This window comes from Mycolicibacterium sp. HS_4_1, assembly GCF_054515875.1.
The window spans coordinates 2,684,927-2,742,597 of sequence record NZ_CM137261.1 but is presented as its reverse complement, the minus strand read 5'-3'; the positions used below and the strand labels follow the sequence as shown (position 1 = coordinate 2,742,597).

Here is a 57,671-nt window from a genome sequence, read left to right as displayed (position 1 = left end):
CCGCTGTGCTTGGCTCGGCGCAGCAGCCGCTCGTCCAGCACCGGGGCGTCGACGAGTTCGCCGCGCAGCGCCACCAGGGTGGCGATCTGGTCGATGAACCAGGGGTCCACGCCGGAGGACTCGGCCACGACCTCGACCGAACCGCCAAGGCGCAGCGCCTGTTCGATATCGTAGAGCCGGCCGTCGGTCGCGGTGCGCAGGCCGGTGAGCAGCTCGTCGAGGGTCTTGTCGGGATCGTCCCCAGTCCAGAACCCGGCCCGCTTGGTCTCCAGCGACCGCATCACCTTGCCGAGCGCCTCGATGAAGTTGCGGCCCAACGACATCGCCTCACCCACCGACTTCATGGTGGTGGTCAGCGTCTGGTCAGCGCCGGGGAACTTCTCGAACGCGAACCGCGGCGCCTTGACGACGACGTAGTCCAGGGTCGGCTCGAAACAGGCCGGGGTCTCCTTGGTGATGTCGTTGACGATCTCGTCCAGCGTGTAGCCGATGGCCAGCTTGGCCGCGATCTTGGCGATCGGGAAACCCGTTGCCTTGGAAGCCAATGCACTGGACCGTGACACGCGCGGGTTCATCTCGATGACGATCAGGCGGCCATTGACGGGGTTGATGGCGAACTGGATGTTGCAGCCACCGGTGTCGACGCCGACCTCGCGCAGGATCGCGATGCCCAGGTCACGCAGCTTCTGGTACTCGCGGTCGGTCAGGGTCATGGCGGGCGCGACGGTCACCGAGTCGCCGGTGTGCACCCCCATCGGATCGAAGTTCTCGATCGAGCAGACCACCACCACGTTGTCGCGGTGATCGCGCATCAACTCGAGCTCGTATTCCTTCCAGCCGTAGATCGATTCCTCGATCAGCACGTTGGCGCTGGGAGAGGCCGCCAGACCCTCCGAGGCCATCCGCTCGACGTCTTCCTTGGTGTACGCCATGCCGGAACCCAGGCCGCCCATAGTGAAGGACGGCCGAACCACGACGGGCAGACCCAGCTCGGCGACCGTGTCGCGGACCTCGTCCATGGTGTGACAGACGCGGCTACGGGCCGATTCACCGCCGACCTTGGCAACGATGTCCTTGAACTTCTGCCGGTCTTCACCGCGCTGAATGGCGTCGAAATCGGCACCGATCATCTCGACGTTGTACTTCTCCAGTACGCCGTTCTCATGCAGGGCAACCGCGGTGTTCAGTGCGGTCTGCCCGCCCAGGGTGGCCAGCACGGCGTCGATTCTGTTGCCGCGCTCGGCCTGCTGGGCGATCACCTTCTCGACGAACGCCGGGGTGATGGGCTCGACATAGGTGTTGTCGGCGTACTCCGGGTCGGTCATGATGGTCGCCGGGTTCGAGTTCACCAGGCTGACCTGCAGGCCCTCGGCGCGCAGCACGCGGCAGGCCTGAGTGCCCGAGTAGTCGAACTCGCAGGCCTGGCCGATGACGATCGGTCCGGACCCGATCACCAGGACGTGGTTGAGGTCGGTGCGGCGTGGCATTACTTCTCCCCTGCCATGAGATCGGCGAACTTGTCGAACAGGTACTCGGCGTCGTGCGGGCCGGCCGCCGCTTCGGGGTGGTACTGCACCGAGAACGCGCGTCCGTCGAGCAGCGAAACACCCTCCACCACACCGTCGTTGGCGCAGGTGTGGCTGACCATGGCGCGGCCGAACGGGGTGTCGAACTCTTCCCCGGCTTCCCCTTCGAGCGCGAAGCCGTGGTTCTGCGCGGTGATCGCGATGCGGCCGGTGGCCCGCTCCACGACCGGGATGTTGATGCCACGGTGGCCGAAGGTCATCTTGTAGGTCGAGCGACCGAGCGCGCGGCCGAGAATCTGGTTGCCGAAGCAGATGCCGAACAACGGGATTCCGGCCGAGAGCACCTGCTTGGTGAACTCGACCACGTGGTCGGCGGTGGCCGGGTCACCCGGGCCGTTGGACAGGAACACGCCGTCTACCTTGAGGGCGGCGAGCTCGTCGAACGTCACCGACGACGGCAGCACGTGGCTGCGAATGCCGCGGGCCGCGAAGTTGCGCGGAGTATTGGTCTTGATCCCGAGGTCGACGGCCGCAATTGAGAAGCGCTCCGCCCCAACGGGTTCGACGACGTACCGCTCAACCGTGCTGACCTCGCCGGCCAGGTCGGCACCCAGCATCGACGGCTGGTTGCGCACGCGCTCGACCAGTGTGTCGGTGTCCGCCAGAGCCGGACCGGAGAAGACGCCGGCCTTCATCGAGCCGAAGTTACGCAGGTGCCGCACGATGGCGCGGGTGTCGACGCCCGCGACACCGACGATGCCCTGACGCACCAGTTCGTCGTCGAGGGTGCCGGTGGCGCGCCAGTTGGAGGCGCGCGGCGACGGGTCGCGGACGACATAGCCGGCGACCCAGATCTTGTTGTCGCGGCTCTCGTTGTCCTCACCGTTCCAGCCGGTGTTGCCGATTTGCGGGGCGGTGGCCACCACGATCTGCCGGTGGTAACTCGGGTCGGTCAGCGTCTCCTGGTAGCCGGACATGCCGGTGGAGAACACCGCCTCACCCAGCGTCTCGCCCACGGCGCCGAACGGCGTTCCGGTGAACACCCGGCCGTCCTCCAGCACGAGTACGGCAGTCTGATCGGTCTGGGTCACTTGCTGTCCTCCTCAACCCATTTGGCCAGTTCGCGACGGTCGTCGCTACGGAATCCGGTATCGATCTCAGTGCCCGACGGCAGTTTCCACCGGATGGCCAGAATCCCGTCGTAGGTGAGCACCTTGCCGGCGATGGCCCGCTCGGTGCGGATGGCGGTGATGGACTCCTGGGGAATCCAGATCGGGCTACCGCCGGTGAGCTGCAGCATGATCCCCTCGGGATAGCGCGTCAGCACGGCCTTGCTGCGAAATCCGAGGGAGCCCACCGCAATTCGGTCCTGCCAGCTCGGCGCGAAGGTGCTGCCGATGTACATGCCCTTGGTGGCGGGCACGGTCGCCGGTCCCACGGTGTCCGGCAGTGCGGGCAGCAGTCCGACGGCGCCGGCTTGGCGCTGCACCCGGTGCATCCAGCCCTTGAGCATCTGCCGGATCGCGAAGCCGAGCAGTACCACCACGACGGCGGCCAGCACCAGGTAGGTGATCAGAGTCCCCGTGTTCATGCCGGACTGCGCCCGTCCCGCGCGGTGACCTTGCCGCGCAGCATCGTCAGCGTGACGGTGGCGGGCAGCGTCATCGACTCGTACGGCGTGTTGTCCGAGCGGCTGGCCAGGTCGGTGCCCTGCACTGTCCAGGTGGCGTCGGGATTCACCACGGTCAGGTTGGCGGGTTCACCGACCGCCAGCGGGCGGCCCTGGTCGGGCAGGCCGACGATGGCGGCCGGGGCCTCACTCATCACGCGGGCGACGTCGCGCCAGGTGAGCAGGCCCGGCGCGACCATGGTCTCCACGACGACCGACAGCGCGGTCTGTAGGCCGAGCATGCCGGGACGGGCGTGCGCGAACTCGCACATCTTCTCGTGCTCGGCGTGCGGGGCGTGATCGGTTGCAACACAGTCGATCACCCCGTCCGCCAGGGCCTGGCGCAGCGCCTCGGCGTCACTGGCCTCACGCAGCGGCGGGTTGACCCGGTTGCGGCCGTCGTAGTCGGCCAGCCGGCTGTCGTCGAGCAGCAGGTGGTGCGGGGTGACCTCGGCGGTGATCGAGATGCCCTGGGCTTTGGCCCACTTGATCAGCTCGACGGTGCCCGCCGTGGAGGCATGGCAGATGTGCACCCGGGCGCCGGCGTCGCGGGCCAGGATCGCGTCCCGGGCCACGATCGACTCTTCAGCCGAGCGCGGCCAGCCGGCCAATCCCAGCCGGGCAGCGTTCGGGCCTTCGTGCGCGACGGCGTCGACGGTCAGCCGAGGTTCCTCGGCGTGCTGAGCGATCAGGACCCCAAGTCCCGCAGCGTATTCCAGGGCCCGGCGCATCACCAGCGGATCGTCGACGCAGATGCCGTCGTCGGAGAACATCCGGACCTGCCCGGCACCGGCGGCCATGAGGCCCATCTCGGTGAGTTGCTTGCCGTCGAGTCCGACGGTGACCGCGCCGACCGGGTGCACGTCGACCAGGCCGACCTGCTGCCCGCGATGCCAGACGTGGTCGGTGACCACGACGGTATCGGCGACCGGGTCGGTGTTGGCCATGGCGAAGACTGCGGTGTACCCGCCGAGCGCCGCTGCCGCCGAACCGGTTTCGATGTCCTCGGCGTATTCGCGGCCGGGCTCACGCAGGTGGGTGTGCAGGTCCACGAAGCCGGGCAGCATGATCTGGCCGGCGGCGTCGATGACCTCGTCGGCTTCGGAACCGATCCCCGATCCAATTTCAACGATCTGACCGTCCGCGATCAGCACGTCGACCGGCTCACCCTCGCCGTACAGCCGGACTCCGGAAATCACCGTGCGCTTCGGCTGCTGATTCGCTCCGCGAGCGTCGCTCATGCGATCACCTCCCGGCCCACACCCACGAGAAGCTGGAACAGCACTGCCATGCGAACATGCACCCCATTCGAAACCTGTTGCAGTACAGCTGATTGCGACGAGTCCGCCACAGACGATGCGATCTCCATGCCGCGCAGCATCGGCCCGGGGTGCAGCACCACCGTGTCCTCGCCCAACCCGGCCAGTCGCTTCTCCGAAAGCCCGTAGCGCACCGAGTACTCGCGCGCCGACGGGAAGAACGCGCCGTTCATCCGCTCGGCCTGCACACGCAGCATCAACACGGCGTCGGCGGCCGGCAGTTCAGCGTCCAGGTCATGCGACACCGTCACCGGCCATTCCGAAACCCCCACCGGCAGCAGTGTCGGCGGCGCCACCAGCACCACCTCGGCCCCCAGCGTCGAAAGCAGCGAGACGTTGGACCGCGCCACCCGGCTGTGCAGGATGTCACCGACGATCACCACGCGCCGGCCCTCGAGGCCGCCCAGCCGCTGCCGGATGGTCAGCGCATCGAGCAGCGCCTGGGTCGGGTGCTCGTGGGTGCCGTCGCCGGCATTGATTATCGAGGGGCTGGCCGACGGGCCGTCCGCTGAAGCCGTCCAGGCCGCAAGTTGTTGTGCCGCACCCGAAGCCGGGTGCCGGATGATCAAGGCGTCGGCGCCCGCAGCGCGCAGGGTCAGCGCGGTGTCCCGCAGCGACTCCCCCTTGGCCACCGAGGACCCGGAAGCGCTGACGTTGATGACGTCGGCGCTCATCCACTTGCCGGCCACCTCGAACGACACCCGGGTACGAGTGGAGTTCTCGTAGAACATGGTGATGACGGTGCGGCCGCGCAACGTCGGGAGCTTCTTGACGTCGCGGCCCAGCAGCGCTTCGCGAAACCTGTCAGCGTCATCGAGGATGGCCGTCGCCGCATCGCGGCTCAGGTCCGAGGCGGACAGCAGATGTTTCACCTGGTGGGTCCTCCATAGGGTGCGATAGCGACGGTGTCTGTTCCATCTGTCTCCAAAAGCCGCACCTTGACGTTCTCGCTGCGCGACGTCGGGACGTTCTTGCCGACGTAGTCGGCGCGGATGGGCAGTTCGCGGTGGCCGCGGTCGACGAGCACCGCCAGCTGCACCATGCGCGGGCGGCCGATGTCGCGCAGCGCGTCCAGCGCCGAACGGACCGAGCGGCCGGAATACAGGACGTCGTCGACGAGGATCACCGTCGCGTCGTCGATGCCGCCTTCGGGAATCGAGGTCGAGGCCAGCGCCCGCGGCGGTTTGAAGTTCAGATCGTCGCGGTAGAGCGTGATGTCGAGCGCGCCGTGTGGCAGGTCGACGTCGGCGAATTCTTTGACCTTCTCGGCGATCCGGGCGGCCAGGGTGACGCCGCGGGTCGGGATGCCGAGCAGCACCACGCGCGGGGCGTCCGGCGCGTCGAGCGCGGTCTTTTCGATGATCTGATGGGCGATGCGCGAGATGGTCCGGCCGACATCGGCGGCGGACAGCAATTCCCGGTCGGAGCCGCCGGGCACGCCAGTTGCATCGTTACCTGTGACAGCCACGAGCTACCTGACCTCCTTCTCCGCCTCTCTGGACGGGTCGTTAAAGGACGTCTAACTAGCCGCGTAGCTTAGCAGGCCGCCACGGCGTCACCATCACGCATCTCATCCTGCGCATCGCCGAGTTCAGCGCCCCGGGTTTCGGGCAGTACCAGCGTGCACGCGATGCTGACCAGCACGAAGACGGCGATCATCAGCCCAACGGCCCAGCTCCCGAGGGTGGCGACCAGCGGCCCGGCGACCACCGGCGGCAGCGCGCCGCCGACGATGCCGGCGAGATTGAAGGCCATGCCGGCGCCGGTGTAGCGGTAGCGCGTGGCGAACGTCTCAGGCAGGAACGCACCGATGGGGCCGTAGGCCAGCCCGAAGATGCAGAAGATGCCGGCGATGGCCACCGCGAACGCCACCGGCGACCCGGAGTCGATCAACGGCATGACGAGGAAAGCCCATGGCAGCGCCAGCCCGAACCCGAGCAGGATGATGCGCCGCCGGCCGTACCGATCGCACAGCACCGCCGAGATCGCCGAGAACACCATCAGTGCCACCCCGGCGAGCACACCGACGGACAGGATCAGGGTCCGCGGATGGTGCATGCGGGTGCTGGCGTAACTCATCAGGTACGTGCCGCCGAGAAAGCTCATGGTGAAGATGCCGACCATGCAGCCGGCACCGAGCAGCACCTCCTTGCCCTGCCGGCGCACCAGTTCCGACAGTGGCGCCCTCGGCACCGTCCCGCGCTTCTGTTCCGCGACGAACACCGGCGTCTCGTCGATGGTCAACCGCACGTAGAGCGCCACTGCCAGCAGCACCGCGCTGAACAGGAACGGCAGCCGCCAGCCCCAGTCCAGGAACACCGGGCTCTTCTCCCCGATCGTCACGTTGGCGATCAGCACCACCAGGTTGCTGACGGCCAGGCCCGCTCCGGCACCCAACTGGGTGAACATGCCGTAGGTGCCGCGTTTTCCCGCCGGGGCGTATTCGGCGCTCAGTAGTGCCGAGCCCGCCCATTCGCCACCCACAGCGAAGCCCTGGCACACGCGCAGGGTCAACAGGATGATCGGCGCTGCGAGACCGATCGACACCGAGCTGGGCACCAACCCCACGCCGACCGTGGACAGACCCATGATCAGCAGCGTCGCGACCAGAGTTTTCTTGCGGCCCAGCCGATCGCCGAAATGCCCGAAAACCGCCGCGCCGACCGGGCGGGCCAGGAACGCGACCGCGAAGGTCGCCAGCGACGAGATGGTCGCCATGGCCGGCGGCAGGTTCGGGAAGAACACCTGCGGGAAGATCAGCGCCGCAGCCGTCCCATAGATGTAGAAGTCGTAGAACTCGATCGCGGTACCGATGAAACTGGCAAATGCCACCTTGTTCATCGGTGTGTGCGGGGTCGACGCGTCTGCAGCCACGTCAGGCAGTATTGCCTACCGGGTGGCCGCTGCCGATCGATTTACCGTGCCGCTGGCTCGGACGGCACCGCGAGCGTCTCCGCATCACCGGCTAACGTGACCGGGGTGAATCTCGACGCGAACACCGAATCGGTCAGCGCGGCGATCGACACCGGCCTGCTGGCCGGCGCGGTCACGCTGGTGTGGCAGGACGGCGCGGTGCGGCAGGTCAACACGCTCGGCCACCGCGACGTGGAAGCCAAGCTGCCGATGGAGCGCGACACCGTGTTTCGCATCGCGTCGATGTCCAAGCCCATCACCGTCGCCGCGGCCATGACGCTGGTGGACGAGGGCCGGCTGGCCTTGACCGATCCCATCGCGAATTGGGTGCCCGAGCTGGCCAACCCGCGGGTGATGACGAGCCTGGACGGACCGTTGGAGCGGTCCGTGCCCGCCCGGCGGCCCATCACCATCGAGGACCTCATGACCCACCGCGGTGGCCTGGCCTACGGGTTCACGGTGCCTGCACCGCTGGGCAAGGCGTACAACAAGTTGCAGTCGCTGCAGGACCCGGACCGCTGGCTGGCCGAGCTGGGGCAGCTGCCGCTCGCCCACCAGCCCGGTGACGCCCTGACCTACAGCCAGTCGACCGACGTGCTGGGTTTCATCCTGTCGCGCATCGAGGGCAAGCCGCTGCCGGATGTGTTGGCGGAGCGCATCTTCAAACCGCTGGGTATGGTCGACACCGGTTTCGCCGTGACGCATTCCGGCCGGCGTCGTGCCGCGACCATGTATCAGCTGGCGGCCGACGGAGACACCTTGCGCTTGCAGCCCGGGAAGATGGGGCCGCCGCAGGTGGTGCCTCCGACGTTCTGCGCCGGCGGCGGCGGTCTCTGGTCGACCGTCGACGACTACCTGACCTTCGCGCGGATGCTGCTGGCCGGCGGCGAGGTCGATGGAGTGCGGGTGTTGTCGGAAGAGTCGGTGCGATCGATGCGCACCGATCGGTTGACCGCCGAGCAGAAGTCGCAGAACTTCCTCGGTGCGCCGTTCTGGATCGGCCGCGGCTTCGGACTGAACCTGTCGCTTGTGACCGACGAAGCCAAAGCCACGCCGTTCTTCGGTCCGGGCGGCCCCGGCACGTTCAGCTGGCCGGGCGCGTTCGGTACCTGGTGGCAGGCGGACCCGAGCGCCAACCTGATCCTGATCTACCTGATCCAGAATCAGCCTGAGCTCAGCGTGGATGCCGCAGTAGCGGTCGCCGGCAATGCCTCACAGGCCAAACTCCGTTCGGCGCGACCGAAATTCGCGAAGCGGACATACCAGGCGCTGGATCTGTAGTCTCCGGTCGCAGAAGCCCGGCTGCGCCTCAGTCCAGCGAACGCTCAATTGCCGCTTGAGCGTTCAGTGCGACCGCGGCGTATTCGATGAGCCGATCGGCGGTCATCCGTGCCGACGGCCCCGAGATGCTGAAGCAGGCCCGGGCCAAGCCATCACGCCCGCGTACCGCGACCGCGACCGCGGATATGCCGTCATGCAGACCCTCGACGGTGACGGCATAGCCACGCTGCCTGGTGGCGCGCACCTCTTCCCACAGCCATTCCGGGTCGGTGATCGTGTTGGCGGTGACCTTGGCTGGCGCGCCGGCCAGATACTCCGCGATCCGGGCGTCGTCCAGCGTCGCCAGATAGGCCTTGCCCGTCGCGGCAGCGTGTAAGGGCAACCGGGTACCCAGCGGCAGGAATGCCCGGAGCTGATGCGAGCTGTCGAGTCGTTCGACGAGGACGAGTTCATCTCCATCGGGCACGGCGAGATGGACCGTCTCTCCCGTGATCGACTGCAGAGCAGCCAATTCGGGCAGGGCAGCTTCGCGCAAGTTGTCCCGGGTGGCCACCGCGCTACCGAGCCGATAGGCCAAACCTGTTATCTCCCAACGCCCGCCGTCGGACGTGGGCCTGATCCAGCCGGCTTCGGCCAGAGTCTTCAAATTGCGTTGCACGGTGGCCTTCGGAATCCCGAGCCGTCGGGTGAGTTCGCTCAACCCGACCGGTTGCGCCGTTGCGACCTCCTCGAATACCCGCAACGCCGTGAGCACACTGTTCACCCCGCGCTCCTTTCACCGCACTTGACGACCCGTAAAGGCACACCCTAGCGTTGGTCCGTAATATAGTCCATCGGTCCATATTATGGACCGCAACTCAGAAGGCGCTGGTCAATGGCAGTCCCTTTGCTTCACGCTATCCACACCCATCGTGACGACCACCGGCCCATCGTGACCGTCGGAGATCGGTCGCTCCATGCCACCGAACTATTGGAGGCGGCCGCCGCGGTCGCGGACAGGATCGGCGAGTCCCGCGGCGTCGCCATCGACGCGACACCCGACATCGAATCGGTGGTCGCGGTCGTCGGATGTCTGCTCGCAGGCGTTCCGGCAATACCGGTGCCACCGGATTCGGGATCCGCCGAACTCGGCCACATCCTGGCCGACTCGGGCGCCGAGATCTGGGCCGGAGCGCCCCGTCCCGATATCTCGCTTCCGGTTCTGGCGATCGACCCCGCCGAACGGTCCAGCACCATCTGGACCGAACCCGATCCGTCGTCGGCGGCGTTGATCGTCTACACCTCCGGCACCACCGGCGCCCCCAAGGGTGTGGTGCTGTCGCGCAGCGCCATAGCCGCGGGCATCGATGGCGTTGCCGCCGCCTGGCAGTGGAACGCCGACGACGTTCTCGTGCAAGGACTTCCACTGTGCCACGTGCACGGCCTGGTGCTCGGAGTCCTTGGCGCACTGCGCATCGGCTCACCGCTGATCCACACAGTGCGCCCCAAACCCGACCTGTACGCCGCCGCCGGCGGAACGCTCTACTTCGGGGTGCCGACCGTCTGGTCGCGCGTATGCGCCGACCCGGCTTCGGCACGTGCCCTGGCCGGCGCGCGGCTACTCGTTTCCGGCAGTGCACCGCTGCCGGTTCCGGTGTTCGAAACTCTCACCGCGCTGACCGGCACGGCTCCGGTCGAGCGGTACGGGATGACCGAAACGATCATCACGCTCAGCACCCGATACGACGGCGAACGCAGGCCCGGGTGGGTGGGGCTGCCCGTCGACGGAGTGCGGACCCGCATCCGCACCGAATCCGGCGAGGTGGCCCCACATGACGGAGAATCGCTGGGGCAGTTGGAGATTGCCGGATCGACGCTGTTCGACGGCTATCTGAACAGCCCCGCCAAGACCGCCGAGACGATGACGTCGGATGGCTGGTTTCGCACCGGCGACATCGCGGTCATCGATCCAGGGGGCTGTCACCGGATCGTCGGCCGCGAGTCCGTCGACATGATCAAGTCCGGCGGCTATCGGATCGGCGCCGGAGAAGTCGAGCACGCATTGCTCACCCATCCGGGAATCCGTGAGGCGGCGGTCGTCGGCGTGCCCGACGCCGATCTCGGCCAACGAATCGTCGGGTACGTGGTCGGCGATATCGCGAGTCCAAAGGCAGTGATCGACCACGTGGCGTCGTCGCTTTCGGCCCACAAACGCCCGAGGGAGATCCGCTTCGTCGATGCGTTGCCACGCAACGCCATGGGCAAGGTGCAGAAGAAGGCACTGCTCGCCGACTACGAATAGTCCGGCGCGCGAATCGGGCTACGGCTCGGCGGTGCCCCGCGCCGCCGAGCCGGAGCCGTTCGGCGACGGGAACATGACGGCCGGATTGATGGTCGCCAAGTCGCGGCTCGCCGCCGCATACAGACCGGTCAGCACATTCATCGAGCGCACCGCATGCTGCAGTTTCGAAGTCACCTCCGCCAGCTCCGTCAGGTTCGACGTGAGCATCTGACGACGCAGCGCGGCATAGCGATCCGTGATCTCACGTCCCTTGTCGGTCACCCGGAACACCGCCGACGTGCCGGATTTGGTGCGTTCGAGCAGCCCCATGGTCACCAGCTTGCGCAGGTTGTACTGCAGATTGGGCAGGTCTTCACGGTTGGTCAGCTGGGCGATGGTGGCGGTGTCCTTCGGCCGTTCCTGCATCCGCACCACATGCAGGGCGACCACCTCGTTGACGGTCAGGTCGAGGTCGCCGGCCACCTGCATCGCATGCACCGCGAACCGCTGAAACTCGCCGTCGACCTGCAGCATGGCGAATTCGAACGCGGTCAACGCCTCTTCGTAACCGTCCTGGGCGAGGTGCCAACGACGTTCCGGCTCAAGGGGTTGCGGCTGACCGGCACCTGCGCCCTTGTCCGCCTGCGTGTCACTAGCGCTCATCGTCCTCCACTCAACACGTCACGGGACCGGACCGCAACGTGGACCATTGTTAATTTATGGAATCTCTATTGATTATCAATCGATAGTCAGTAATGTGATTGCAGACACGTGATCGTGTCCAGCCCTTCCGGACCTCACCTTCGCCGATCCGGATGAGTCATCTATCTCTGCCGCGCCGAGCGCGCGGAGCCATACCCTTTTGGAGGTCATTGATGTCCGTCGACAGCCACAGCGGCAGCTCGTCCGCGGTAACCAGGCATTACGCCCCCTACGTGCAAGCAGATTGGGGCTACGCAAACCACTGGTACCCCGCGTTGTTCTCCGACGAACTCGCGGACGGCGGACTGAAGGGCATCACGATCGGTGGCCACGACATCGCATTGCGTCGCTCGGCCGGCAAGGTGTACGCCCTCGCGGACCGATGCATCCATCGCGGCGTGAAGCTGTCCGCGAAGCCGATGTGCCTGTCCGAGGGGACCGTCAGCTGTTGGTACCACGGCTACACCTATGACGTGTCGGACGGAAAGCTGACGACAATCGTTGGTAATCCAGAGGATTCGCTCATCGGACGGGTAGGTGTGCGCACCTACCCGGTCGAAGAGGTCAACGGGATGATCTTCGTCTTCGTCGGCGACGCCGACTACGGCACTCCGCCGCCGCTCACGTCCGACCTGCCGGCGCACGTCACCAACGACCCCAACAACACGCCGGTCCCCCACCTGACCGACGAGGGAATCGTTATCCGCGGGATTCACCGGAAACTGGTCGGCAATTGGCGGCTGGCGGCCGAGAACGGTCTGGACCCCGGCCATCTGCTGGTGCACTGGGACAACCAGATCCTCGTCGCGCTCGATCGCGCGCTGCCGCTCGGTGTCAACGCGCTGTCCAACGAGGCGACCGAGGAGATCGACATCCTGGACGGCCCGAAGGGCGTCATGAATCGGTACGACCGCCCGGATCTGTACCAGCCAGTGCTGGAGAACCCCAAGGTCGACATCAAGGCCCGCGGGACGGTACCGCACTACTTCCGCACCTCATTGTGGGTTCCCGGCACGCTGATGGTCGAACACTGGCCGATCACCGATCACGTCCAGTATGAGTTCTACGTCCCGATCGACGACCACCATCACGAGTACTGGGAAGTGGTCGCCACCCGCGTCGCCGACGACGATGCTCGCAAAGAGTTCGAGTTCAAGTACGAGCACTTCTTCAAACCCCTTGCGCTCGAAGGCTTCAACAACAGCGACGTGTTCGCGCGGGAAGCGACGGAAGAGCACTACACCCGCTTCGATGGTTGGAACAACGAGGTGCTCTGCGACATGGACTACTCGATCGTCGCCTGGCGCAAGGTGGCCGCCCGGCATCCCCGGGGCTTCTTCGAATCCCCCTACCAGGACGAGGACTAGGAGATGACCATCCTGGCGGGCGAGCAGCAACCCGACGCCGACGCCGTGGCGCGCACCCACTGCGTACGACTGCATTACACCGATACAAGCAAGGAAATCCTGGTACCTGAAGGCCAATCAGTGCTCGATGCGGCATCCGCCGCCGGCGTCCGGCTGGCAAGTCAATGCGGCATCGGCACCTGCGGCACGTGTGTCGGCCGGGTGCGCGACGAGGCGCTCGTCATGCCCGACAACCGGATCTACCCGCTCAGCGACACCGAGATCGCAGACGGCATGCGCCTGCTCTGTCAGGCGCGGGCGGTAGCCGATACCGAGGTCGAATTGGATTACCCGGCTTCGGTATTCGACGAGTACCCACTGCGGCAGGCCACGGCCAAGGTCACCGGTCTGCAGCAGCTCGCAGAGACCGTTGTCGAGCTCACGGTGCGGCTGCCCAAACAGGTGCCGTTCGCCTTCCGGCCTGGGCAGTATGCCCGGCTGCGGGTCCCGGGAACCGAGGAGTGGCGGTCGTATTCGATGGCCTCGGGCGAACGGCAGAAGCGCCAACTCACCTTCACCATCAGGCTGTTGCCGACCGGCACGATGTCGGACTACCTGCGCGACCGCGCCACGATCGGCGAGCCGATCGACGTCGAGGGCCCGGTGGGGTCGTTCGGGCTGGCCGCCGCCGCCGGCCCGGTATTGATGCTGGCCGGTGGCACCGGCCTGGCGCCGATGTTGTCGATGCTCGACAAGCTGCAATTGGCTCGGGGCAAGGAGCCGATCCGGTTGATCTTCGGCTGCACCAGGACCCGCGACCTGTTCCACCTCGACGAACTCGAGGGCCGGGCGAGCTTCATGCCCAACCTCTCGGTGCGGGTGACGGCCGACGAGCCCCATCAGCATCCTGGCGTTCTGGTCGGCAATCCGGTGAGCGCCCTGACCGCCGACGACGTCAGCGATCCGGCGACGTCGGCGTATTTATGTGGTCCGCCCGCCATGATCGACGCCGCGTTCGCACGCTTACAGGAACTCGGTCTGCCGCGCGAAAACATCCACACCGAGCAGTTTCTTCCCAGCTGAAACATCCTTGTTCACAAAGTGATTGGAACAACAATGAGCATTGCGCGGCTCGGCGCCTTCGCCGTCACCGTCGCTGATATCGACGCCTGGCACCGTCTGCTCGTCGACTTGCTCGAGCTGGACGTGCGCCCCCGCACGTCGCCGCAGGACCCCCTGCTGGTCCGGCTCGACGATCGGCACCACCGGATCGCGCTGTATCCCGGACCGACCGACGAGATCCGTCGGGTCACCTGGGAGGTCGACACACCTACCGAACTACATCGGCTCGCCGCAGCGATTGCCGCCGACAACGTCGTGGTCGACTGGGTTGACGATGGCACCCCTGAGCCGCCGAAGGCGCAGTCGGGGTTTCGATTCGACGACCCCGACGGTTTCCGGACCGAGGTGGTGGTCGGGCCGGTATCCGAGCTCTCCCCCGTCACCCAGGGCGGCGTGATCAGCGGCTTCGTCACTGGCGATCTGGGTCTCGGTCATGTCGTCTACATGTGCAAGGACTATCCCGCCGCGGTGGACTTCTACACCAGGGTGCTCGGTTTCAAACTGACCGACTACATCGTCTGGGACGGCGCGGATGCCACCTTCCTGCACTGCAATCCGCGCCACCACAGCGTCGCGTTGATGAATGAGTGCTTCGGATTCCGCGGCGGCGACTTCAACCACCTCATGATCGAAACCGCGACGCTCGACGACGTCGGCCGTGCCTACGATCGTGTCTGCGGTGCGGGCATCGACCTCAAGATGACGCTGGGTCGCCACACCAACGACGGTGTCACCTCGTTCTACCTCACCACCCCTTCGGGGTTCGGGATCGAGATCGGCTGGGGTGGCGACGTGGTCGGTGAGGACTGGGTCGTGAAGACCTACGATGCCCCAGCCCGCTGGGGCCACGTTGTGCAAAGGGCCGGCTGATGCTGAGCGCACCCGCGCCGACGACGGCAGCTGCCACCGTGCAGCGATACCTCGACCGGATCACCTTGCGCAACAGTGTGATCCATGCTTGGGCCCACCTGGACGCCGAGCTGGCGCACGCACAGGCCCGAGCTCGCGACGCAGAGCCACCGCGCACGGCTCTGCACGGTGTGCCGGTCGGGATCAAAGACATCATCGACACCGCCGACCAGCCCACTGCGTACGGCAGCGAGTTGTGGGCGGGCCATCGCCCGGTGCGGGACGCCGACGTGATCGCACGGCTGCGCGATGCCGGGGCGGTGATCCTGGGCAAGACAGCCACCACCGAATTCGCCACCTACCGGCCGTGCGCCACCCGCAACCCGCACAATCCCGGCCATACTCCGGGCGGTTCGTCGAGCGGGTCCGCGGCGGCCGTGGCCGACGGGCAGGTCCCGATCGCACTCGGCACGCAGACCGCGGGCTCAGTGCTGCGACCGGGGTCCTACTGTGGCGTGTTCACCCTGAAGCCGACATACGGCCGCTGGCCGTTCGACGGCGTGCTGCCGGTGGCCTTGAGTTTCGACACCGTGGGCGCGTTCGCGCGCCACCCGGCCTGGCTCGGCGAATTGGACGCTGTCCTCACCCACCGGCACGGCACGACGACCCTGCCGTCCACCGATCGGCTCCGGGTCGGCGTACTTCGGCCGCCGTGGAGCGGCCAGGCCACCCCGTCTGCCGCCATTGCCCTGGAACGCTTCATCTCCGGGCTCGCAGAATTGGGCGCCCACGTCACCGACATCGACGTCCCGGGTGCGCTGATTGACCTCGACACCGGTCACACGCTGATCATGGCCGCCGAGGCTGCGACAGCGCTCGAACCTCGCCTGCGCCGCGAAAGTCACGGCCAGGTCAGCAATCAGCTGGCCGAGTTCCTGACCATGGGCCGGGCAGCGACGCCCAACGACATTCAGCAGGCGCGCGCGGTGGTCCAGGACTGCACCCGGTTCGTGTCGGCGGCGCTGCAGCATGTCGACGTACTCGTCACGTTGGCGGCCACCGGCGAGGCGCCGGAAGGCCTGACCAGCACCGGCGATCCGGTATTCAACAAGCTCGCCAGTGTGACCGGGCTGCCCGCGGTCGGCCTGCCGATCGAAGCCGGGGCCGCTGGGCTACCGCTGGGCGTGCAACTCATCGCACCGCCGCACGCCGACCACGCCCTGGTCCGGATCGCCACCTGCCTGACCGACCGCGCCGGCCTCACCGCGCGTTGCGCACTACCCGAGGAACAGTGATGACCAGCTCCGTAACCGACACCCGTCGCGCCATGTACCAAGCCGTGTGTGATCGGTTGAATCCAGACCGATTTCGCGACCTCCTGGTCAATCTGATCAATATTCACAGCCCGACCGGACTGGAACGCCCGGCGTCGGAGTTCATGGCCGGCTACCTGCGCGACACCGTTGGCATCGCAGCCGGCTACCAGCCGATGAACGAGCACAGCGGCAACGCATTCGGTGAACGGCTCGGCAACGGCGGGGGCAGCAGACTACTGCTGTACGCGCCCATCGACACGCACATCGACCCCGAGTCCGATGTCCCGTGGGTCGGGCCTCGGCTGCGCCCGGACATGCTGCCCGAGGCCCGGGTCGACGGGGACCTGGTGATCGGCTTGGGCGCCTCGAATCCCAAGTGCATGGTGGCCGGACTGACCGAGGTCACCCATGCGGTCATCGAGTCGGGAATCCCGTTGATCGGCGATCTGGCAATCGGTTTCGCCGGCGGTGGCATGCCCGTCAGCATGAGTGGTCGGGACCAGGCGGGCATGAGCAACGGAATTTTCCATCTGCTCACCCACGGCGCCATGCCCGATCACGCGATCGTCTTCAAACCGTGGTGGGCGGTGTTCCCCGAAGAGCCGGGCATGTGCTGGTTCAAGGTCTCTGTGCGGGGTACCTACGGTTACGCCGGAATTTCCAGGGGCACACCGGGTTTCCGATCATCGATCGTCCCGGCTGCCACAGTGATTCAGCGCATCGAGGCGTGGCTGCCGCAGTACACCGCCCGCAACACCGCGGGCACCACCATCCCCGAAGGCTGGATTTCGGCGGTCCGCTCGGGCTCCCCCGACAAACCGGCTTTCCCATCTGCCACCACTGAGATCTACCTCGACGTGCGCGTCAACCCCCGAACCACCCCGGGCGAGGTGCGCCACCAGTTCGCCCAGCTGATCGCGGAAATCCGGGCTGCCGAACCGGACCTCGAGCTCGACTGGGAGATGTACGGCTCCTTGCCCGGCGGCATGACCGATCCCGACAACTGGATCATCCAATCCTGCAGGCGCGGTTGGGAAGAAGTCGAAGGCCGGCCCTACGAATCGACGCCACTGCTCGGTGGGCAGACCGACGGCACCCTCATCCGCCGCCTCGGCGTGCCTACCGCCCGGATCGGCTACCCCTGGCCACCGGCCGCCGCCCCCGCCGAACTCAACGAGGGACTCGGCGGAATGGGCGTCGCATCGGTCAATGACGTCATGACCGCCGTCCGCGCGGTCGCCTACGCGGTCGTCGACACCCTGACCCGCACCCGAGAGGAACTCGACCTGTGACACTGCACCGCAAGATCCTCAACATCGTCCCGGTCCCGGTGCCGCAACAGGCACTCGACGCGTTCGCGGCGCAGATTCCAGCAGAAGCGGTGTTCCCCGGCTTCGAGAATGTCTTCGTCGCCGTCCGCGCCGGGGGTACGACCCTCGACAGCGCGTACGAAACCACCCTCGCCGACGCTTTCGTGCTGGACGCCGGATGCCGCGCCGAGGAACAAGGCTATGCCGCGGTGTGTGTCAATTCGATGAGTGACTCGGCGCTGGCGGCGCTGCGTTCCCGGCTGAGCATTCCGGTGGTCGCCCCGAATCAAGCGTCGATGCTGGCGGCCGCGCTCTTGGGCAAGAAGTTCTCCGTCATCACCATGTGGCCGCAATGGCACGAGCTCTACCACAAGGCAGCGCGCGAGCACGGGCTCACGGCCCGGCTGGCGTCGGTTCGCGATGTGGGCGTCGCACCCAATGCCAGCGAATTGCTCGCCGGCAAAGAGGATTTCATCTTCGAGGCGCTCCGGACCCAGGCCCGGGCTGCCATTGCGGAAGACGGTGCCGACGTGATCATTCTCGGCTCCACCACCATGCACCAATCGCACGCCTATCTGGAGAAAGCCCTCGACGTCCCGGTGATCAATCCGGGCGTCATCGCCTACAAGATGTGTGAACTGCTCGTGCTGACCGGGCTGACCCACAGCAAGCGGGCCTATCCGCCGCCGGCACTCATCCAGGACGACCTACTCACGGCCGTCACCCCAGCCCTGTCGTAACACCCCAATCAGGAGACCATCATGTCGACGGACAACCCAGAGATCGGCCGCACCCGGAGCACCTGCGGCTACAACACCAACTATCACGACGTGGGCGACGGCGCGCCCGTGCTGCTGCTGCACGGGTCCGGTGCCGGAGTATCCGCGTGGGCCAACTGGCGCGGGCTGATCCCGGTGCTGGCGCGGGATTTCCGGGTCATCGCGCCGGATCTCGTCGGGTTCGGCTACACCGAGGTTCCGGATACCTTGCAACTCACCATCTTCGACACCTGGATCGACCAGATCCTCGCGCTACTGGACGGCTTGGGCATCGAAAAGACCCACATCGTGGGCAACTCGTTCGGCGGTGGGCTGGCACTGCATCTGGCGACCAGGCATCCCGACCGGCTCGACCGGATCACCCTGATGGGTGCCGGCGGGGTGGCGATGCCGCTGAGCGACGAGCTCGACCAACTCTGGGGCTACACCCCATCGGTCGCCAACATGAAGAAGATCATGGACATCATGGCTTTCGACCGGTCGCTGGTGACCGACGAACTCGCCGAACTGCGGTACCGGGCCACCATCCGCCCCGGCGCCCAACAGGCTTTCGAAAAAGTCTTCCCGCCGCCGCGGCAGCGTTGGCTGGACGCACAGATCGTGCCGGATGAGGCATTGGCCGGCATCGGCCACGAGGTCCTGATCCTGCATGGCCGCGAAGACCGTGTGGTCCCCGTACAGGCTTCGTGGCACATGTTCGAGCAGATCCCCAACGCCCAGCTGCACGTATTCGGCCGGTGTGGGCACTGGACCCAGATCGAGCACGCGCAGCGGTTCCAGCAGCTGGTGGCGACGTTCCTGCGGGAAGCCGAATGACGGCGCACACCGATTTTGCCGACCGGCTCTCGGCCGCCTACGCCAACCGCACGCCGATTCCCCGGATCACCGCGGCGGCGCCCGACCTCACCATCGATGATGCGTATGCGATTCAGCAGCAACAGGTTTCGGCCTGGGCGCAGGCCGGGGACCCGGTCCGTGGCCACAAGGTCGGCCTGACCTCTCAAGCCATGCAGTCCCAGCTGGGCGTCGATTGCCCGGACTACGGGCGGCTGACCGCATCGATGTTCTTGCCCGAGGGTGCGCCCATCCCCGTCGACCGATTCTTGCAGCCACGCGTCGAACCCGAGATCGCGTTCGTGATGGGACGCCGCCTGGCCGGACCCGGTGTCACCGTCGCCGACGCGGCACGCGCTGTCGACGTCGTCATGCCCGCGTTGGAGATCATCGACTCCAGGATCCGGGATTGGGATATCCGCCTGATCGACACGATCGCCGACAACGCCTCCTCAGGTGGCGTGGTGCTCGGCGGCACGGCACGCCGGCTCAACGAACTGGATCTGCGCTTGATGGGCGTGCTGGTGCACCGCAACGGAGAACTGGTCGCCACCGGCGCCGGCGCGGCGGTGTTGGGTTCCCCACTCAACGCGCTGGCCTGGCTGGCCAACGTCCTCGGTGCTCGCGGTGTGGCGATCGAGGAGGGCGACACCGTCATCCCCGGCTCCATGACGTCGGCACTGCCGGTCCGGGCCGGCGACAGCTTTCACGTTGAATTCGCCGCACTCGGCAGCGTCACAGCACATTTCGCCGCCGCATAACCGCTGCGGCACCTACAGGAGAAACTATGTCCACAATTTCTGCCGCCATCGTCGGCCCCGGCAACATCGGTACCGACCTGCTGGCCAAGCTGGCGCACAGTGACCGGATCACCGTGCGTTACATGGTCGGTGTCGATGCCGCATCGGATGGGCTGGCACGCGCCGCCGCCCGTGGGGTCACCACCTCGGCCGGTGGCGTCGACTGGTTACTCAACCAGGATGAGCTGCCCGACATCGTGTTCGAGGCCACCTCGGCGAAGGCCCACGCCGCCAACGCGCCCCGCTATGCCGAGGCAGGTATCCGTGCCGTCGACCTCACCCCTGCCGCGATCGGGCCGTTCGTCTGCCCGCCGGTGAATCTCGACATCAACGCTGCGGCGCCCAACGTCAACATGATCACCTGCGGCGGCCAGGCGACGATTCCCATCGTCCACGCGGTGAACCGGGTGACCCCGGTCAGTTACGCCGAGATCGTCGCATCCATCTCATCGCGGTCGGCCGGCCCGGGCACCCGGGCCAACATCGATGAATTCACCGAAACCACCGCGCGGGCCATCGAGGAAGTCGGCGGTGCGGCCCGCGGCCGGGCGATCATCGTCATCAACCCGGTCGAACCGCCGATGATCATGCGCGACACCGTTTTCTGTGCCATCGATCCCGATGCCGACCGCGACCGGATCGCCGAGTCGATCTACGACATGGTTCGCGCGGTCACCACCTACGTGCCCGGGTACGCGATCAAAGCCGAACCGCAGTTCGACGACCCGCGCCCCGATTGGAATGGAAAGGCCCGTGTGACGACACTTCTGGAAGTACATGGCGCGGGCGACTACCTGCCGCCCTACGCGGGCAACCTCGACATCATGACGGCAGCTGCCGCCGAGGCCGGCGAGCGAATCGCCGCGTCACTGCTGGCAGCACGAGATCAGGTGGTAGCACGATGAGCAATTGGGACACCGGGGCACGCGAGGTACGCCTCGTCGACACCACGCTGCGCGACGGCAGCCACGCGATGGCGCACCGCTTCACCGTCGCACAGGTCCGCGACACGGTCGCCGCCCTCGATGCGGCTGGGGTGTCGATGATCGAGGTGACCCACGGCGACGGACTCGGCGGATCGACCTTCAACTACGGCTTCTCGCTGGTCGACGAAACCGAACTCATCTCCGCCGCCGTGGCCGAGGCCCGCCAGGCCAAGATTGCGGTACTACTGCTACCCGGGCTGGGCACCGTCAAGGATCTCAGGGTCGCCCACGACCTGGGCGCGGGCGCGGTGCGGATCGCCACGCATTGCACCGAGGCCGACGTCGCCATCCAGCACTTCGGCGCCGCACGTGACCTGGGCCTGGAGACGGTCGGCTTCCTGATGCTCTCGCACATGTCGAGTCCGGAACAGCTGGCCCGTCAGGCCAGGATCATGGCCGACGCCGGCTGCCAATGCGTTTACGTGGTGGATTCGGCCGGTGCACTGATCCTCGACGAAGTCACCGACCGGGTCGCCGCTCTGGTCGCGGAGTTGGGCGAGGACGCCGAAGTCGGCTACCACGGTCATCAGAATCTCAGCCTGGGCGTCGCCAACTCGGTACTCGCCCACCGCGCCGGCGCCCGCCAGATCGACGGCTCGCTGGTCGCCCTCGGCGCCGGGGCGGGCAACTCGCCGACCGAGGTCCTGGCCACGGTGTTCGACCGACTGGGCATCGTCACCGGCGTCGACAAGAACCAACTACTGGCGGCCGCCGAAGATGTTGTCAAACCGTATATTTCCCGGCTCCCGGTGATGGACCGGGCGTCGATCGTGCAGGGCTTCGCCGGGGTCTACTCGAGTTTCCTGCTGCACGCCGAACGAGCCGCAGGGCGCTACGGAGTTCCCGCCCACGAAATCCTCTACCGCGTCGGAGAACGTCGGTACGTCGGCGGTCAGGAGGACATGATCATCGACATCGCGATCGACCTCCAGCGCGAACGAAGCCAATCCCACACCGCCACTTCAGAACTCAGCCCCGTCTAGACACAATATAAGGACCACCCAGATGAAGATCGCCATCATCGGCGCCGGCGTCGCCGGCCTGTGCTCCGCCAAACTGCTGACCGAATTCGGTTTCGACGTAACCATTTTCGACAAGGTCCCCGATATCGGCGGTGTGTGGAGTCACACCCGGCTGTACCCGGGAGTGACCACGCAGAACGGGAAGGACACCTATGCCTTTTCGGACTTCCCGATGCCGAAGTCATATCCGGAGTGGCCGACCGGCGCCCAGGTGCAGCAGTACCTCGCCGCCTACGCCCGCCACTTCGACCTCGAGCGGCTGGTCCGGTTGAACACCGAGGTGGTCTCGGCCGACCTCGACGAGGCAGCAGGTCGCTGGACGTTGACCACCCGTGATCTCGTCACTGGGACGGTCGGACAAAGCGATTTCGATCAGTTGATCGCGGCCACCGGAATCTTCTGCGACCCGTTCATTCCCGATTACCCGGGAATCGACGATTTCACCCGGGCGGGCGGACGCATCTGCGCCGCTACGGAATTCAACAACCTGCAGGACGCTGTGGACAAGGACATCGTCGTCATCGGCTATGGCAAGTCGTCGTGCGATATCGCCGAGGCACTAAGCGACGTGGCGCGGTCCACCACCGTCGCGGCCCGCGAAGTCACCTGGAAGATGCCCCGCAAGGTCGGTGGGGTGATCAACTACAAGTACGTATTGCTGACCCGGCTCTCCGAGGGACTGTTCGACCACCTCGACCAGCGCGGCTTCGCCCGCGTCATCACCGGCCCCGGCCGGTTCGCCCGCAATGCCATGCTCGCCATGGTGGGACGGATCGCCCGGCACCAGTTGATGTTCGACCGCCTCGGCCTGGTGCCGGTGGGCCCGTTCGAAAGAATCGTGCGGCATGCGGTCAGCCTGGCCACCGAGGGCTTCTACGAGAAGATTCGCGACGGAGTCATCGACATGCGCCGCGGCGTGTCGATCGTCGGGCTCTACGACAAAGACGGCGCCCCAACAGTCGAGTTCTCCGACGGCACCACCCGCCGCGCGGACGCCGTGGTCTGCGCGACCGGCTACCAGCAGCGGACACCGTTCCTGGCCGAGGACCTGCAGGCGCGCATCACCGACGCGGACGGCAATTTCCAGCTGTACCGCCAGATTCTGCCTGTCGACGTCCCGCGGCTGTTCTTCGTCGGCTACGGGTCGTCGTTGCTGAGCCCGATCAGCGCCGAAGCCGCCGCGATCTGGGTGGTCAACTATCTGGCCGGGTACGCCGAGCTGCCGCCGGTCGAGCAGCAGCGCGCGTTCGCCGAGCGCCGACTGAAGTGGATGATCGAACGCACCGAGGGCAAGCATGCCCGCGGAACCAACATCATCCCGTTCTCCGTGCGCCAGATCGACGAGATCCTCGATGAGGCAGGGGTGAACGTCGGACGCTGGACCCAGTTACGGCAGTGGCTGCTACCGATCAGGCCAACCGCCTACCGGGCCGCCACCCGAAAGCTGCACCGCCGAATCGACGGCAAGACAGGTTCCCGGCACAGCGAGCCGCGTGCTGCTACGTCCAGAACCTGACGCTTCCGCTTCGCCACACATCTGACAACCGACTGACGCACTGACGCCGCCTATGCGCGGCGCCAGCACTCGCGCACACCCTTTTACTTCGAGCTAGGACGTCCCATGCCACCAATCCCCCACCGCCGGAACAGAACTCGACTCACTGCCGCTGTGGTTGTCGCGGCGTTGGCGTTGACCGCGTCGCCGGCCACGCTGATGAACCCTGTCGCCCAAGCCGACGATCAGCATTACGAAGAATTCTACACACCGCCGACGCCGCTCCCCGGTGGCCGGCCGGGGGAGCTCATCCGCACCGAACCGTCACCTCTGGTGCTCGAGCCCTCGGGTCAGCTCGGCGCGTTCGTGGGAACGGGTACGCGAATCATGTACCGCAGCACCGACGCTCAGGGCAAGCCGGTGGCCGTGACCGGCACCTACATCGAACCCGACGCCCCGTGGACGGGCAACGGCCCGCGTCCGCTGATCGCGTACGCGACCGGGCCATACGGAACGGGTGAACAGTGTGCGCCTTCTCGACTGTTCAATCAGGGCATCCACTTCTCGCAGGGGTTCGACCTGATGTTCAACTACGAGGAGGGGTTCATCGCCACCCTGTTGGCCCGGGGCTTCGCCATCGTGGTCACCGACGGTGTCGGCATGGGTGTCCACGGGCCGGAGTCACCGCAATTCCTCAACAGGGTCGCGGCGGGTACCGCGATGCTCGACGCTGCCCGCGCGGCTATGAAACTCCCCGGCACGTCGCTGAATTCTCATGGGCCGGTGGCCTTCTGGGGCTGGGCGTCCGGTGGGCAGGCCTCGATGTCGGCCGCCGAATTGGCCGGCAGCTACGCACCCGAACTTCGGGTCGTGGGCACCTACGCCGCGGGGGCCGTCACCGATATCGCGGCAGCGCTTCCGGCTATCGACGGCAACTTCCTGGCGGTGCTGACCGGATACATGTTGCGTGGCATCATCGCGTCGTACCCCCAGACCGAAGAGCCGCTGCGTAATTCGCTGACCCCGCGCGGCCTGGATATGCTGGACTGGAGCGGCCACACCTGTCTGGTCCAGGGCAGTGTCGACTACGCTTTCCGGCACGTGCAGCCCTGGTTCAACACCGATCTGAACGACCTGGTCGGCAACGATCCGATAAAGAGCCTGCTGGCGGCGCAACGCATCGGCAGCCTCAAGCCCACCGGTCCGGTCCTGGTCACCCACAACCGCTGGGATTCCCTCGCGCCCTATACCTCAGCCGTCGACACTGCGAACGACTGGTGTGCGAAGGGTGCTGACGTCACGTTCCGGACCAACGAGATGGCACCGTTCTTGAACAAGATGGCCACCACCAGCTTGTTGCAACCGTACGTCGACGGCGAACCGACCATGGACTGGCTCACCGACCGGTTCAACGGGGTGCCCACCGCGCCCAATTGCGGCAGCTTCTAGCCGAGGTCCTAGCCCGCCCGCGCTGCGGTGAGCCGCTGCATGTCAGCCATGCCCTGCTCCTGCGCATCGCGCATCCAGGCCGGCAGTGGCGCCCGCAGCTCGGGCAGCACCTCGTTGTCGAGCAACCCCTGCAGCCGGGCCTGTTTGGTGCTGCGGCCTGCCTGGTTATCAAGTTCGTTTGCGCCCGAGGGCAATTCGTAGTCGTAGAGCTCGTAGTCGATCTTGCGGGAATGGTCCGCCTCCATGCCGCCGCGCTGCCAGTAGGAGTAGCGGCCGAACTTCGCATCGGGCGTCCGCACCGCGACGATGTGGCTGGGGGCCGACGTCGGAATCTCGGTGGGCACCACACCGCCGCCGAACATCTTCCGCACCGCAGGCGATTTCATCAGCGTGGCCATCTCCTCCACCGACATGTCGTCGGTGGCGTGGGCCACCCAGGGGCGGCCCGCCGCGCCGGGGTTCGCCGCGACGGCGGCGATGTCGCCGCGCGCCTGCAGGTAGGTGAACCGGCCGTCGGAGCGCCAGCCGTTGCCGCCGGCCGCGATGGTCAGCAGCAACGGCGCGATGTCCACGCTGGAAGTGAGCTGTCCGCGGCGCTCGCCGGGTTTGGGCGTCAGGTGGCCGGCGGGGTCGTGGATGTACAGCGGCACCCGGATCGATTCCTCGTAGATCGCCGCGCCCTTACCGCGAAGACCGTGCGAGCCGGCATATTCCCCGTGGTCCGAGGTGAACACCACGACGGTGTCGCGCTCGACATCCGGGCGCGACGCCAGCGTGTCCAGCACCCGGCCGATCTGCACATCCACCTGTTGCTGCAGCCACAGGTAGTTGTCGAGGCAGCGAGCCCACTGCGCCGCCATCTCCGGACCGGAATACGGCACCGGGCCCGTCATGAGCGGCGACATGAAGTTCATGTAGTCGATCTGCAGCTGCGGCTTACCGCGCCGGCGCAGGTCGTCGGCGTTCTCGAAATTGGCGGGCATCCCGGAGAACACATGCGGAACATCATCGGGCAGTGGGTTTCTCGGCCACCAGCAGATGTCGTGCGGGTTCACCAGGGACAGGGTGGTGCACCACGGGCCGCTACCGGCGTGGTCGGCGAACCACCCGTCGAACTGGTCGACGATGGTGTGGTCGACGTGCAGCCCCTGGTTCGGTCCGCCGTTGGGCGAGGGATAGGTCCCACCCGAAAAACCGTGCGCGTCAAGGCCGTCCGGGGTGGTATCGGCCATCTGGCCCAGGTGCCATTTGCCCCACCACCAGGTCCGGTAACCCTGCTCGCGAAGCATGGTGCCCCACGTCGGAAAGCGGGGTGCCAGGGTGGATTCGGTGGCCCCCTCGCCGGTGTACAGGCAGCCCGTCTGATGCGAGTACAGCCCCGTGGTCAGCACACCGCGCGACGGCGTGCACATGTTGGACGCGGAGTAGTGCGACTCGAAGGACACACTGCGCTGCCGCAGCCGGTCCAGGTTGGGCAGCAGTTCGCCGAGCTTCGTGGCGTCGGGGAACCATTGGGGCGCGCGCATCTGGTCGACGACGATCACCAGGATGTTGGGCCTGCCTGCCGTGTGGTCACGGCCCGCCCGGGACAGCAGCTGATAACCGCCCACGCCTGCCGCGGCCACCCCCGCTACCGCCGCCGTGCCCTTGAGAAGTGTCCGCCGGTCGATATCCGCCATGAGGCCAGACTAGGAGCGGATGCCGTGAGCGAGCTGAAAACACTGGGATCGGCTATCGGTCGTGTGTGGGCGGATGACCGGTCCATTTGACGTACGCCCGGCGGAATTCCCGCGGGTCGGTGAACCCGACCTCTGCGGCGATGGCGTGAATCGGCATCGCCGTCTCCCGGACCAGATACCGTGCCCGTTCGCTGCGGACCTTGTCGCGTAGCGCGCTGAATTGCTGACCATCGGCACCGAGACGCCGACGCAGCGTGCGCTCCGTCATGCCCAGCCGCTTGGCGATCTGGGCCATGGTCAGCGGGTCTCGCACGCTGTCGCGCAACATCGTCTCGACCGTCTGCACCACGTCGGTCGGTGGCTCACCCTGGGTCAGCATGTCGCGGCAGGCGGCGACCGCGACCGCGTGCGTGGCCGGATCGGCGCGCGGCAGCCGCTGCGACCACAGCGGGTCGGGGAACGCCAGCCGGTTGGCATCGGCGCTGAACAAGACCGGGCAGCCGAAGAATTCGCGATACCGGTGCGCGTAGACGGGTGCGGGGTAGCTGACCTGTACGTACTCCGGCGCCTGCTGGGGCAACTCGAGCACGGTCCTGACGGTGACCAGCACGCTGCAGAAGAGCTCCTCACACAGGAAGGGCAGCAACTCCGGTTCCGGGTGCCGCTCGTAGGCCCGCAGCGCAAACGTGTCACCGATGAGCTCGGCGCCGACATCCATCAGGCTGCCGGCGCTCTGATGCAGTTCGAGGCCGACCTGCATTGCCATGCCGAGGTTTTCCGCCGAGCGAATGGCCAGGCCGAGCACCCCGAACGACACGAACATGTCACGCGCCCCGACATCGATCCCGAGACCCCGGTCCGGCATGGCGCGCACCGCACGCCGCAGGATGAGCGCCGCCTGCCGGAACGAGATCCGCGTGTCGGGCAAATTGAGTGTCTCGGCAGACAGACCGGCCGCGGCCAGCCACCGCTGCGTGGGCAGACCCGCGCGCTCGGCAACGTCGACGACGTTGACGAGCACCGACGTCGGGATGAAGGCCGCGTCCTGCCTGTCCACCCCACCTCCTACATGTGTCCGGTTTCCCCCCCATTGTGGTCACCGATGCCCTCGTGCGCACCCAGCGACATGCGGTTAGCTCCCGATCCATGGTGTCGTCAATGCCGGTCGATCTGTCGGAATCGCTTTCCGCTGAGGGGTCGTGGGCGCGTCCGGGCACGTATTGGCCGGCATTGACCGACGCGACCGCGCATCTGGAGACACCGCTGGCCGCGATCGACCTCGGCGCGCTGCGCCACAACGTGCACGATATGCGCCGCCGCGCGGCCGGGACACCGATCCGGGTGGCGTCCAAATCGGTGCGGTCGCGGGCGATACTGGACGCCGTCACGGCCGTCGACGGCTATGCGGGCGTCTTGGCCTTCACCTTGCCCGAAGCGCTGTGGCTGGCCGCGGGCGATGACGCGCATCCCCCACACGACGACGTCGTGGTCGGTTATCCGACAGCCGACCGCACCGCGATCGCTCGATTGGCGTCGGCCCCGGAGTTGGCGGCGCGGGTGACCCTCATGGTGGACGACGTGGCCCAGCTGGATCTGGTGGACGCCGTCGCCGCGCCGTCGACCCGGCCCGCGCTCCGGGTGTGCCTGGACCTCGACGCGTCGTGGCAGGCTCCGGCACTCGGCCATCTCGGCGTGCGCCGCTCCCCCGTCCACAGTGCCGCGCAGGCCCGCGCCCTGGCCGTGGCCATCGCCGCCCGCCCGGGCTTCTCGCTGGTGGGGTTGATGTCCTACGAAGCCCAGATCGCGGGTGTCGGTGACGACGTCCGCGGCCAGGCCGCGCGGTCCCGACTGATCCAATGGATGCAGCGACGCTCCAAGGACGAACTGCTCGAACGCCGCGGTCGCGCGGTGGCCGCGGTACGACAGGTGGCGGACCTCGAGTTCGTCAACGGTGGCGGTACCGGATCCATCGAGTACACCGCCGCCGATCCCGCGGTCACCGAAGTCGCCGCGGGCAGTGGCCTTTTCGGTCCGCACCTGTTCGACACCTACCGTGGCTTCTCACCCGCACCCGCTGCGGCGTTCGCGCTGTCGGTCGTGCGCAAGCCCGCAGCGCAGATCGCGACGGTGCTGGGCGGCGGCTGGATCGCCTCCGGACCGCCGGCCAAAGACCGGGTGCCGCAACCGGTCTGGCCTCCGGGACTGAGTCTGCTGTCCGCTGAGATGGCCGGCGAGGTACAGACCCCCGTCACCGGAAAGGCCGCGGCCACGCTGGCCATCGGCGACCGCGTGTGGTTCCGGCACTGCAAGGCCGGTGAGCTCAGCGAGCACGTCGACCGATTCTGGTTGGTCCGCGACGGACACACCGTCGGCGCGGCCGCCACCTACCGAGGCGAAGGGCAGACGTTCCTATGACTGGGCACCAGTGGACGAACTGGGGGCGCTGCGCGACGGCGCGGCCAACGGAAGTACTGCGGCCCAAAACCGCTGCGGAAGTCTGCGACATCGTCGCCCGCGCCTCCGCGGCGGGCCGCCGGGTCAAGGTCGTCGGCTCCGGGCACAGTTTCACCGGCATTGCCGTGGCGCCGGACATTCAGCTGAATCTGGGCGCCTTGGCCGGTGTGCTCAGCGCAGACCAGGGCCGCAAGCGGGTCACCGTCGGCGGCGGAACCCCGCTGTGGCAACTGACGCAGCTGCTGACCACGCGAGGACTGGCGCTCGAGAACATGGGCGACATCGACCGGCAGACCATCTCCGGGGCCATTTCCACCGGCACCCACGGCACCGGTGTGACGTTCGGCGGACTGGCAACTCAGGTGGTCGGGCTGACGCTGGTCGCGGGCAACGGCGAGCTGGTCCGGATCGACGAGGAGCAGAACAGCGAGCTCCTGCCGGCGGCGCGCGTCGGCCTGGGTGCGCTGGGCATCATCGTCGAGGTGACGCTGCAGTGCGTCCCCAGTTTCGCGATCCACGCCATCGAACGCGTCGAGCCGGTCAACGAGGTCATCACAGCCTTCGATGAACGCTGCACGCACACAGACCATTTCGAGTTCTTCTGGTTCCCGCACACCGAGGTCGCGTTCACCAAGGCCAACATCCGGCTGCCCGCGTACACTCCGCTCGAGTCCACCAATCCCGTCTCCCAGTGGATCGAAGAGGAACTGGTGGAGAACGGTGTCCTGGGCGCGATCTGTGCGGTGGGCAGCGCACTGCCGGCCGCTGTTCCGGTGCTGAACCGCACCGTCACCCGGTTCCTGTCCGACCGTGAGCACACCCAGCGTTCCGATCGCGTCTTCACCTCGCCGCGGCGGGTGCGGTTCCGCGAGATGGAATACGCCGTCCCCTACGAGTCGGTGGGCGCCGCATTCGACGAGGCGCGCAGCCTGATCGCCGAACGAGGTTGGCGCATCGGGTTTCCCATCGAGGTCCGGGCCGCCGCCGCGGACGAGAACTGGTTGTCGACTGCCTACGGACGACGCAGCGCTTACGTCGCGGTGCACCGCTACGTGCGCGACGACCCGACCGAATACTTCGCCGCGGTCGAGCAGATCATGCGGCGCCACGACGGGCGGCCGCACTGGGGCAAGATGCATGGCCGCACCGCCGCGGACCTGCGAGACAGCTACCCGCGGTTCGACGATTTCCTCGCGGTCCGCGAAAAACTCGATCCCAAAAGGACTTTCGCCAACGACTACCTATACCAAGTGCTCGGAGATTGAGGAACCAGATGACAACGATTCATGCCTTCGGCGATGACGCGCTCGGTGACCACGACGCCGTCGCCCTGGCACAACTGGTCCGCGACATGCAGGTCAGCCCTGATGAACTGGCGGCCGCCGCGACGGCCCGCGCCGGGCTCGTCGACCCCGCGCTGCGGGCGGTGGCATGCCGGCTGCCGCCGCGACACAGCACCGATCCGAACGCCGAATTCTTCGGCGTCCCAACGTTCATCAAGGACAACACCGATGTCGCCGGCTTGCCGACCACGCACGGTTCGGAGGCATTCACGGCCCGGCCCGCAAAGAAGGACGGCGCCTACGCGACGCAGCTCCTGAGCACCGGCATGACGCTCATGGGCAAGACCCGGATGCCCGAATTCGGTTTCAACGCCACCACGGAATACATGACCGAGGAGCCGGTCCGAAACCCCTGGCACACGGGATACTCCGTCGGCGCCTCATCCGGCGGCTCGGCGGCGCTGGTCGCCGCGGGCGTCGTGCCCATCGCGCACGCCAACGACGGCGGTGGCTCCATCCGCATTCCCGCCGCCTGCGCGGGCCTGGTCGGGCTCAAGCCGAGCCGAGGCCGGCACCGCGACGGCGAGCAGGTCAGCCACCTGCCGATCAACATGATCTCCGAGGGCGTCCTGACCCGTAGCGTCCGCGACACCGCGGCATATGTCGCCGCGTGCGAGAACCATTGGCGCAATCCGAAACTCGCGCCCATCGGCCGGGTGCACGGGCCGGCGCGGCGGACCCTTCGCATCGGCGTGCTGTTCGACAGCGTCACCGGTGAGTCGGTCGACGCCGCCACCCGGGCGGCCGTCGAAGACACCGCGGCGTTGCTCGAAGCCGCCGGTCACGTCGTCGAACCCATAACACTGCCCGTCACGGCGCAGTTCGCCGACGACTTCGTCCAATACTGGGCTCTGCTCGCCGATCTCGCGGTCGGCACCGGCCGGTTGATCCTGGACCGGTCGTTCGACGCCGCCAGGGCCGACGGCCTGAGCCTGGGGCTGCGCGCGCATCACCGCCGGAACCTGCACCGGACTCCGGGCGCTCTGCTACGCCTGCGTGGCGTCGCCGCGCAGTACGCGCGGATGTTCGCCCGGCACGAAGCCGTGCTCTCCCCGGTGCTTTCGCACACCACGCCCCGCATCGGCTTCCTCGCGCCGACGGTCGACTTCCCCGACCTCATCGACCGCCTGCGCCGGTATGTCGCGTACACCCCGCTCAACAACATCGCGGGCACGCCGGCCGTCTCGCTACCGGCCGGCCTGTCCCCCGAGGGCCTACCGGTCGGGGTGCAACTGTCCGGCGCGTACGGCGACGAGCGCACCCTGCTCGAGCTGGCTTTCCTCCTGGAATCGGCGCGGCCGTTCGCCCGGATTCAGGAGGTCGCCAGCGCATGCCGGGCGTAGGCGCGCACGTCGGCGTCGCCGTCCTCCAGCGCGATCCCGAGCGCCGCCCGGGCGGACTCTTCGGAGTCCGCCCACCGGGTCAGGCTCAGCACCGCGGCCTTGCGCACGTCCAGGTGCGGGTCGTGCAACGCCTGCGACAGTGGTTCGACGGCGACCGCCGCAGCCGCTCCGGACAGTGCCCGCACCGCACCCTGGCGAATCTGCCACGCTGATTCCCGAAGGGCGCGTTGCACTTCCGGCACGTCCTGCGCGGCGCAACCGACGGCGGCCAACGCGGCCAACGCCGCCGCCCGCACCAGCGGGTCCCGGTCGGCCACCAGCTGCCGCACGGTGTCCGCACCGGATTGCAGCGTGGCCAGGCCGTTGCCCGCCGCGATCCGTACCTCGCGGTTGTCGTCGGCCGCGGCGGCGGCCACCCCGTCGACGTCATCGACGGATACCAGCGCCCGCACCGCCTCGATGCGCACCCGGTGGTCGGGATCATCCACTGCGGCGCGGTAATCCGAGGCCGCACCCACACGGCGCGAACTGAGGACGTACAGCGTCACCGCCCGCACGACCGGGTCACCGGACTTCAGGTACGGCGCGACCGCGGCCGGATCAGGCAGCATCTCGACCAGCTCGCGAAGCGCGTCGGCAGCCGTGGCCCGCACCGCGCCGTCGTCGTCGCCTAGGGCGGCGACCAGGTCCGGTTGATAGCCGTCCGGCAGGTTCTCCACCAGCACTGCGATAGCCGCCCTCCGCACCCCCGCGTCGACGTCCTGCAGGTACGCGGCCAGGTCGGACAGCGTCGGCTCCTCCAGCGCCACCACCACCGCGATCCGCGGCGACGGCGGCGCCACCGGCTCGGTGGGACGCAGGCGCGATCCCGCGGTCGCCGGCGCCTTGCCACCGACGAGGTCCGGCTGGTGCACATGCTGCACCGCGTGGTCCGACGGCAGGTGGTCCAAGTCGGGCACCGGCACGAAATACGGTGCCACGGGCCGCTTCAGGAACTCCATCTGACCGTCCGCGTTCTTACGCAAATTCAGGTGATAGCGCCACTCGTCGTCGTCGCGTTCCGGGATGTCGGCACGGTCGTGGTACAGGCCCCAGCGCGATTCGGTACGCGTGAGCGACGAGCGGGCCGCCATCTCGGCGCAGTCCCGGATGAACGACACCTCGACCGTCCGCATCAACTCGTGCGGCGTGCGGGCGCCCATCTGCTCGATCTCCTCGGCCATGCGCTCGAAGGTGCGGACCGCGATGGACAGCTTGGTCGCCGTCTTCGGCGGGGCCACATAGTCGTTCACGAAGCGGCGCAGTTTGTACTCAACCTGCGGCTGCGGCGGTCCGTCCGGGTGCCGCAGCGGGCGGTAGATCAGCTCGTGCGCCTCGGCCAGCTGGTCCTGCGGAAGGTCCGCGGGCGCTTCGACATCGGCCAGGGTCGATGCCGCGTGCTCGCCGGCGAGGTCGCCGTAGACAAACGCCCCGATCATGTAGTTGTGCGGCACGCACGCCATGTCACCGGCGGCGTACAGTCCGGGCACCGTGGTGCGGGCATGTTCGTCGACCCACACCCCGGACGCGGAATGCCCACTGCACAAGCCGATCTCGGAGATGTGCATCTCGATGTCGTGCGTTCGGTAGTCGTGGCCGCGGTTGGCATGGAACGTGCCGCGCGTCGGACGCTCGGTGGTGTGCAGGATGTTCTCCATCGCGGTGATGGTCTCGTCCGGCAGGTGGGTGACCTTGAGGTAGATCGGGCCGCGGGCGGATTCGATCTCGCTCTTGACCTCGGCCATCATCTGGCCCGACCAGTAGTCGGAGTCGACGAACCGTTCCCCCAGCGCGTTCACCTGGTACCCGCCGAAAGGATTGGCGACGTAGGCGCAGGCCGGCCCGTTGTAGTCCTTGATCAGCGGGTTCACCTGGAAGCACTCGATGCCCGACAGTTCCGCCCCCGCGTGGTAGGCCATGGAGTATCCGTCGCCGGCGTTGCAGGGGTTTTCGTACGTGCCGTACAGGTATCCCGAGGCGGGCAGGCCGAGGCGGCCGCTGGCCCCGGTCGCGAGGATGACGGCCTTGGCGGCCACCGTCACGAATTCGCCTGTGCGCGTATTGAAAGCCGCGGCGCCGACCGCGCGTCCCGCAGAGGTCAGCACCCGCACCGGCATCAGCCGGTTCTCGATGCGCAGCTTCTCCCGGATGGACTTCTGCCGCATCACGCGGTACAGCGCCTTCTTGACGTCCTTGCCCTCGGGCATCGGCAACACGTACGAGCCGGAGCGGTGCACGCGGCGCACGGCGTATTCGCCGTGTTCATCCTTCTCGAATTTGACGCCGTAGCGTTCCAGCCGCTGCACCATGGCGAAGCCGCGCGTCGCGGTCTGATAGATGGTGCGCTGGTTGACGATTCCGTCGTTGGCCCGGGTGATCTCGGCGACGTAGTCCTCCGGGGTGGCCTTACCGGGGACGACGGCGTTGTTGACGCCGTCCATGCCCATGGCCAGCGCACCGGAGTGCCGGACGTGCGCCTTCTCCAGCAGAAGTACCCGGGCGCCGTTCTCGGCAGCGGTCAGGGCGGCCATGGTGCCGGCGGTACCACCCCCGATCACCAGGACATCACAGTCCAGGCGCACGGGGTTGGCGAGATCGGGGATCTCAAGGGTGCTCATTGGTGTAGTGCTCCAAGGATTTCGGCCCGCAGCTCGGTACGGGAGATTTCGGCATCACGGGGACTCGGGACAGCCAGCAGCGCGCGCAGCGGCTGGCCGGCGCGGCCGAGGACCGCCACCCGGTCCCCTAGGGCGAGGGCTTCGTCCACGTCATGGGTGACGAAGACGACGGTGGTCGGATGGGCCTGCCAGGTGTCGATCAGCAAGTGCTGCATGGCGGTTCGGGTCTTGGCGTCCAGCGCGCCGAACGGCTCGTCCATCAGGACGGCCCGCGGCGCCCCGGCCAGGCCGCGCGCCAACTGGACCCGCTGGCGCATCCCGCCGGACAGGCTCTTCGGCAGGAAGTCGGCGAATCCGCTGAGCCCGACCTCGTCGATCCACCGTTCGGCGCGTTCGCGGCGCCCGGCACGCGGCGTCCCACGCAACTGCAGCGCCAGCTCGATGTTGGATCGCACTGTGCGCCAGGGCAACAACGCGCTGTCCTGGAAGACCATGCCGCGATCACGCGACGTGGTGGTCACGAGCTCGCCGTCCGCGAGGACCTGCCCCGCGTCTGGCTTGAGCAGCCCGGCCAATGCCCGCAGTATCGTCGACTTGCCACAGCCCGATGGCCCGGTCAGCACCAGGATCTCCCCCGGCTGAACTGTCAGACTCAGCCCGTCGACAACCGGCTCGCCGGTGTAGGACAGCCGGATCCTGTCGAGTTCCAGGCGTAGGCCCGCGGTCAATACGCCGGTCATCTGTGCCCTCTGCTCTTCGCGAAGGCGCTCATCGCTCGTTCTCCTCGCCACGCGGCAGCCAGCGCGTCAGCCGCCGGCCGATCAGCTCCACCGCGGCCGCCGTGCCGAAACCCAACGCGCCGATGGTGATGATGCCGACGAAAACGCTCGGGTAATCCAGCACGGTGTAGGCCTGCCAGGTCCGGTAGCCGACGCCGAGCCGGCCGGAGATCATCTCCGCGGACACCACACAGATCCAGGCCACCCCCATGCCGACCGACAGGCCGCCGAACAGCCCGGGCAGCACGCCCGGAAACACCACCTGCCGCAACACATCCCAGCGACTACCGCCGAGGGTCCGCACCGAGTCCTCCCATAGCGTCGGCAGGGCCCGAACGGCGTGCCGGGTGCTGACCATGATGGGGAAGAACGCCGCCAGGAACGTGATGAACACGATGCCGGCCTCGTCGGTCGGGAACAGCAGGATGGCCACCGGCACCAGCGCGATGGCCGGAATCGGACGAGCCAGCTCGGTCGGCGGGCCAACGATGTCCGCGAACAGCTGCGACCGGCCGAGAGCGATACCGGTGACCGCACCGATCACGGCCGCGAGTCCGAAACCGCTGACGATCCGGATCACCGACTGCGTGAGGTCCAGCCAGTACTGCGCGGCGCCCAGCCTCTCGACGAATTTGGCGGCGATCTGGGTCACGGTCGGCAGATTGTCGAACCGCAGCCAGAACCGGATGTGATGGACGGTCAGCAGCTGCCAGATGCCCACGGCAGCAATGACCGACAGGGTCTTGATCACGTAGCCGCGCCATTTCGCCGGCCCCGGCCGCCGCGGGACCTCGGCCTCGGCAGTGCGTGTGGGTGCGGCCGGGGCCGCGGCGATGGCCGTCATGCCACATCCACCAGAGCCTGCTGGTAGGTCACCACCGACGATCCGGGATGGGCCGCCTGGTACCGATGGGCGCCGGCCGCGGTGTCGAACGGCACGAACTCGGCACCCTGATGGACCCACACGGATTTGTCTGCCAGCCAACGGGTTCCGAGTTCCGCGTCCGGGACGTAGGCGGCAAGGACCTTGGTGCCCTTGTCCTGCGCGGCCCGGATCGCCTTGAGCAGGCAGGTCGGGTTGGCCGCCGGCTGCGTGGTGTCCGAACCGTCGGGCCACAACTCACCCGCGAGCGCCGGGTTGTCGACCGGGATGTTGCACACCGGGTCGGTGCCATGTACCACCGACGGATTGGCGGTGCGGGCGACCGCAGCGTTGTAGTCGCGGCCCCGCTCGGTCAACGCCTTGCGCAGCGGTCTGTCCTGGACGAACGCGTTGACATCGAGGTCGGCGAAGTCGCCGATCGACTTCAGATACGGCACATCGCCTTTCAACGCGTCGACCAGCGACGGCTTCAGCGTGGTGTCGAACCGGGTGCCGCCGGGGCCGTTGTACAGGTAGACGACTTCCTGCGGCAAGCCGCTGCCCTGCGCTACGGCCCGGGCCGCTTCCAGTGGTTTGGTGTTGAGGAAATCGGTGGCATCGAGCTGTGCCTGCAGGAACGCGTCGAGCACCTCGGGATGCGCCGAAGCATAGGCCCGCCGCACCACGACACCGTGCCACGTCGGGTAATTCAGCTCGGCGCCGTCGTACAGCAGGCGGGCCTTGTTCTGGAAGACCAGCAGTCCCGGCCAGGCGACGAACTGCGAAAGCGCCTTGACCTGACCGGATTCCAGTGCCGACGCACCGATCTGCGGCTGCTGGTTTAGCACCTCGACTCCGGTCTTCGGGTCGATGCCGATCTTCGACAGCGCCCGGACCAGGGTGCCGTGACCGGCCGACCCGACACTGGCCGATATCTTCTGGCCGCCGAGTTCGTTCAGCGACTGGATCGGTGAATCCGGCGCCACGACAACCATGTTCAGCGAACCTGTGGGACTGGACCCGGTGACCGACACCAACTCGGTCTTGGCACGTTCGTTGCCCTGGGTCTTGGAGCCGTTGATCAGCAGTGGATAGTCACCCATGGAACCGATGTCGATCTTCTCGGCGACCATCTGGGCGGTGATCGGCGCACCGGTGTCGTAATCCTGCCATTCGACGTGGTACTTCTTGCCGGTCTTGGAAGTAATGTCGCTGAGCCGATGTTCCAAATACCCTTGCGCACGCAGCAATGTCCCTGCGGTGACGGTGTTGATGGTCTTGGACTGGTAGCCGACGACCACGGTGATGACGTCGTCGTCCTTACCGGCCGAATCCACCGAGCAGCCGGTGGCGGCCAGCACGACGGTGGCCGCCAGGGCGGAGAACCGGGCGAGTTGCGTGCGTTTCATTGGGCTGGGGTCCTTAGCGGATGAGGTAGGGCATGTTGACGGAGACGGCACCGGTTGGGCAGCGTGCGGCGCACGGCCCGCAGTACCAACACTCGTCGACGTGCATGTACGCCTTGCCGTTGTCGGGGTTGATGGCCAGCGAGTCCAGCGGGCAGACGTCGACGCACAGCGTGCAGCCCTCGATGCACAGCGACTCGTCGATCGTGACCGGCACATCGGCGCGTTGGTTGTTGACCAGCGTCATGATTCACTCCGTAACAGGTTGCCGCGCATGGTGATTCGGTCACCACGCAGTCGGATGTATTCGAGGTCGACGGGACGCCCGTCGTCGAGTGTGGTGAGGCGTTCGAGCATCAGGATCGCTCCGCCGGCCGGCATGTCGAGGGTGGCAGCGGTGTGCGGATCAGCCGAGACCGCTTCCAGCGCAATGTCCGCCGAGCCCAGCCGCTGCGCGGTGACCTGCTCGATCAACGCGAACACATCGTTGGTCTCCAATGAGTGCTCGAGCACCGCTGCGCCGATGTCGGGCACCAGGTACGTCAGGTCCAGGCTCAGCGGCAGGTCGCCCAGGTAACGCAGCCGTTCGACGAAGACGACGGGCTCGCCGGGGTTCATCCGCAGCCGGCGCGCTACCGCCGCGGGTGCGGGGATATGCGTCGCGGCCCGGACCTCGTTGCGGACCTCGCCGTAGTCCTTGAACGTCTCCTTCAGCCCGACCAGCGCGTGCAGCCCATGGTCGTATTTGCGCTGGGCGACATGGGTGCCGACCCGCGGGCCGCGGTCGATCAGCCCTTCGGCCTTGAGGATCGCCAAGGCCTCACGCACGGTGTTGCGAGAGACGGAGAACTCGGCCACCAGTTCGGCCTCGCCGGGCAGCCCGTCCGCGTAGATGCCGTCGCGCACCTGATGGCGCAGCACGTCGGCGACCTGGCGGGCGCGGTCGGCGCGCCGGCGCAGCGGGGTCGGATCGGTCGGCCGGGGCGAGCGAAGCGACGGGGAAGACTCGGACATGCGGACGACGGTAGGGACCAGCGCTCCTCAGGTCTGCACCCGCAAATCCGGTGGCTCGCAGGTACCCGCATTACGCCGCTTTGGCATGCCTGTGACCTGCACGAACCGGACCTTCAGCCGCCATTACGCCACCTTGACAACGCCCACCAATTCGAATCTCGATGAATACAAAACGCACCTGTCCGGTATCCGGCTCCGAACCCAGGAACTCCGAGCTGAGAAATACGTAGCGTCAATCACGCGGCGCCGGCAGCCACCCTGATTGAAGACACGTACTTTTCTCGGACGTCGGAGGTCCCTGAGCTCAATCACCACCAGCGGATCGACATCACGATTGAACTCACGCACTTTTCCGTCCGTATTCGTGGCAGCCACCGCGTGGAGCCGACGGAAACGCGGCTGGCCCTTCGCCCCTAGCTCCCCGCCGCCGACACCGTCACCGGAATCCCGTTGAGCGCACCGTTGCCGGACGGCTCGTCGATGAAGTCCGGCAGCGAGAGGATATTGGTGTTCACCCCGGGCGACGCGTTGGCAATCCCGAGCCGGGTGCCGGACTGCCCGTGCCCCCAGCCGTGCGGCATGGACACGACGCCCGGCTTGATCGCGTCGGTCACCTCGACGGGCACGACGATCTTCCCTGCGCCCGAGGCGACTTCGGCATTGTCGCCGTCTGTGATGCCCCGCGCGGCGGCGTCGCGACTGTGCATCAGCAAGGTGCACCGGTCGCGACCCTTCATCAGCGCGCCGACGTTGTGCAGCCACGAGTTGTTGGACCGCAGGTGCCGCCGGCTCACCAGCACCAGCTCATCCTCGGCACGCTCGAGTCGCGAAGCCAGCCGGGGCAGGTCGTCGAGCAGGTACTGCGGGGCCAGGCGAATCTTCTTGTCCGCCGTTCCCAACACCTCGGGCACCCGCGGCACCATGGGCCCGTAGTTGATCCCATCCGGGTGGGCCTTGAGCTTCTCGAGTGTCAGGCCATCGGGATTCTCGCCGTACCGGTCGCCGAACGCGGCGGTCCGCAGCGTCAGATCCAGCATGCGCTCGGGGCCGCCGTGGTCGTACTTCGCGCGGATCTCGGCGCCGTCGAGGCCCTGGGTGAAGCACAGATAGTCGAACCAGCCGTCGTCGAGCGCGGCGACGTCGACGTCCTCGGCCGGGGTGCCGGTGCACAATCCGGTCAGCCTGATGAGGATTTCCCACTCTTCCGGTGCGTCCGGGTCCTCGCGGTGGAACACCGGCGGCGAGTAGCGCGCGAAGCTGTTGATGGCCGAGCCCAGCAGCAGGTCCGCCGAATGGGGCTGCTCGAGCGCCGAGGGGCCGGGCAGGATCACGTCGGCGTGCCGGGTGGTCTCGTTGAGCCACAGGTCCACCGAGATCATCGCGTCCAGCTGCGACAACGCCTCGTCCAGCTTGTCGCCGCCCGGCGTCGACAGCACGGGGTTGCCGGCCACCGTGATCAGGGCTTTGAGCTGCCCCTCGCCCGGTGTGGTGATCTCTTCGAGCATGCAGGAGACCGGTACCTGGCCCAGCACTTCCTTCGCCCCGCGGACTCGGGTCTGGTAGCGGCCGAAGTTGGGCGCCCCGTCCTCCAGGCCCGGGATGGTCTGGCTGGTGACGGTCCAGGCGGTCGGGGTCGCGAACATCGCGCCGCCGGGCACGTCGAAGTGTCCGGTGACGATGTTGACGACGTCGATCAGCCAGCTGGCGAGGCTGCCGAACTCCTGGTTGCACGTGCCGATGCGGCCGTAGACGACGGCGCGCGGCGTGCCGGCCAGCTCGCGGGCCAGTTCCCGGATCCGCTCAGCATCGATACCTGTTGCGGCACAGACCCTTTCGGGTGACCAGCCGGCGACGGCGCGCTGCAGCTCGGGCACCCCGTCGAGATGCTGCGCCAGCCGGCCGAGGTTGACCAGTCCTTCGTCGAACACAACGTTGATGACGCCCAGCAGCAGCGCCGCGTCGGTACCGGGCGTGATGGGCAGCCACTCGTCGGCCTTGGCTGCGGTCTGGGTCCGCACCGGGTCGATGACGATCACCTTGCCGCGCTGACGAATTCCCCCGATGATGCCCATGATGTCCGGGGCGGCCAGGAGCGAGCCCTGCGACGCCGCGGGGTTGGCGCCCATCACCACCAGCAGGTCGGTGCGCTGCACGTCGGGCGTCGGGAACGCCCACCAGCTGCCGTACATCAGGTGCGACGACAGGTTCTTGGGCCACTGGTCGATGGTGCCCGGCGAATAGGTGATCGGTATGCCGGACAGGCCGAGCAGGATCGCTGCATACCGCGACAGCGAAAACGAGTGTGCCAGTGGGTTTCCGGCGTAGGCGGCGACGACGCCGATGCCGTGCTTGTCGATGATGGGTGCCAGGAGTTCGGTGCAGCGACGGAACGCGGTGTCCCAGTCGACGTCGTGCCACTGGCCGTCGATCTTGATCATGGGCCGGCGGATCCGATCGGGGTCCTCGTGCAGTGCACCCAGCGAGGCGCCCTTCGGGCAGATGTGGCCCGCGCTCCATGCGTCGGTCATGTTCGGCCGGATGCCGGCGACCTTGCCGCCCGACACCTGAATCTCCAAGCCGCACATGGCCTCACAGAGACAGCAGGCGTGCAGGTGCAGACCGTCTGCGCCGACTTCGGCGATCACTCGTGGCTCGGTTCCCATCCCCCGACTGTAACGGCGTTACTGAGACGCGGGTCACGATTGCTTCCGCTGACCGGGAGGCGGGATGGACCAGACCTAAAGGGCGTGCGACAGCTCGCGGCCGAACTGCAGCAGCCGCTGCATCTGGGCCAGGCCGCCGTCGTCGACGGACTTGGTGTACCGGAACGACTCGCAGAAGAAGTCGCTGTCGATGGCAGACTTCTGCCGGCTGCGGGTGATCAGCTGGGTGTACATCCGCAGCCGCACTTCGGCCAGGCGCCGGGTGCCGTCGGCCAGCACCTCGAACTGCGTGGTCAGGATGTGGTCGGTGATGGTCGACAACAGGATGGTGCGCACCGACGTGTCCAACGTGCGACGCACCTCTTCGTCCTCGCCGCTCGCGTCATCGTCGGCCCGCCACATGATCAGCCGCTCGCCATCGGTGAGCACGACCTCCTGCCACACGGCGTCGCCCCAGGACTCCTCGGACGCGCCGCGCGACATGATGAAGGACTTGATCGACCGGAAATCGACCACCGAGCGCAGCTGTTCGAGCGCCAGCTCCGGATCGCGCAGATAGACCTTGGCCGCGTCCTCGACACTTGAGTAGGGCGCCCAGTCCTGCGGTTCGTCCATGGCTACTCGCCCCGGACCGCCGCCGCCGCTGCCCGGATCTGCGGGGTCACCAGCATGACCTGGCCGAGGACACCGTTGACGAATCCGGGCGACTCGTCGGTGGACAGCGTCTTCGCCAGCTCGACCGCCTCGTCGACGGCGACCGGCTCCGGCACATCCGTCGCGTGCAGCAGCTCCCACACCGCGACGCGCAGGATCGCCCGGTCCACCGCGGGCAGGCGCTCCAGCGTCCAGCCCTGCAGGTGTGCGGAGATCAGATCGTCGATGTGTGCCGCGTGCTCGGTGACGCCATTGGCGACGGTCACCGTGTACGGGTTCAGCGCCGAAATCTCGGGGTCGCTGCCGGCCAGGGTGTTGCGCAACTTCGCGCCTTCGGCGGCGGTGATCCCGCGGGCCTCGGCTTCGAACAGCAGATCGACGGCGCGTTTGCGCGCCTGGTGCCGACCCTTGTCGGAACGACGGTCAGGCATTGACCCGACTGATGTAGCTGCTGTCGCGGGTGTCCACCTTCAGCTTGTCGCCGATGTTGATGAACAGCGGTACCTGAATCTCGGCACCGGTCTCCAGGGTGGCCGGCTTGGTGCCGGCGTTGGAGCGGTCGCCCTGCAGGCCGGGCTCGGTGTGCGCGACAACGATGTCGATGCTGACCGGAAGTTCGAGGTACAGCGGCACACCGTTGTGGAACGCGATCTGCACCTGCAGGTTCTCCAGCAGGAAGCCGGCGGCGTTGCCCACCAGAGCCTCGGTCAGGGGGTGCTGCTCGAAGTCCTCGGCATCCATGAAGACGAAGTCGCTGCCGTCGCGGTACAGGTAGGTGGCGTCACGACGGTCGACGGTCGCGGTCTCCACCTTCACGCCGGCGTTGAAGGTCTTGTCGACGACCTTGCCCGTCAGCACGTTCTTGAGCTTGGTGCGCACGAAGGCCGGGCCCTTGCCCGGCTTGACGTGCTGGAACTCGGTGATCTGCCACAGTTGGCCCTCGATGTTCAGCACGAGGCCATTCTTGAAATCGGCGGTAGATGCCACGATCGGTACTGCTCCTAGCTCTCTGTCATCAGAGGATGGCCAGTTCCTTGGGGAACCGGGTAAGCAACTCAGGTGTGTGTGTCGTATCGCTGCCCACGGCTAGCGTGTCCTCGATCCGGACGCCGCCCCTGCCGGGCAGGTAGACACCGGGCTCCACGGTGACCACAGAGCCAGCAAGCAGTGTACCGGCGGCGGCGGAGTTGATTCCCGGCGCTTCGTGAATCTGCAACCCCACCCCATGCCCGAGCCCGTGGGAGAACTGCTCACCATAGCCGGCGTCGACGATGACCTGCCGCGACGCCCGATCCACGGCTGACAGCGTGGTGCCCGGCGCCAGGGCCTCGCGGCCCGCCCGCTGCGACGCGGCGACCAGGTCATAGATGTCGCGCTGCCACTGCGCCACGGGCGACAGCACGAATGTGCGGGTCATGTCGGAGTGATAGCCCGCGACGAGCGCGCCGAAGTCGATCTTGACGAAGTCGCCGGCCGCCAGCACCGCATCGGTGGGCCGGTGGTGCGGGATGGCGGAGTTGGCGCCGGTGGCGACGATGGTCTCGAACGACGGCCCGTCGGCGCCGTGGTCCAGCATCCGTGACTCGAGTTCGCGGCCGACCTCTTTCTCGGTGCGGCCGGCCCGCAGCCCGCCGGATTCGATCAGGTCCGTCAGCGCTGCGTCGGCGGCCTCGCACGCCAGTCGCAGGATCGCGATCTCGCCGGCGTCCTTGACCTCTCGCAACGTCTCGACCATGCCGGGCGCCCGGACCAGTTCGACGTCCCCGCTGACCCGCTGCAGTGCCGCGTGCACGTCGACCGTCATGACGTGACTTTCGAAGCCGAGCCGCTTGACCCCGGCGGCTGCCGCGGCGCGCACCAATTGCGGGGCACACGCGCGCTCGATGAGAATCTGCGCATCCGGGGCCTGCTGTGCGGCCTGCGTCCGGTACCGCCCGTCGGTGGCCAGCACCGGGGTCTCCCCGTGAGTGGGAATCAGCAATGCGGCGTTCGAACCGGTGAATCCGGACAGATAACGCACGTTGACCAGGTCGGTTACCAGGATCGCATCCAGCTCGGCAGCCGCCAGATGGCGACGCAGAATGTGGCGCCGGTGGGAAATTGTCACGATATGTGACGCTACTCGCTACGCTGTCTGCTCATGAGTAAGTGGTTGCTGCGCGGAATCGTCTTTGCGGCGTTGATGGTGATCGTCCGATTGCTGCAAGGCGCGATGATCGGGGCCTGGGAAAAACAGTCCCTCATCATCAGTGTCACGCTGGTCGTGCTGTACGTCCTCGCCGCATTTGCCTGGGGCGTCCTCGACGGACAGAGTGACGCGAAGGCGCAGCCCGACCCCGACCGACGCGAGGACCTGGCCATGGCGTGGCTGGTCGCCGGCCTGTTCGCCGGCGTCGTCAGCGGCCTCGTCTCCTGGCTCATCGGACAGATTTACGACAACATCTACGTCGACGCACTGGCCGCCGAGGTCACCACGTTCGCCGCGTTCACGGCACTGATCGTCTTCGTGGGCGGCATCTGCGGCGTGACGCTCGGCCGCTGGCTGATCGACCGCCACGCCCCGCCGCCCCCGAAGCACGACCACGCCGGCGCGGGTGAGCGCGCCGACACCGACGTCTTCGCCGCGGTCGCCGTCGCGGTCCCTGCAGAAGGTGGCGAGGGCACCGAGGTCATCGAGGCCACGCCCAAAGCCAACCCCGAGTCCTGAGGGCTCGGAGACAAAATCGCGGCCGGTATCACCGGCCGCGATTTTTGTTGCGCTACTTCAGTCCTTCGCCACGACCGAATAGGCCGCCGCCAACAATGAGGGGTCCGGACCCTCGAGCCGGCCGGGCTTGGCCAGCCCGTCGAGCACCACGAAACGCAGTACACCCGAACGGGTCTTCTTGTCCCCCGCCATCGACTCCAGCAGCTGGCCGAAAGCATCGGCGTCGTAGCTGACCGGTAGACCCAGCGCGGTGAGCACGCGGCGGTGACGGTCGGCGGTGTCGTCATCGAGACGCCCGGCGAGCCGGCCCAGTTCAGCGGCGAACACCAGGCCCACCGACACCGCGGCGCCGTGCCGCCACTGGTAGCGCTCGCGGCGCTCGATGGCGTGCGCCAGCGTGTGGCCGTAGTTGAGGATTTCGCGCAGCGCCGATTCTTTCTCATCGGCGGCCACCACCTCGGCCTTGACGGCGATGGCCCGGCGGATGAGCTCGGGCAGCACCGTTCCGGTCGGGTCCAGCGCGGCCTCCGGATCGGCCTCGATCATGTCGAGGATCACCGGGTCGGCGATGAAGCCGGCTTTCACGACCTCGGCCATTCCGGCGATGATCTCGTTGCGCGGCAACGATTCCAGCGTCGCGAGGTCGACGAGGACCGCCAGCGGCTGGTGGAAGGCACCCACGAGGTTCTTGCCGGCGTCGGTGTTGATACCGGTCTTGCCGCCGACGGCGGCGTCGACCATGCCGAGCAGCGTTGTCGGCACGTGCACGATGTCGACGCCCCGCAACCAGGTCGCCGCGGCGAACCCGGCGACGTCGGTGGCCGCGCCACCGCCGAGGCTGACGATGGCGTCCTTGCGGTCAATGCCGATGCGCCCCAACACTTCCCAGATGAAGCCGACGACGGGCAGCTCCTTGCCCGCCTCGGCGTCCGGAATCTCGATACGGTGCGCGTCGATCCCCTGGTCCGCCAGGTAACCACGGATCGCTTCGGCGGTCTGGGTCAGCACCGGCTGATGCAGGATGGCGACGCGGTGCCGCCCCCGCAGAACCCGGCCGAGGTCGCCGAGCAAACCCCGCCCGATGATCACCGGATAGGGCCGGTCGACGTTCACGTCGACCACAACAGGTTCAGCGACACTCTCGGTCATTGGAGCCTTTCAATCGTTTCGCCAGTGCCGCGGGGCTCGGCGGGGCCTCGGTGGTCGGTCCGGGGTTCAGGACCGTGGGCAGCCGGCGCCACGCCGAACGGCGGCGACGCCGGGAGTGCTCGTCGCAGCGCGGCTGCTCGAGCCGGTGCACGATGTGGCGTACGACGGCCCCGGGATTGCGTCGGTTGGTGTTCACGCGGAGCGTGGCGACCTGCCGGAACAGCGGCACGCGCTGCGCCATCAAGGCGCGGTACTTGGCCCCCGGATCGTCGCCGGCGAGCAGCGGACGGCCACCGCCAGCGGTGCGCCGAACACCTTCTGCCGCACTGATTTCCAGGTAGACAACGGTGTGCCCGGCGAGTGCCTCACGTACCTCCGGGGTGGTCACCGCGCCACCACCGAGCGAGACCACGCCGTCATGTTCGGCCAGTGCGTCGCGAATGACGTCGGCTTCGATCTTGCGGAACACCGGTTCGCCTTCGGCGAAGATGTCGGCGATGCTGCGACCGGTGGTCTCGACGATCTTGGCGTCGGTGTCGAGCATCGGCACCTGCAGCGCCTTCGCCAACCGCCGACCGATCGTCGACTTGCCCGACCCGGGCATGCCGACCAGTACAGCCTTGGGCACCATCGATTTATCCGGACATCTGCGGTTCGCGCTCTTGCACCGCACGCAGGTAGTTCTCGACGTTGGCGCGCGTCTCGGCCAGCGAGTCACCACCGAACTTGTCCAGCGCGGCGCGGGCGAGCACCAGCGCCACCATGGCCTCGACGACGACACCGGCCGCGGGCACGGCGCAGACATCGGACCGCTGGTGGATGGCGACGGCCTCTTCGCCCGTGGCCATGTCGACGGTCGCCAGCGCGCGCGGCACGGTCGAGATCGGCTTCATCGCGGCACGGACCCGCAGCGGCTGACCGTTGGTCATCCCGCCTTCCAGGCCGCCGGCCCGATTGGTGGAGCGCATCACGCCGTCGGGGCCGGGGTACATCTCGTCGTGCGCGACGGTGCCACGGCGTCGCGCGGTCTCGAAGCCGTCGCCGATCTCGACGCCCTTGATGGCCTGGATGCCCATCACCGCCGCGGCCAACTGGCTGTCCAGCCGGTTGTCGCCGCTGATGAACGAGCCCAGACCGATGGGCAGCCCGCTGACCACGACCTCGACCACACCGCCGAGGGTGTCGCCGTCCTTCTTGGCGGCCTCGATCTCGGTGATCATGGATGTTTCGGCTTCTTCGTCAAACGCCCGAACGGGACTCGCGTCGATACGTTCGAGATCCTCGGGCTGCGGGACCGGGCCGTCGTAGGGCTTGGACGCGCCGATGGAGATGACGTGCGAGACGACCTCGACGCCGAGGGCCTGCTTCAGGAAGGCGCGGGCGATGGTGCCGGCCGCGACGCGGGCCGCGGTCTCGCGGGCGCTGGCGCGCTCGAGCACCGGGCGGGCGTCGTCGAAGCCGTACTTGAGCATGCCGGCGTAGTCGGCGTGGCCGGGACGGGGCCGGGTCAGCGGCTCGTTGCGCGCGGTGTTGGCCAGTTCGGCCGGGTCGACCGGGTCGGAGGCCATGACGGTCTCCCACTTGGGCCACTCGGTGTTGCCGATCTGGATGGCGATCGGGCCGCCCAGCGTCTGACCATGCCGAACGCCACCGAGCAGCGTGACTTCGTCCTTTTCGAACTTCATCCGGGCTCCGCGGCCGTAGCCGAGACGACGCCGCTGCAACTGCGTGGCGATGTCGTCCGAGGTCACCGAAAGGCCGGCCACCATGCCTTCGACCATGGCCACGAGGGCGCGGCCGTGGGATTCACCTGCTGTGGTCCATCGCAACACGTGTCCCATTGTCCCATGAGGGGGTTTACCGGCTGAAATCTCCTCAATGCAGGCTGCATTGCAGCAGCACGGTGTCGATGTCCCGGCCGTGCTTGTGGCCGACCTCGCGGACGCCCGCGGCGCGGGTGCTCATGGTGAGGCCAAGGTACCGAGCGCGACCGCCGCAGCGCTGGCGAGGCACATCGACGGTCCATGCGGCACGGTCCGGCCGTCTCGCCGCAGCAGGACGACCACCGCATAGCCCGCCGTGATCAGCGGCGCCCCGATGGCCGCCAGCGCCCAGACGTCGACGCCGAACATCCCGGTCAGCGCGCCCAGCCCGAGAGCCAGTTTGACATCGCCGCCGCCCATCGCGCGCGGACTCAGCAGATGGATCGACAGATACAGGCCGAACAAGGCCGCGGCCCCGAGCGCAGCCGCGGTCCCCTTGCCGCTGATTACCCCAGCCCCGACGAGTGCCGCGGCGCCCGGCAGCGTGAGCCAGTTCGGCAGCCGTCGCTGCCGCAGGTCGTAGACGGACAGCGCCATCATCCACACACCAATAGCCAAGCCCGCCCCCATCTTTCGAGGCTAAGGGCACTACACCGGGCGTCCCGACACGAAAAATTGCGCGATGCTCTCTCTGGGACATGTCGGACCCGGAGCTGTCATCATCGGCTGACGATGTCAGCACATGCTGACAATGTCACGATTTGCGACAGCTCTGGATGAAAGGCATTGGGGTGAGGGCGCTCACGACGCCGCGAGCGCCGCTGCCATCGCCTCGCGCGGCGCAGGCATCCCGGTGAACTGCTCGACCTGGGCGAAGGCCTGGTTCAGGAGCATCTGCAGGCCGCTGACCACGCGGCCACCGGCTGAGGCAACGGCAGCAGCCAGCGGCGTCGGCCATGGGTCGTAGATGGCGTCGAGCAGCACGGCAGCGTCGGCCACGGTCCCAGAGAACTGCGAAGCCACGTCGGCGGGCAGCGTATTGACCACCACGCCAAGGGAATCGAGCGGTTCTCCCAAGGCGACCCACCGGGCGTGCACCCCGAGCTTGTCCCCGAGTGCCACCAGTGCGGCCGCCTTGTCGGCATTGCGGGCGACGATCGTCAGGTCCCGCACACCGAGTTCGGCCAGGGCCACCACCGCCGCGGGCGCCGTGCCGCCGGAGCCCAGCACCGCCGCCGGGCCCGACACCTCGCCCAGCGCGCCGACGACTCCGTCGACGTCGGTGTTGTCGGCTCGCCAGCCACCGTCGACGCGCACCAGGGTGTTGGCCGAGCCGACGAGCTCAGCCCGCTGCGTGCGTTCGGTCGCGAACCGCAGCGCCGCGAACTTGCCGGGCATGGTGACCGAGACGCCGACCCATTCCGGGCCGAAACCGCTTACCAGGCCGGGCAGTTGGGCCTCGGTGCACTCGATGCGGTCGTAGGTCCAGTCGGTGAGTCCAAGTTCCCGGTAGGCCGCCAGGTGCAGCTGCGGGGACCGTGAATGCGCGATGGGCGAGCCCAGGACCGCCGCCCGACGCCCGCTCATCGAGCGCTGTCGAGCACGCCGTTGCGCTTGGCGAGCTCGATGCTGGCGAGGTGCTGTTGGTAATCCCGGGTGAACACCGTCGTGCCCTGCAGGTCGATGGTCACGAAGTACAGCCAGTCCCCCGGCGCCGGCTCCTGCGCCGCGACCACCGCGGGCTGCCCGGGCGAACAGATCGGCGTGGCCGGAAGGCCTTCACGCACATAGGTGTTCCACGGCGTCGGCTGCTCGCGATCGGCGTCGGTGGTGGCCACCTCCTGCCGATCCAGCGGGTAGTTCACCGTCGAGTCGAACTGCAGCCTGCGGTGATCAGGAGTGGCGAGCCGGTTGTAGATGACGCGGGCCACCTTGGCGAAGTCCTGCGGGTTGGACTCGCGCTGCACCAGCGAAGCCACGATCAGGATCTGGTACGGCGTCATGTTGGCGCTCGCGCCGGCGTCGAGCAGGCCGCCACGTTCGTACTCGTGACCGCTCGAGCTGATCAGACTCGCCAGAATCGATTCCGGCGTGCCAGCCGGGTCGACGTTCCACGTGCCGGGCGCGATGAGGCCCTCGAGCCTGCGGTGGTCGGCACCCAGCGCCTTCACCGGCCCCGCCGCCCAGCTCGGCACCATCAATGCCGAGAGATCGGCCGCACCGGCGGCCTTCTTCAGATCGTCGGCGGACACGCATTTGCGGTTGCCGTCCAGGTCGACGCACGAGGCAGCCGAGATCAGGCTGAAGATGCCCTGGTTGATCTTGTTGGTCTTGACGTCGGTGGTGTCGTCGAGCTGACGGCCCTCCGGGATCACCAGGCGGCCGACGCGATTGTTCTTCTCCGTGAGCCGGGCTACCGCGCTGGCTGCCGAGATCTCGGTGCGCAGCTTGTAGAAGCCCGGCTGAATCTCGGTCATCGCCTTGTTGCCCTCGGCGGCCTGCACGAACGTCTTCACGTTGGCCACGACGCCGTGGTCGTGCAGGTTCTGCCCGATGGCGGTGGTCGAGTCGCCCTGATGCACCTCGATGACCAGGTCGTTGTTGCCGTCACCTGAGTAGTCGTTGCCCGAACCGAAGATCCCATGCCACAGGCGCGAACCGAGGAACACCGCACCGACCACGACGGCGATGAAGACCGTCAGCGCCGCGATGCTGCGGCGGCGACGGCGTTTGCGGTTTCGCTCGGCGCGGACCCGCTCGCCCCGGCTCATTCCGCGGCGGGGCCGGCCCACCGATTCGGGCTTGATGCGGGTGCTGCCCCACTCATCGTCATCGGGGGCGTCCGGAATCATGTCCTCAGCCGGGGTCATGCCTGCCCCTCCTGGCCGGCCTCATTGTTCGCCGCGGCGGCCAGCACCGTCCGGCGCATGTCCAGCCAATTCTGGAGAATGCCGACGGCTGCCACCTGATCGATCATCTGCCGTTGCCCCTTCGCACGCACTCCGGCCTCCCGCAGCGAGCGCTGCGCGGTCACCGTCGTCAGGCGTTCGTCTGCCATCCGCACCGGAGTCGGGGCCACCCGCACTGCCAGGGCGTCGGCGACCTCGATCGCGTCGAGGGCCGAGCTGCTGGCCCGGTCCTTCAGGGTGCGGGGCAATCCGACGACGATCTCGACCACGTCCTGCTCACCGGCCAGTTTCACCAGCCGAGCCAGATGTTTAGCGGTCTTGTCACGACGAACCGTCTCCAGCGGGGTCGCCAGGATTCCGTCCGGGTCGCACACTGCGACACCGATCCGCACCGTGCCGACGTCGATGCCGAGCCGACGACCGCGTCCGGGGTCGTCGGCACCGGGGCGGTCGGGCATGCGGTCGGTATGGGCCAAAGCTAGCTCCGGCCCAGTTCAGCGCGTAGCGCGGCCAGACCCGCGTCGATACCCGCCGCCCCTTTACCGGAACCCTGTGCCAGATCGGCCTTTCCACCACCACGGCCGCCGACGGCAGCGCCCAGCTGCTGCACCAGTTCGTTGGCCTTGAACCCGAGGTCCTGTGCGGCCGCGTTGACGGCCACCACGTACGGCACCGCGTCACCCGAGTCGGCGATCAGCGCGATCACCGCCGGCTCCGAGCCGAGCTTGCCCTTGATGTCACCGGTCAGGGTGCGCAAGTCGCCACCGGAGAATCCACCGGCCAGCCGTTGCGCGACGACGCGGACCTTACCGATCACCTCGGCACCGGCCGCGGCGTTCGCGGCGGCGGCCTTGGCGCCGGCCAGGCGCACCTTCTCGAGTTCCTTCTCGGCGGCCTTGAGCTTCTCGACCAGGGTGGCCACGCGCGCGGGCACCTCTTCCGAGGGCACCTTCAGCGACGAGGCCAGGCCGGCCATCAGCGCCCGTTCCTTGGCCAGATGCCGGAACGAATCCAGGCCGACGTAGGCCTCGACGCGGCGCACACCCGAACCCACCGACGACTCGCCGAGGATGGTCACCGGGCCGATCTGCGCCGAGCGCTGGACGTGGGTACCACCGCACAGCTCGAGGGAGAACGGTCCACCGATCTCGACGACGCGGACCACATCCGGGTACGACTCGCCGAACATCGCCATGGCGCCCATGGCCTTGGCCTTCTCCAGCTTCTCGTTGAAGGTGTGCACCTCGAAGTCGGCCTGCACCGCCTCGTTGGTCACTTCCTCGACCTGGGTGCGCTGCTCGTCGCTGAGCGCGCCCTGGTAGTTGAAGTCGAACCGCAGGTAGCCCGGGCGGTTGAGCGAACCGGCCTGAACAGCATTGGGGCCCAACACCTGTCGCAACGCGGCGTGCACCATGTGCGTGCCCGAGTGCCCCTGGGTGGCGCCGCGGCGCCAGGTCGGGTCGACGGCGGCCGTGACGGTGTCGCCCTCGACGAACTCGCCCGACTCGATGTTGACGGTGTGCACCCACAGCGACTTGGCGATCTTCTGCACATCGGTTACCGCGGCCTTGGCGGTGGCCGACGAGCCGGTGCCGGTGATCGAGCCGGTGTCGGCGATCTGACCGCCCGACTCGGCGTACAGCGGAGTGCGGTCGAGCACCAGCTCGACCCGCTCACCGGCACCCTCGCCGCCGTGCGTCACCACCGGCACTCGCTTGCCGTCCACGAAGATGCCGAGAATTTTTGCCTCGGAAGTCAATTCGGCAAAACCGGTGAACTCGGTCGGGCCGGCGTCGACCAGGTCGCGGTAGGCGGACAGGTCGGCGTGTGCGTGCTTGCGGGCGGCGGCGTCGGCCTTGGCACGGGCGCGCTGCTCGGACATGAGGCTGCGGAAGCCCTCTTCGTCGACGGACAGGCCGGCTTCGGCCGCCATCTCGAGCGTCAGCTCGACCGGGAACCCGTAGGTGTCGTGCAGGGTGAAGGCGTCACTGCCGGAGACGACGGTCTTGCCCGCGGCCTTGGTGGCCGCCGCGGCGTCCTCGAACAGCCGCGAACCCGACGCGAGGGTGCGGTTGAAGGCGGTCTCCTCGGCGACCGCGATGCGGTTGATGCGCTCGAAATCGGTGACCAGCTCCGGGTACGACGGGCCCATCGTGTCGCGCACGGTGGTCATCAGGTCGGACATGATCGGCTGCTCGACGCCGAGCAGCTTGGCGGCCCGGATGATGCGGCGCAGCAGGCGCCGCAGCACGTACCCGCGGCCCTCGTTACCCGGGGTGACGCCGTCGCCGATGATGATCGCGGCGGTGCGGCTGTGGTCGGCGATGACGCGGTAGCGCACGTCGTCCGCGTGGTTGCCCGCGCCGTAGTGGCGGGGCGCGACCGAGGCGACCTTGTCGATGACGGGCCGGACCAGGTCGGTCTCGTAGACGTTGTCGACGCCCTGCAGCAGGCAGGCGATGCGCTCGACACCCATGCCGGTGTCGATGTTCTGGCGTGGCAACGGGCCGAGGATTTCGAAGTCGGTCTTGCTGGTGCCCTCGCCACGCTCGTTCTCCATGAACACGAGGTTCCAGATTTCGATGTAGCGGTCCTCGTTGGCCTCGGGGCCGCCGTCGATGCCGTACTCAGGGCCGCGGTCGTAGTAGATCTCAGAACACGGGCCGCAAGGGCCGGGGATGCCCATGGACCAGTAGTTGTCGGCCTTGCCTCGGCGCTGGATGCGCTCCGGCGGCAGCCCGGCGATTTCCTCCCAGAGCCCGATGGCCTCGTCGTCATCGAGATACACCGTGGCCCAGAGCTTTTCGGGGTCGAAGCCGTAACCGCCCTCGGACACCGGATTGGTCAGCAGATCCCAGGCGAGCGCGATGGCGCCGCGCTTGAAGTAGTCGCCGAACGAGAAGTTGCCGGCCATCTGGAAGAAGGTGTTGTGCCGGGTGGTGATGCCCACCTCGTCGATGTCCGGCGTGCGGATGCACTTCTGGACGCTGGTCGCCTTGTCGTACGGCGGGGTGCGGTCGCCCAGGAAAAAGGGCACGAACTGCACCATGCCGGCGTTGACGAACAACAGGTTCGGATCGTCCAGGATCACCGATGCGCTCGGCACCTCGGTGTGGCCCGCTTTCACGAAATGATCGAGGAATCGTTTCCTGATCTCGTGTGTCTGCACGTGCTGACGTCCTTCATCGACCGGGTAGTTGCCCGCATAACAGTACCGGGTGCGGTTTCGGCCCCAGCCCAAGAACCATTGTGCGCCGCACCGCCGGGGAGGACAGTTGTCCTTAGCCGGTGGCGCCACCGGAGCGCCGCCCCGAAGAAAGAGGGGGTGGACCGTGTTCGCACGTTCTACCACGATGATGGCGCGCCCTGACCAGATCGACGCCGGCATTGCCTACATCCGCGACGAGGTCATGCCTACGCTGCAGGAACTACCCGGTTCTGTCGGCCTGTCCCTGATGGTCGACCGGGAAACGGGTCGCTGCATCGCCACCAGCGCCTGGGAGTCCGAGGACGCCCTGCGTTACAGCGCCGGCGAGGGCCGCCGGCTCCGCAATCTGGCTGCCGAACGGTTCGGCGGCGGCGCCCCGCAGGTCGAAGAGTGGGAGATCGCCGTCCTGCACCGCGAACGCGGCAACGGCGCGTGCGTGCGCGCCACCTGGCTCACGGTGCCGCCGGACCTGATGGAGGCCGGCATCGATTACTTCCGCGACACCGTGCTGCGGCAGATCGAGCATCTGCCCGGGTTCTGCAGCGCCAGCCTGCTCATCGACCGCGGCTCGGGCCGGGTGGTGTCGTCGGCGTCGTTCCGCACCCGCGAATTGATGGAGGACTACTGGCCGCAGGCGACGGCGCTGAAGGTCGAATCGGTACAGGCCGCCGGTGCGACCGAGATCGACGATTGCGCGTTCGATCTCGCCATCGCCCACCTGCGGGTGCCGGAGCTGGTCTAGCGCCGCCGCCGGATGATGGCGCGCAACTTCTCCAGGCGGCCGCCGATCTCCCGTTCCGCCCCGTACGGGGTGGGCCGGTAGTAGTCGACACCCACCAGCTCATCGGGTGGATACTGTTGCGCCGCAACACCACCCGGGTGGTCGTGCGCGTACTTGTAGCCCTGGGCGTGGCCGAGGGCGGCCGCACCGGCGTAGTGCCCGTCTCGTAGGTGCGCCGGCACCGTCCCCGCCTTACCGGCCTTGATGTCGGCCATCGCCGCCCCCAGGGCCACGGTCACCGCATTGGATTTCGGCGCCGTCGCCAGGTGCACCGTCGCGTGCGCCAGCGTCAGCTGGGCCTCCGGGAGCCCGATCAGCTGCACGGTCTGCGCGGCGGCCACCGCGGTTGGCAGCGCCGTCGGGTCGGCGATGCCGATGTCCTCACTGGCGAGGATCATCAGCCGGCGCGCGATGAACCGCGGGTCCTCCCCCGCGGTCAGCATCCTGGCCAGGTAGTGCAGCGCGGCGTCGACGTCGGAGCCGCGCACCGATTTGATGAACGCGCTGGTCACGTCATAGTGCTGGTCACCGTCACGGTCGTAGCGCACCGCGGCCTGATCCAGCGATTGTTCGACGACCTCGACCGTCACGCGCTCTTCGTCGGCGGTTTCCGCCGCGACCTCCAGTGCCGTGAGCGCACGCCGGGCATCCCCGGCCGACAGCGTCACCAGCAGAGCGACGGCGTCGTCGTCGACCTCGACGGCGCCGCCCAGGCCACGCGGATCGGCGATCGCCCGCTGCACGACGGCCCGCACAGCGTCGGCGGTCAGCGGTTGCAGCTGCAGGATCAGCGATCGCGACAGCAGCGGTGCGACCACGGAGAACGACGGGTTCTCGGTGGTCGCCGCCACCAGGAGCACGACGCGGTTCTCCACCGCGGCCAGCAGGGCGTCCTGCTGGGTCTTGGAGAAGCGGTGCACCTCGTCGATGAACAGCACCGTCTGGCGGCCGTGAATCGCGCCTCGACGGGCTTCTTCTATCACCGCGCGCACGTCCTTGACGCCGGCCGACAGCGCCGACAGCGCTTCGAACCGGCGACCGGTGGCACCCGAGATCAGCGACGCCAGCGTGGTCTTGCCGGTGCCGGGTGGGCCGTACAGGATGACACTGGCCGCGCCCGAGCCCTCGACCAGCCGGCGCAGCGGCGACCCAGGTTTGAGCAGATGATCCTGACCGACTACCTCGTCGAGCCCGGCCGGCCGCATCCGTACGGCCAATGGTGCCTGGGTGGGGATGCCGGCCGATACGTCAGCATCGCCTCCTACGTCGAACAGCCCATCAGACACGGTTCAGGCTTACCACGCCGCACCGACCGGCGGTTCAGTCGGCCGGGGTGGTCACGAAGTCGATCAGCTCCTCGACCCGTCCGATCAGCGCCGGTTCCAGATCGTTCCAGTCCCGCACGCGGCGGCGGATGCGCTGCCATGCCTGCGCGATGTCGGCCTGATCGGCGTGCGGCCAGCCCAGCGCGTCGCAGACGCCGTGCTTCCACTCGATACCGCGCGGGATCACCGGCCAGGCCTCGCGCCCGATGCGGGCGGGTTTGACGGCCTGCCAGATGTCGATGAACGGGTGGCCCACCACCAGGGTGTGCTCGCCGCCCGGGCCGCGGCGCACCTGCTCGGCGATGCGCGCCTCCTTCGAGCCCGACACCAGGTGGTCGACAAGCACGCCGAGCCGGCGGCCAGGACCGGGTTGGAAATCCCGCACGATGGCGGCCAGATCGTCCACACCCCCGAGGTACTCGACCACCACGCCCTCGACCCGCAGGTCGTGCCCCCACACCTGCTCGACGAGTTCGGCGTCGTGACGGCCTTCCACGTAGATGCGGCTGGCCAATGCGGTACGGGCCCGATGTCCTTGCACCGCAACCGAACCCGATGCGGTGCGGGTGGGAGCGGCGGGCGCGGACCGCTTGGGTGCGGTGAGGATGACTGGTTTGCCGTCGACCAGGTACCCCGGACCGATGGGGAACGGCTTGCGGTAGCCGTCGAAGTCTTCGAGAACCATGCGGCCGTATTCGACCTGCACCACGGCGCCCACGAAACCGGTCGTGGCGCACTCGACCACAAGCCCCTTCTCGGCAGGCTGCTCGGTCGAACGTTTCTTGGCGTTCGGGTTGCGGGCCAGCACATCGGATCCGTATCGGTCACTCACGGCTCCGATCCTAGGAAGCCGCGCCGGCCAGATCCGGTTGCGCCACCCACGTTTTCGTCACGGCCCGATCACGAATGACGGATCACGGGGCCTTCTCGACCTTGATGTCACAGGTGATGCGCTCGCCGTCGACTTTCACGATCTTCATGTGCGCGACGTACGGCACGTTGCGTGGGCCGGTGAAGTGGCAGTCGAATTGGCTGCCCTTGGTGGCCTCAACGTCGGACGGACACTTCACATCGGTGGGGGTGAACTTGTTCTGATCGGACACCAGCTTGACCACCTGCTTGGCGGCGTCGTCGGCTTTGACCGTGGTTTTCGAGCTACATGCAGCCGGCGATAGGGCCGCCAGACCCATTAGTGCCGCTGCCCCCATCCGTATGCGCATCATGGGCGCGATCGTGCTCTATCTGCGTGGGCCGCGTCAACGCGCCGCGCGGTCCGCACCGCTGTCGTCCACTGCCGCATGGATGAACCGCATCTTCTCCAACACGGCCGGCGGCAGCACGAACGGATAGAGATCGGTTTTACCCATCGACCGATTGACCATGTTCAACGCCCAGGCCAGCGGCAGCCAGAGCTCGATCAGCGTGTCAAAGCCGCTGGGGCCCAGCACCGGCCGCACAAAGGTGGCGCCGGCGGGCGCTAAACCGAAAGCCGCCGCGGTGTCCAGCGTGTCCCGGATGTGCAGGTAGTGCGCAAACGTCTCGGCCCAGTCCTCGGCCGGGTGCATGGTCGCGTAGGACGACACGTAATCCTGGTCCCAGCCCGCGGGCGCGCCGTCGCGGTAGTGCCGGTCCAGCGCCGCCTGATAGTCGCTGTCGGGGTCCCCGAACAGTGCGGTGAAGTCCGCGACGGCCTGGGGCGACGGCTGTATCAGGCGGTAGAAGTAGTAGTGCCCGATCTCATGACGGAAGTGGCCCAACAGGGTCCGGTACGGCTCGGCCATCTCGACGCGCAGTTGTTCGCGGTGGACGTCATCACCTTCGGCGAGGTCCAACGTGATGACACCGTCCTCATGGCCGGTGAAGACCTGGTGCTGCTCGCTGGACAACAGGTCGAAGGCGAGTCCCTGCTCCGGGTCGCGGTCGCGGCCGATGATCGGCAGACCCAGTTCGGCCAGTTCGACGATGAGTCGGCGCTTGGCCTGCTCGGCGGTGGCGAA

Annotated in this window: 53 protein-coding genes (2 of these 53 running past the window's edge); 19 read left to right on the top strand and 34 right to left on the bottom strand. The window is 67.5% G+C overall.

Annotation, left to right across the window (positions count from 1 at the left end; all coding sequences use genetic code 11):
* The 7 genes from carB to ACX12F_RS13090 all read right to left on the bottom strand — a co-directional run.
* Positions 1 to 1,487: the 5' portion of a carbamoyl-phosphate synthase large subunit gene (carB, locus tag ACX12F_RS13120; RefSeq protein WP_459369960.1), read on the bottom strand. Its footprint begins 1,855 nt before the window's first position; 1,487 of the gene's 3,342 nt are visible here — the first part of the coding sequence; its start codon is at positions 1,485 to 1,487; its stop codon lies off the left edge, out of view.
* Positions 1,487 to 2,617, bottom strand: coding sequence for a glutamine-hydrolyzing carbamoyl-phosphate synthase small subunit (gene carA, locus ACX12F_RS13115; protein WP_459369959.1), 1,131 nt, complete (start codon positions 2,615 to 2,617; stop codon positions 1,487 to 1,489). The genes carB and carA overlap by 1 nt, the downstream gene beginning before the upstream one ends.
* Positions 2,614 to 3,117, bottom strand: coding sequence for a PH-like domain-containing protein (locus tag ACX12F_RS13110; RefSeq protein ID WP_459369958.1), 504 nt, complete (start codon positions 3,115 to 3,117; stop codon positions 2,614 to 2,616). The genes carA and ACX12F_RS13110 overlap by 4 nt, the downstream gene beginning before the upstream one ends.
* A complete protein-coding gene (locus ACX12F_RS13105) occupies positions 3,114 to 4,436 on the bottom strand; it encodes a dihydroorotase (RefSeq protein WP_459369957.1) in 1,323 nt (440 codons plus the stop codon). The genes ACX12F_RS13110 and ACX12F_RS13105 overlap by 4 nt, the downstream gene beginning before the upstream one ends.
* Positions 4,433 to 5,386, bottom strand: a complete 954-nt coding sequence (locus tag ACX12F_RS13100) for an aspartate carbamoyltransferase catalytic subunit (RefSeq protein WP_459369956.1) — start codon at positions 5,384 to 5,386, stop codon at positions 4,433 to 4,435. The genes ACX12F_RS13105 and ACX12F_RS13100 overlap by 4 nt, the downstream gene beginning before the upstream one ends.
* Positions 5,383 to 5,982, bottom strand: a complete 600-nt coding sequence (pyrR, locus tag ACX12F_RS13095; RefSeq protein ID WP_459369955.1) for a bifunctional pyr operon transcriptional regulator/uracil phosphoribosyltransferase PyrR — start codon at positions 5,980 to 5,982, stop codon at positions 5,383 to 5,385. The genes ACX12F_RS13100 and pyrR overlap by 4 nt, the downstream gene beginning before the upstream one ends.
* A 68-nt stretch (positions 5,983 to 6,050) precedes the next feature.
* Positions 6,051 to 7,355, bottom strand: a complete 1,305-nt coding sequence (locus ACX12F_RS13090; protein WP_459370336.1) for an MFS transporter — start codon at positions 7,353 to 7,355, stop codon at positions 6,051 to 6,053.
* Positions 7,356 to 7,493: 138 nt separating this feature from the next.
* Between ACX12F_RS13090 and ACX12F_RS13085 the strand changes: the two genes are divergently transcribed.
* Positions 7,494 to 8,708 carry a serine hydrolase domain-containing protein gene (locus tag ACX12F_RS13085; protein ID WP_459369954.1) on the top strand — a complete coding sequence of 405 codons (1,215 nt, stop codon included), beginning with the start codon at positions 7,494 to 7,496 and terminating at the stop codon, positions 8,706 to 8,708.
* A gap of 28 nt (positions 8,709 to 8,736) precedes the next feature.
* Here the strand turns inward: ACX12F_RS13085 and ACX12F_RS13080 are convergent, their stop codons facing one another.
* The gene (locus tag ACX12F_RS13080) at positions 8,737 to 9,471 is read right to left on the bottom strand and encodes an IclR family transcriptional regulator (protein ID WP_459369953.1); all 735 of its coding nucleotides are present in this window, start codon (positions 9,469 to 9,471) and stop codon (positions 8,737 to 8,739) included.
* A 111-nt stretch (positions 9,472 to 9,582) separates the two neighbouring features.
* On the opposite strand from ACX12F_RS13080, the gene ACX12F_RS13075 reads away from it, so the two are divergent.
* The gene (locus ACX12F_RS13075) at positions 9,583 to 10,989 is read left to right on the top strand and encodes an acyl-CoA synthetase (RefSeq protein ID WP_459369952.1); all 1,407 of its coding nucleotides are present in this window, start codon (positions 9,583 to 9,585) and stop codon (positions 10,987 to 10,989) included.
* 18 nt (positions 10,990 to 11,007) lie between these two features.
* Here the strand turns inward: ACX12F_RS13075 and ACX12F_RS13070 are convergent, their stop codons facing one another.
* The gene (locus ACX12F_RS13070; protein ID WP_459369951.1) at positions 11,008 to 11,631 is read right to left on the bottom strand and encodes a winged helix DNA-binding protein; all 624 of its coding nucleotides are present in this window, start codon (positions 11,629 to 11,631) and stop codon (positions 11,008 to 11,010) included.
* Between the two features lie 212 nt (positions 11,632 to 11,843).
* On the opposite strand from ACX12F_RS13070, the gene ACX12F_RS13065 reads away from it, so the two are divergent.
* The 12 genes from ACX12F_RS13065 (at position 11,844) to ACX12F_RS13010 (ending at position 24,978) form a co-directional block, all read left to right on the top strand.
* Positions 11,844 to 13,037 (top strand): Rieske 2Fe-2S domain-containing protein, encoded by a 1,194-nt coding sequence (locus ACX12F_RS13065; RefSeq protein ID WP_459369950.1) that lies wholly within the window; start codon positions 11,844 to 11,846, stop codon positions 13,035 to 13,037.
* Between the two features lie 3 nt (positions 13,038 to 13,040).
* A complete protein-coding gene (locus ACX12F_RS13060) occupies positions 13,041 to 14,099 on the top strand; it encodes an FAD-binding oxidoreductase (RefSeq protein ID WP_459369949.1) in 1,059 nt (352 codons plus the stop codon).
* A gap of 33 nt (positions 14,100 to 14,132) precedes the next feature.
* Positions 14,133 to 15,008 (top strand): VOC family protein, encoded by an 876-nt coding sequence (locus ACX12F_RS13055; protein ID WP_459369948.1) that lies wholly within the window; start codon positions 14,133 to 14,135, stop codon positions 15,006 to 15,008.
* Complete coding sequence (locus ACX12F_RS13050; RefSeq protein WP_459369947.1) at positions 15,008 to 16,282, top strand: amidase; 1,275 nt, start codon at positions 15,008 to 15,010, stop codon at positions 16,280 to 16,282. Before ACX12F_RS13055 ends, ACX12F_RS13050 begins: the two co-directional genes overlap by 1 nt.
* Positions 16,282 to 17,595 (top strand): M20 family metallopeptidase, encoded by a 1,314-nt coding sequence (locus tag ACX12F_RS13045; RefSeq protein WP_459369946.1) that lies wholly within the window; start codon positions 16,282 to 16,284, stop codon positions 17,593 to 17,595. The genes ACX12F_RS13050 and ACX12F_RS13045 overlap by 1 nt, the downstream gene beginning before the upstream one ends.
* Positions 17,592 to 18,353 (top strand): aspartate/glutamate racemase family protein, encoded by a 762-nt coding sequence (locus ACX12F_RS13040; protein WP_459369945.1) that lies wholly within the window; start codon positions 17,592 to 17,594, stop codon positions 18,351 to 18,353. The genes ACX12F_RS13045 and ACX12F_RS13040 overlap by 4 nt, the downstream gene beginning before the upstream one ends.
* A gap of 21 nt (positions 18,354 to 18,374) precedes the next feature.
* Positions 18,375 to 19,208, top strand: coding sequence for an alpha/beta fold hydrolase (locus ACX12F_RS13035; RefSeq protein WP_459369944.1), 834 nt, complete (start codon positions 18,375 to 18,377; stop codon positions 19,206 to 19,208).
* A complete protein-coding gene (locus ACX12F_RS13030) occupies positions 19,205 to 19,987 on the top strand; it encodes a 2-keto-4-pentenoate hydratase (protein WP_459369943.1) in 783 nt (260 codons plus the stop codon). The genes ACX12F_RS13035 and ACX12F_RS13030 overlap by 4 nt, the downstream gene beginning before the upstream one ends.
* A gap of 26 nt (positions 19,988 to 20,013) precedes the next feature.
* Positions 20,014 to 20,931, top strand: coding sequence for an acetaldehyde dehydrogenase (acetylating) (locus ACX12F_RS13025; RefSeq protein ID WP_459369942.1), 918 nt, complete (start codon positions 20,014 to 20,016; stop codon positions 20,929 to 20,931).
* Positions 20,928 to 21,995 carry a 4-hydroxy-2-oxovalerate aldolase gene (dmpG, locus tag ACX12F_RS13020; protein WP_459369941.1) on the top strand — a complete coding sequence of 356 codons (1,068 nt, stop codon included), beginning with the start codon at positions 20,928 to 20,930 and terminating at the stop codon, positions 21,993 to 21,995. The genes ACX12F_RS13025 and dmpG overlap by 4 nt, the downstream gene beginning before the upstream one ends.
* Before the next feature lie 22 nt (positions 21,996 to 22,017).
* Positions 22,018 to 23,550, top strand: coding sequence for a flavin-containing monooxygenase (locus tag ACX12F_RS13015; RefSeq protein ID WP_459369940.1), 1,533 nt, complete (start codon positions 22,018 to 22,020; stop codon positions 23,548 to 23,550).
* 198 nt (positions 23,551 to 23,748) lie between these two features.
* Positions 23,749 to 24,978, top strand: coding sequence for a lipase family protein (locus tag ACX12F_RS13010; RefSeq protein ID WP_459370335.1), 1,230 nt, complete (start codon positions 23,749 to 23,751; stop codon positions 24,976 to 24,978).
* 8 nt (positions 24,979 to 24,986) lie between these two features.
* On the opposite strand, the gene ACX12F_RS13005 is transcribed toward ACX12F_RS13010, so the two are convergent.
* Together ACX12F_RS13005 and ACX12F_RS13000 are read right to left on the bottom strand one after the other, a co-directional pair.
* Entirely contained in the window at positions 24,987 to 26,657 is a 1,671-nt protein-coding gene (locus ACX12F_RS13005) for a sulfatase-like hydrolase/transferase (RefSeq protein WP_459369939.1), read from the bottom strand.
* 52 nt (positions 26,658 to 26,709) lie between these two features.
* Complete coding sequence (locus tag ACX12F_RS13000; RefSeq protein WP_459369938.1) at positions 26,710 to 27,714, bottom strand: AraC family transcriptional regulator; 1,005 nt, start codon at positions 27,712 to 27,714, stop codon at positions 26,710 to 26,712.
* 101 nt (positions 27,715 to 27,815) lie between these two features.
* Between ACX12F_RS13000 and ACX12F_RS12995 the strand changes: the two genes are divergently transcribed.
* From ACX12F_RS12995 to ACX12F_RS12985, 3 genes are read left to right on the top strand one after another with little or no spacing between them, the layout of a single operon-like run.
* Positions 27,816 to 29,072, top strand: a complete 1,257-nt coding sequence (locus ACX12F_RS12995) for an alanine racemase (protein ID WP_459369937.1) — start codon at positions 27,816 to 27,818, stop codon at positions 29,070 to 29,072.
* A complete protein-coding gene (locus ACX12F_RS12990; RefSeq protein WP_459369936.1) occupies positions 29,069 to 30,376 on the top strand; it encodes an FAD-linked oxidoreductase, L-gulonolactone oxidase family in 1,308 nt (435 codons plus the stop codon). The genes ACX12F_RS12995 and ACX12F_RS12990 overlap by 4 nt, the downstream gene beginning before the upstream one ends.
* A gap of 8 nt (positions 30,377 to 30,384) precedes the next feature.
* Positions 30,385 to 31,797 carry an amidase gene (locus ACX12F_RS12985; protein ID WP_459369935.1) on the top strand — a complete coding sequence of 471 codons (1,413 nt, stop codon included), beginning with the start codon at positions 30,385 to 30,387 and terminating at the stop codon, positions 31,795 to 31,797.
* On the opposite strand, the gene ACX12F_RS12980 is transcribed toward ACX12F_RS12985, so the two are convergent.
* The 11 genes from ACX12F_RS12980 to ACX12F_RS12930 all read right to left on the bottom strand — a co-directional run bounded on the left by ACX12F_RS12980 (position 31,767) and on the right by ACX12F_RS12930 (position 43,939).
* Entirely contained in the window at positions 31,767 to 34,454 is a 2,688-nt protein-coding gene (locus tag ACX12F_RS12980; protein ID WP_459369934.1) for a fumarate reductase/succinate dehydrogenase flavoprotein subunit, read from the bottom strand. The two genes, ACX12F_RS12985 and ACX12F_RS12980, sit on opposite strands and share 31 nt — an antisense overlap.
* Positions 34,451 to 35,194, bottom strand: coding sequence for an ABC transporter ATP-binding protein (locus ACX12F_RS12975; protein ID WP_459369933.1), 744 nt, complete (start codon positions 35,192 to 35,194; stop codon positions 34,451 to 34,453). Before ACX12F_RS12975 ends, ACX12F_RS12980 begins: the two co-directional genes overlap by 4 nt.
* Positions 35,195 to 35,222: 28 nt before the next feature.
* Complete coding sequence (locus ACX12F_RS12970; RefSeq protein WP_459369932.1) at positions 35,223 to 36,077, bottom strand: ABC transporter permease; 855 nt, start codon at positions 36,075 to 36,077, stop codon at positions 35,223 to 35,225.
* Entirely contained in the window at positions 36,074 to 37,504 is a 1,431-nt protein-coding gene (locus ACX12F_RS12965) for an ABC transporter substrate-binding protein (protein ID WP_459369931.1), read from the bottom strand. The genes ACX12F_RS12970 and ACX12F_RS12965 overlap by 4 nt, the downstream gene beginning before the upstream one ends.
* A 13-nt stretch (positions 37,505 to 37,517) precedes the next feature.
* A complete protein-coding gene (locus ACX12F_RS12960; protein ID WP_061006677.1) occupies positions 37,518 to 37,748 on the bottom strand; it encodes a 4Fe-4S dicluster domain-containing protein in 231 nt (76 codons plus the stop codon).
* The gene (locus ACX12F_RS12955; protein WP_459369930.1) at positions 37,745 to 38,515 is read right to left on the bottom strand and encodes a GntR family transcriptional regulator; all 771 of its coding nucleotides are present in this window, start codon (positions 38,513 to 38,515) and stop codon (positions 37,745 to 37,747) included. The genes ACX12F_RS12960 and ACX12F_RS12955 overlap by 4 nt, the downstream gene beginning before the upstream one ends.
* 413 nt (positions 38,516 to 38,928) lie before the next feature.
* Positions 38,929 to 41,178, bottom strand: coding sequence for a molybdopterin-dependent oxidoreductase (locus ACX12F_RS12950; RefSeq protein ID WP_459369929.1), 2,250 nt, complete (start codon positions 41,176 to 41,178; stop codon positions 38,929 to 38,931).
* Between the two features lie 75 nt (positions 41,179 to 41,253).
* Complete coding sequence (locus ACX12F_RS12945; RefSeq protein ID WP_459369928.1) at positions 41,254 to 41,793, bottom strand: hypothetical protein; 540 nt, start codon at positions 41,791 to 41,793, stop codon at positions 41,254 to 41,256.
* A gap of 2 nt (positions 41,794 to 41,795) precedes the next feature.
* A complete protein-coding gene (gene nusB / locus ACX12F_RS12940; protein ID WP_459369927.1) occupies positions 41,796 to 42,263 on the bottom strand; it encodes a transcription antitermination factor NusB in 468 nt (155 codons plus the stop codon).
* Complete coding sequence (gene efp / locus ACX12F_RS12935) at positions 42,256 to 42,819, bottom strand: elongation factor P (protein WP_459369926.1); 564 nt, start codon at positions 42,817 to 42,819, stop codon at positions 42,256 to 42,258. The genes nusB and efp overlap by 8 nt, the downstream gene beginning before the upstream one ends.
* Before the next feature lie 28 nt (positions 42,820 to 42,847).
* A complete protein-coding gene (locus ACX12F_RS12930) occupies positions 42,848 to 43,939 on the bottom strand; it encodes a M24 family metallopeptidase (protein WP_459369925.1) in 1,092 nt (363 codons plus the stop codon).
* Between the two features lie 33 nt (positions 43,940 to 43,972).
* On the opposite strand from ACX12F_RS12930, the gene ACX12F_RS12925 reads away from it, so the two are divergent.
* On the top strand, positions 43,973 to 44,539 hold the full coding sequence (locus ACX12F_RS12925) for a B-4DMT family transporter (RefSeq protein WP_459369924.1): 567 nt from the start codon (positions 43,973 to 43,975) through the stop codon (positions 44,537 to 44,539).
* A gap of 57 nt (positions 44,540 to 44,596) precedes the next feature.
* On the opposite strand, the gene aroB is transcribed toward ACX12F_RS12925, so the two are convergent.
* From aroB to alaS, 8 genes are all read right to left on the bottom strand, one after another.
* Positions 44,597 to 45,688, bottom strand: coding sequence for a 3-dehydroquinate synthase (aroB, locus tag ACX12F_RS12920; RefSeq protein ID WP_459369923.1), 1,092 nt, complete (start codon positions 45,686 to 45,688; stop codon positions 44,597 to 44,599).
* Entirely contained in the window at positions 45,669 to 46,319 is a 651-nt protein-coding gene (locus tag ACX12F_RS12915) for a shikimate kinase (RefSeq protein ID WP_459369922.1), read from the bottom strand. Before ACX12F_RS12915 ends, aroB begins: the two co-directional genes overlap by 20 nt.
* 4 nt (positions 46,320 to 46,323) lie before the next feature.
* A complete protein-coding gene (gene aroC / locus ACX12F_RS12910) occupies positions 46,324 to 47,520 on the bottom strand; it encodes a chorismate synthase (RefSeq protein WP_459369921.1) in 1,197 nt (398 codons plus the stop codon).
* 129 nt (positions 47,521 to 47,649) lie between these two features.
* Entirely contained in the window at positions 47,650 to 48,081 is a 432-nt protein-coding gene (locus tag ACX12F_RS12905) for a prepilin peptidase (RefSeq protein ID WP_459369920.1), read from the bottom strand.
* A gap of 171 nt (positions 48,082 to 48,252) precedes the next feature.
* Positions 48,253 to 49,038 (bottom strand): shikimate dehydrogenase, encoded by a 786-nt coding sequence (locus ACX12F_RS12900; protein WP_459369919.1) that lies wholly within the window; start codon positions 49,036 to 49,038, stop codon positions 48,253 to 48,255.
* Positions 49,035 to 50,321 carry an endolytic transglycosylase MltG gene (locus ACX12F_RS12895; RefSeq protein WP_459369918.1) on the bottom strand — a complete coding sequence of 429 codons (1,287 nt, stop codon included), beginning with the start codon at positions 50,319 to 50,321 and terminating at the stop codon, positions 49,035 to 49,037. Before ACX12F_RS12895 ends, ACX12F_RS12900 begins: the two co-directional genes overlap by 4 nt.
* Complete coding sequence (gene ruvX / locus ACX12F_RS12890) at positions 50,318 to 50,836, bottom strand: Holliday junction resolvase RuvX (RefSeq protein WP_459369917.1); 519 nt, start codon at positions 50,834 to 50,836, stop codon at positions 50,318 to 50,320. Before ruvX ends, ACX12F_RS12895 begins: the two co-directional genes overlap by 4 nt.
* A gap of 2 nt (positions 50,837 to 50,838) precedes the next feature.
* Entirely contained in the window at positions 50,839 to 53,529 is a 2,691-nt protein-coding gene (alaS, locus tag ACX12F_RS12885; protein WP_459369916.1) for an alanine--tRNA ligase, read from the bottom strand.
* Between the two features lie 163 nt (positions 53,530 to 53,692).
* On the opposite strand from alaS, the gene ACX12F_RS12880 reads away from it, so the two are divergent.
* A complete protein-coding gene (locus tag ACX12F_RS12880; RefSeq protein ID WP_459369915.1) occupies positions 53,693 to 54,310 on the top strand; it encodes a hypothetical protein in 618 nt (205 codons plus the stop codon).
* Here the strand turns inward: ACX12F_RS12880 and ACX12F_RS12875 are convergent.
* The 4 genes from ACX12F_RS12875 to ACX12F_RS12860 form a co-directional block, all read right to left on the bottom strand.
* Positions 54,307 to 55,635 (bottom strand): replication-associated recombination protein A, encoded by a 1,329-nt coding sequence (locus tag ACX12F_RS12875; protein WP_459369914.1) that lies wholly within the window; start codon positions 55,633 to 55,635, stop codon positions 54,307 to 54,309. The genes ACX12F_RS12880 and ACX12F_RS12875 overlap by 4 nt on opposite strands.
* A 34-nt stretch (positions 55,636 to 55,669) precedes the next feature.
* Positions 55,670 to 56,506 (bottom strand): DUF3097 domain-containing protein, encoded by an 837-nt coding sequence (locus ACX12F_RS12870; RefSeq protein ID WP_459369913.1) that lies wholly within the window; start codon positions 56,504 to 56,506, stop codon positions 55,670 to 55,672.
* Positions 56,507 to 56,588: 82 nt separating this feature from the next.
* Positions 56,589 to 56,897 (bottom strand): DUF4333 domain-containing protein, encoded by a 309-nt coding sequence (locus ACX12F_RS12865; protein WP_459369912.1) that lies wholly within the window; start codon positions 56,895 to 56,897, stop codon positions 56,589 to 56,591.
* Between the two features lie 33 nt (positions 56,898 to 56,930).
* Positions 56,931 to 57,671, bottom strand: partial view of a zinc-binding metallopeptidase family protein gene (locus ACX12F_RS12860; RefSeq protein ID WP_459369911.1) — the 3' portion only. The gene runs 300 nt beyond the window's last position; only the last 741 of its 1,041 coding nucleotides appear in the window; its start codon lies beyond the right edge, outside the window — the gene reads right to left on this strand; its stop codon occupies positions 56,931 to 56,933.

Excerpts from the sequence above, each read along its gene's own strand:
- nusB (WP_459369927.1), bottom strand. The coding sequence starts at position 42,263 with ATGCCTGACCGTCGTTCCGACAAGGGTCGGCACCAGGCGCGCAAACGC.
- ACX12F_RS12975 (WP_459369933.1), bottom strand. The coding sequence starts at position 35,194 with ATGACCGGCGTATTGACCGCGGGCCTACGCCTGGAACTCGACAGGATC.
- ACX12F_RS13015 (WP_459369940.1), top strand. The coding sequence starts at position 22,018 with ATGAAGATCGCCATCATCGGCGCCGGCGTCGCCGGCCTGTGCTCCGCC.
- ACX12F_RS13005 (WP_459369939.1), bottom strand. The coding sequence starts at position 26,657 with ATGGCGGATATCGACCGGCGGACACTTCTCAAGGGCACGGCGGCGGTA.
- ACX12F_RS12995 (WP_459369937.1), top strand. The coding sequence starts at position 27,816 with ATGCCGGTCGATCTGTCGGAATCGCTTTCCGCTGAGGGGTCGTGGGCG.
- ACX12F_RS12915 (WP_459369922.1), bottom strand. The coding sequence starts at position 46,319 with ATGGTGCCCAAGGCTGTACTGGTCGGCATGCCCGGGTCGGGCAAGTCG.
- ACX12F_RS12985 (WP_459369935.1), top strand. The coding sequence starts at position 30,385 with ATGACAACGATTCATGCCTTCGGCGATGACGCGCTCGGTGACCACGAC.
- ACX12F_RS13070 (WP_459369951.1), bottom strand. The coding sequence starts at position 11,631 with ATGAGCGCTAGTGACACGCAGGCGGACAAGGGCGCAGGTGCCGGTCAG.
- ACX12F_RS13010 (WP_459370335.1), top strand. The coding sequence starts at position 23,749 with ATGAACCCTGTCGCCCAAGCCGACGATCAGCATTACGAAGAATTCTAC.
- ACX12F_RS13035 (WP_459369944.1), top strand. The coding sequence starts at position 18,375 with ATGTCGACGGACAACCCAGAGATCGGCCGCACCCGGAGCACCTGCGGC.
- ACX12F_RS13030 (WP_459369943.1), top strand. The coding sequence starts at position 19,205 with ATGACGGCGCACACCGATTTTGCCGACCGGCTCTCGGCCGCCTACGCC.
- ACX12F_RS13090 (WP_459370336.1), bottom strand. The coding sequence starts at position 7,355 with ATGAACAAGGTGGCATTTGCCAGTTTCATCGGTACCGCGATCGAGTTC.
- ACX12F_RS12950 (WP_459369929.1), bottom strand. The coding sequence starts at position 41,178 with ATGGGAACCGAGCCACGAGTGATCGCCGAAGTCGGCGCAGACGGTCTG.
- ACX12F_RS12980 (WP_459369934.1), bottom strand. The coding sequence starts at position 34,454 with ATGAGCACCCTTGAGATCCCCGATCTCGCCAACCCCGTGCGCCTGGAC.
- ACX12F_RS13060 (WP_459369949.1), top strand. The coding sequence starts at position 13,041 with ATGACCATCCTGGCGGGCGAGCAGCAACCCGACGCCGACGCCGTGGCG.
- ACX12F_RS13050 (WP_459369947.1), top strand. The coding sequence starts at position 15,008 with ATGCTGAGCGCACCCGCGCCGACGACGGCAGCTGCCACCGTGCAGCGA.
- ACX12F_RS12965 (WP_459369931.1), bottom strand. The coding sequence starts at position 37,504 with ATGAAACGCACGCAACTCGCCCGGTTCTCCGCCCTGGCGGCCACCGTC.
- ACX12F_RS12970 (WP_459369932.1), bottom strand. The coding sequence starts at position 36,077 with ATGACGGCCATCGCCGCGGCCCCGGCCGCACCCACACGCACTGCCGAG.
- ACX12F_RS13075 (WP_459369952.1), top strand. The coding sequence starts at position 9,583 with ATGGCAGTCCCTTTGCTTCACGCTATCCACACCCATCGTGACGACCAC.
- ACX12F_RS13045 (WP_459369946.1), top strand. The coding sequence starts at position 16,282 with ATGACCAGCTCCGTAACCGACACCCGTCGCGCCATGTACCAAGCCGTG.
- ACX12F_RS12905 (WP_459369920.1), bottom strand. The coding sequence starts at position 48,081 with ATGGGGGCGGGCTTGGCTATTGGTGTGTGGATGATGGCGCTGTCCGTC.
- ACX12F_RS12990 (WP_459369936.1), top strand. The coding sequence starts at position 29,069 with ATGACTGGGCACCAGTGGACGAACTGGGGGCGCTGCGCGACGGCGCGG.
- ACX12F_RS13065 (WP_459369950.1), top strand. The coding sequence starts at position 11,844 with ATGTCCGTCGACAGCCACAGCGGCAGCTCGTCCGCGGTAACCAGGCAT.
- ACX12F_RS13055 (WP_459369948.1), top strand. The coding sequence starts at position 14,133 with ATGAGCATTGCGCGGCTCGGCGCCTTCGCCGTCACCGTCGCTGATATC.
- ACX12F_RS12960 (WP_061006677.1), bottom strand. The coding sequence starts at position 37,748 with ATGACGCTGGTCAACAACCAACGCGCCGATGTGCCGGTCACGATCGAC.
- dmpG (WP_459369941.1), top strand. The coding sequence starts at position 20,928 with ATGAGCAATTGGGACACCGGGGCACGCGAGGTACGCCTCGTCGACACC.
- ACX12F_RS12865 (WP_459369912.1), bottom strand. The coding sequence starts at position 56,897 with ATGATGCGCATACGGATGGGGGCAGCGGCACTAATGGGTCTGGCGGCC.
- ACX12F_RS13025 (WP_459369942.1), top strand. The coding sequence starts at position 20,014 with ATGTCCACAATTTCTGCCGCCATCGTCGGCCCCGGCAACATCGGTACC.
- ACX12F_RS12895 (WP_459369918.1), bottom strand. The coding sequence starts at position 50,321 with ATGACCCCGGCTGAGGACATGATTCCGGACGCCCCCGATGACGATGAG.
- ACX12F_RS12900 (WP_459369919.1), bottom strand. The coding sequence starts at position 49,038 with ATGAGCGGGCGTCGGGCGGCGGTCCTGGGCTCGCCCATCGCGCATTCA.
- ACX12F_RS12955 (WP_459369930.1), bottom strand. The coding sequence starts at position 38,515 with ATGTCCGAGTCTTCCCCGTCGCTTCGCTCGCCCCGGCCGACCGATCCG.
- ACX12F_RS12945 (WP_459369928.1), bottom strand. The coding sequence starts at position 41,793 with ATGGACGAACCGCAGGACTGGGCGCCCTACTCAAGTGTCGAGGACGCG.
- aroB (WP_459369923.1), bottom strand. The coding sequence starts at position 45,688 with ATGACCGAGAGTGTCGCTGAACCTGTTGTGGTCGACGTGAACGTCGAC.
- ACX12F_RS13105 (WP_459369957.1), bottom strand. The coding sequence starts at position 4,436 with ATGAGCGACGCTCGCGGAGCGAATCAGCAGCCGAAGCGCACGGTGATT.
- ACX12F_RS13110 (WP_459369958.1), bottom strand. The coding sequence starts at position 3,117 with ATGAACACGGGGACTCTGATCACCTACCTGGTGCTGGCCGCCGTCGTG.
- ACX12F_RS12925 (WP_459369924.1), top strand. The coding sequence starts at position 43,973 with ATGAGTAAGTGGTTGCTGCGCGGAATCGTCTTTGCGGCGTTGATGGTG.